General features: G+C 72.7%; 46 protein-coding genes and 1 pseudogene (2 of these 47 cut by a window edge). 18 read left to right on the plus strand and 29 right to left on the minus strand.

Translation table 11 applies throughout. The features are described from left to right. The 4 genes from ACZ4WV_RS18925 to ACZ4WV_RS18940 all read right to left on the minus strand — a co-directional run. Nucleotides 1–172 carry the 5' portion of an ABC transporter ATP-binding protein gene (locus ACZ4WV_RS18925; protein WP_465748039.1) on the minus strand. It extends 827 nt beyond the left edge of the window, so the window shows 172 of its 999 coding nt (coding positions 1–172); it begins with the start codon at nt 170–172; the stop codon falls past the left edge of the window. A 147-nt stretch (nt 173–319) separates the two neighbouring features. Then, the gene (locus ACZ4WV_RS18930; RefSeq protein ID WP_465748041.1) at nt 320–1,606 is read right to left on the minus strand and encodes an NYN domain-containing protein; all 1,287 of its coding nucleotides are present in this window, start codon (nt 1,604–1,606) and stop codon (nt 320–322) included. A 249-nt stretch (nt 1,607–1,855) separates the two neighbouring features. Next, nucleotides 1,856–2,902, minus strand: coding sequence for an aspartate-semialdehyde dehydrogenase (locus ACZ4WV_RS18935; RefSeq protein ID WP_465748043.1), 1,047 nt, complete (start codon nt 2,900–2,902; stop codon nt 1,856–1,858). Nucleotides 2,903–3,049: 147 nt separating this feature from the next. Beyond that, nucleotides 3,050–3,937: a dihydrodipicolinate synthase family protein gene (locus tag ACZ4WV_RS18940; protein ID WP_465748046.1), complete on the minus strand. Its 888-nt coding sequence runs from the start codon at nt 3,935–3,937 to the stop codon at nt 3,050–3,052. Between the two features lie 71 nt (nt 3,938–4,008). Here ACZ4WV_RS18940 and ACZ4WV_RS18945 point away from each other — a divergent pair. After that, nucleotides 4,009–4,641: pseudogene (locus tag ACZ4WV_RS18945) on the plus strand (LysR family transcriptional regulator); the annotation flags it as partial. A gap of 202 nt (nt 4,642–4,843) precedes the next feature. On the opposite strand, the gene dnaE reads toward ACZ4WV_RS18945, so the two are convergent. From dnaE to ACZ4WV_RS18960, 3 genes are all read right to left on the minus strand, one after another. Beyond that, a complete protein-coding gene (gene dnaE / locus ACZ4WV_RS18950; protein WP_465748048.1) occupies nt 4,844–8,377 on the minus strand; it encodes a DNA polymerase III subunit alpha in 3,534 nt (1,177 codons plus the stop codon). A gap of 311 nt (nt 8,378–8,688) precedes the next feature. Then, nucleotides 8,689–9,276 carry a dienelactone hydrolase family protein gene (locus ACZ4WV_RS18955; protein WP_465748050.1) on the minus strand — a complete coding sequence of 196 codons (588 nt, stop codon included), beginning with the start codon at nt 9,274–9,276 and terminating at the stop codon, nt 8,689–8,691. A gap of 157 nt (nt 9,277–9,433) precedes the next feature. Next, nucleotides 9,434–9,820, minus strand: coding sequence for an ArsR/SmtB family transcription factor (locus tag ACZ4WV_RS18960; protein WP_465748052.1), 387 nt, complete (start codon nt 9,818–9,820; stop codon nt 9,434–9,436). 122 nt (nt 9,821–9,942) lie between these two features. Here ACZ4WV_RS18960 and ACZ4WV_RS18965 point away from each other — a divergent pair, with 122 nt between their 5' ends. Further along, on the plus strand, nt 9,943–11,223 hold the full coding sequence (locus ACZ4WV_RS18965; protein ID WP_465748054.1) for an MFS transporter: 1,281 nt from the start codon (nt 9,943–9,945) through the stop codon (nt 11,221–11,223). A 204-nt stretch (nt 11,224–11,427) separates the two neighbouring features. Here the strand turns inward: ACZ4WV_RS18965 and ACZ4WV_RS18970 are convergent, their stop codons facing one another. Further along, nucleotides 11,428–12,075: a ScbR family autoregulator-binding transcription factor gene (locus tag ACZ4WV_RS18970; RefSeq protein WP_465748056.1), complete on the minus strand. Its 648-nt coding sequence runs from the start codon at nt 12,073–12,075 to the stop codon at nt 11,428–11,430. Between the two features lie 291 nt (nt 12,076–12,366). Between ACZ4WV_RS18970 and ACZ4WV_RS18975 the strand changes: the two genes are divergently transcribed. From ACZ4WV_RS18975 to ACZ4WV_RS19040, 14 genes are all read left to right on the plus strand, one after another. Next, a complete protein-coding gene (locus ACZ4WV_RS18975; protein WP_465748058.1) occupies nt 12,367–13,296 on the plus strand; it encodes a ScbA/BarX family gamma-butyrolactone biosynthesis protein in 930 nt (309 codons plus the stop codon). Beyond that, nucleotides 13,290–14,564, plus strand: coding sequence for an acyl-CoA dehydrogenase family protein (locus tag ACZ4WV_RS18980; protein ID WP_465748060.1), 1,275 nt, complete (start codon nt 13,290–13,292; stop codon nt 14,562–14,564). The genes ACZ4WV_RS18975 and ACZ4WV_RS18980 overlap by 7 nt, the downstream gene beginning before the upstream one ends. Beyond that, a complete protein-coding gene (locus ACZ4WV_RS18985; RefSeq protein WP_465748062.1) occupies nt 14,561–15,262 on the plus strand; it encodes an HAD family hydrolase in 702 nt (233 codons plus the stop codon). Before ACZ4WV_RS18980 ends, ACZ4WV_RS18985 begins: the two co-directional genes overlap by 4 nt. A gap of 65 nt (nt 15,263–15,327) precedes the next feature. Then, entirely contained in the window at nt 15,328–15,975 is a 648-nt protein-coding gene (locus tag ACZ4WV_RS18990) for a TetR family transcriptional regulator (protein ID WP_465748064.1), read from the plus strand. A 113-nt stretch (nt 15,976–16,088) separates the two neighbouring features. After that, the gene (locus ACZ4WV_RS18995) at nt 16,089–17,117 is read left to right on the plus strand and encodes a LysR family transcriptional regulator (RefSeq protein ID WP_465748066.1); all 1,029 of its coding nucleotides are present in this window, start codon (nt 16,089–16,091) and stop codon (nt 17,115–17,117) included. 306 nt (nt 17,118–17,423) lie between these two features. Next, nucleotides 17,424–18,527, plus strand: a complete 1,104-nt coding sequence (locus tag ACZ4WV_RS19000) for an NAD(P)H-dependent flavin oxidoreductase (protein WP_465748068.1) — start codon at nt 17,424–17,426, stop codon at nt 18,525–18,527. Between the two features lie 61 nt (nt 18,528–18,588). Continuing rightward, nucleotides 18,589–19,218, plus strand: coding sequence for a YciI family protein (locus tag ACZ4WV_RS19005; protein ID WP_465748070.1), 630 nt, complete (start codon nt 18,589–18,591; stop codon nt 19,216–19,218). 56 nt (nt 19,219–19,274) lie between these two features. Then, nucleotides 19,275–20,708 (plus strand): FAD-binding protein, encoded by a 1,434-nt coding sequence (locus tag ACZ4WV_RS19010; RefSeq protein WP_465748072.1) that lies wholly within the window; start codon nt 19,275–19,277, stop codon nt 20,706–20,708. Nucleotides 20,709–20,741: 33 nt separating this feature from the next. Beyond that, nucleotides 20,742–21,677, plus strand: a complete 936-nt coding sequence (locus ACZ4WV_RS19015; protein WP_465748074.1) for a beta/alpha barrel domain-containing protein — start codon at nt 20,742–20,744, stop codon at nt 21,675–21,677. Next, nucleotides 21,674–22,450, plus strand: a complete 777-nt coding sequence (locus ACZ4WV_RS19020; protein WP_465748076.1) for an alpha/beta fold hydrolase — start codon at nt 21,674–21,676, stop codon at nt 22,448–22,450. The genes ACZ4WV_RS19015 and ACZ4WV_RS19020 overlap by 4 nt, the downstream gene beginning before the upstream one ends. Next, nucleotides 22,447–24,294 carry an isocitrate/isopropylmalate family dehydrogenase gene (locus ACZ4WV_RS19025; protein WP_465748078.1) on the plus strand — a complete coding sequence of 616 codons (1,848 nt, stop codon included), beginning with the start codon at nt 22,447–22,449 and terminating at the stop codon, nt 24,292–24,294. Before ACZ4WV_RS19020 ends, ACZ4WV_RS19025 begins: the two co-directional genes overlap by 4 nt. 19 nt (nt 24,295–24,313) lie before the next feature. Next, on the plus strand, nt 24,314–25,147 hold the full coding sequence (locus tag ACZ4WV_RS19030; protein ID WP_465748080.1) for a DUF6282 family protein: 834 nt from the start codon (nt 24,314–24,316) through the stop codon (nt 25,145–25,147). Nucleotides 25,148–25,181: 34 nt separating this feature from the next. Then, entirely contained in the window at nt 25,182–27,893 is a 2,712-nt protein-coding gene (gene ppc, locus ACZ4WV_RS19035) for a phosphoenolpyruvate carboxylase (RefSeq protein WP_465748082.1), read from the plus strand. 104 nt (nt 27,894–27,997) lie between these two features. After that, nucleotides 27,998–29,047: an MBL fold metallo-hydrolase gene (locus tag ACZ4WV_RS19040; RefSeq protein WP_465748084.1), complete on the plus strand. Its 1,050-nt coding sequence runs from the start codon at nt 27,998–28,000 to the stop codon at nt 29,045–29,047. A 68-nt stretch (nt 29,048–29,115) separates the two neighbouring features. Here ACZ4WV_RS19040 and ACZ4WV_RS19045 read toward each other — a convergent pair whose 3' ends face one another. Both ACZ4WV_RS19045 and ACZ4WV_RS19050 read right to left on the minus strand, forming a co-directional pair. Continuing rightward, nucleotides 29,116–29,970, minus strand: coding sequence for an ABC transporter permease (locus tag ACZ4WV_RS19045; RefSeq protein ID WP_465748086.1), 855 nt, complete (start codon nt 29,968–29,970; stop codon nt 29,116–29,118). Next, on the minus strand, nt 29,967–32,747 hold the full coding sequence (locus ACZ4WV_RS19050; protein ID WP_465748088.1) for an alpha/beta fold hydrolase: 2,781 nt from the start codon (nt 32,745–32,747) through the stop codon (nt 29,967–29,969). The genes ACZ4WV_RS19045 and ACZ4WV_RS19050 overlap by 4 nt, the downstream gene beginning before the upstream one ends. Before the next feature lie 572 nt (nt 32,748–33,319). Here ACZ4WV_RS19050 and ACZ4WV_RS19055 point away from each other — a divergent pair. Beyond that, on the plus strand, nt 33,320–33,892 hold the full coding sequence (locus tag ACZ4WV_RS19055) for a mechanosensitive ion channel family protein (protein ID WP_465748148.1): 573 nt from the start codon (nt 33,320–33,322) through the stop codon (nt 33,890–33,892). 93 nt (nt 33,893–33,985) lie between these two features. Here the strand turns inward: ACZ4WV_RS19055 and ACZ4WV_RS19060 are convergent, their stop codons facing one another. From ACZ4WV_RS19060 to ACZ4WV_RS19075, 4 genes are all read right to left on the minus strand, one after another. Beyond that, nucleotides 33,986–34,447 (minus strand): GNAT family N-acetyltransferase, encoded by a 462-nt coding sequence (locus ACZ4WV_RS19060; protein WP_465748090.1) that lies wholly within the window; start codon nt 34,445–34,447, stop codon nt 33,986–33,988. A 1-nt stretch (nt 34,448) separates the two neighbouring features. Beyond that, a complete protein-coding gene (locus ACZ4WV_RS19065) occupies nt 34,449–35,387 on the minus strand; it encodes an RluA family pseudouridine synthase (RefSeq protein WP_465748092.1) in 939 nt (312 codons plus the stop codon). A 68-nt stretch (nt 35,388–35,455) separates the two neighbouring features. Beyond that, nucleotides 35,456–36,178, minus strand: a complete 723-nt coding sequence (gene lspA, locus ACZ4WV_RS19070) for a signal peptidase II (RefSeq protein ID WP_465748150.1) — start codon at nt 36,176–36,178, stop codon at nt 35,456–35,458. 172 nt (nt 36,179–36,350) lie between these two features. Then, nucleotides 36,351–36,815, minus strand: coding sequence for a TraR/DksA family transcriptional regulator (locus ACZ4WV_RS19075; RefSeq protein WP_465748094.1), 465 nt, complete (start codon nt 36,813–36,815; stop codon nt 36,351–36,353). 625 nt (nt 36,816–37,440) lie between these two features. On the opposite strand from ACZ4WV_RS19075, the gene ileS reads away from it, so the two are divergent. Continuing rightward, nucleotides 37,441–40,572: an isoleucine--tRNA ligase gene (gene ileS, locus ACZ4WV_RS19080; RefSeq protein WP_465748096.1), complete on the plus strand. Its 3,132-nt coding sequence runs from the start codon at nt 37,441–37,443 to the stop codon at nt 40,570–40,572. Between the two features lie 186 nt (nt 40,573–40,758). Here the strand turns inward: ileS and ACZ4WV_RS19085 are convergent, their stop codons facing one another. The 15 genes from ACZ4WV_RS19085 to ftsL form a co-directional block, all read right to left on the minus strand. Further along, nucleotides 40,759–42,096 (minus strand): DivIVA domain-containing protein, encoded by a 1,338-nt coding sequence (locus ACZ4WV_RS19085; protein WP_465748098.1) that lies wholly within the window; start codon nt 42,094–42,096, stop codon nt 40,759–40,761. A 59-nt stretch (nt 42,097–42,155) separates the two neighbouring features. Beyond that, entirely contained in the window at nt 42,156–42,437 is a 282-nt protein-coding gene (locus ACZ4WV_RS19090; protein ID WP_030282903.1) for a YggT family protein, read from the minus strand. Nucleotides 42,438–42,538: 101 nt separating this feature from the next. Then, nucleotides 42,539–43,150, minus strand: a complete 612-nt coding sequence (locus ACZ4WV_RS19095; RefSeq protein ID WP_465748100.1) for a cell division protein SepF — start codon at nt 43,148–43,150, stop codon at nt 42,539–42,541. A gap of 302 nt (nt 43,151–43,452) precedes the next feature. After that, nucleotides 43,453–44,262: a YggS family pyridoxal phosphate-dependent enzyme gene (locus ACZ4WV_RS19100; RefSeq protein ID WP_465748102.1), complete on the minus strand. Its 810-nt coding sequence runs from the start codon at nt 44,260–44,262 to the stop codon at nt 43,453–43,455. Continuing rightward, a complete protein-coding gene (pgeF, locus tag ACZ4WV_RS19105; protein WP_465748104.1) occupies nt 44,262–44,993 on the minus strand; it encodes a peptidoglycan editing factor PgeF in 732 nt (243 codons plus the stop codon). The genes ACZ4WV_RS19100 and pgeF overlap by 1 nt, the downstream gene beginning before the upstream one ends. Next, entirely contained in the window at nt 44,990–46,219 is a 1,230-nt protein-coding gene (ftsZ, locus tag ACZ4WV_RS19110) for a cell division protein FtsZ (RefSeq protein ID WP_465748106.1), read from the minus strand. Before ftsZ ends, pgeF begins: the two co-directional genes overlap by 4 nt. A 364-nt stretch (nt 46,220–46,583) precedes the next feature. Continuing rightward, a complete protein-coding gene (locus ACZ4WV_RS19115; RefSeq protein ID WP_465748108.1) occupies nt 46,584–47,357 on the minus strand; it encodes a cell division protein FtsQ/DivIB in 774 nt (257 codons plus the stop codon). Then, nucleotides 47,350–48,456, minus strand: coding sequence for an undecaprenyldiphospho-muramoylpentapeptide beta-N-acetylglucosaminyltransferase (murG, locus tag ACZ4WV_RS19120; protein WP_465748110.1), 1,107 nt, complete (start codon nt 48,454–48,456; stop codon nt 47,350–47,352). Before murG ends, ACZ4WV_RS19115 begins: the two co-directional genes overlap by 8 nt. 6 nt (nt 48,457–48,462) lie before the next feature. Then, entirely contained in the window at nt 48,463–49,854 is a 1,392-nt protein-coding gene (ftsW, locus tag ACZ4WV_RS19125) for a putative lipid II flippase FtsW (protein ID WP_465748112.1), read from the minus strand. A gap of 52 nt (nt 49,855–49,906) precedes the next feature. Beyond that, nucleotides 49,907–51,346 carry a UDP-N-acetylmuramoyl-L-alanine--D-glutamate ligase gene (gene murD, locus ACZ4WV_RS19130; RefSeq protein WP_465748114.1) on the minus strand — a complete coding sequence of 480 codons (1,440 nt, stop codon included), beginning with the start codon at nt 51,344–51,346 and terminating at the stop codon, nt 49,907–49,909. Beyond that, complete coding sequence (gene mraY, locus ACZ4WV_RS19135; protein ID WP_465748152.1) at nt 51,343–52,404, minus strand: phospho-N-acetylmuramoyl-pentapeptide-transferase; 1,062 nt, start codon at nt 52,402–52,404, stop codon at nt 51,343–51,345. The genes murD and mraY overlap by 4 nt, the downstream gene beginning before the upstream one ends. 2 nt (nt 52,405–52,406) lie before the next feature. Continuing rightward, on the minus strand, nt 52,407–53,807 hold the full coding sequence (locus ACZ4WV_RS19140; protein ID WP_465748116.1) for a UDP-N-acetylmuramoyl-tripeptide--D-alanyl-D-alanine ligase: 1,401 nt from the start codon (nt 53,805–53,807) through the stop codon (nt 52,407–52,409). Then, nucleotides 53,804–55,456 (minus strand): UDP-N-acetylmuramoyl-L-alanyl-D-glutamate--2,6-diaminopimelate ligase, encoded by a 1,653-nt coding sequence (locus ACZ4WV_RS19145; RefSeq protein ID WP_465748118.1) that lies wholly within the window; start codon nt 55,454–55,456, stop codon nt 53,804–53,806. The genes ACZ4WV_RS19140 and ACZ4WV_RS19145 overlap by 4 nt, the downstream gene beginning before the upstream one ends. A gap of 7 nt (nt 55,457–55,463) precedes the next feature. Beyond that, entirely contained in the window at nt 55,464–57,641 is a 2,178-nt protein-coding gene (locus ACZ4WV_RS19150) for a peptidoglycan D,D-transpeptidase FtsI family protein (RefSeq protein WP_465748119.1), read from the minus strand. Further along, a protein-coding gene (gene ftsL / locus ACZ4WV_RS19155; protein WP_465748121.1) for a cell division protein FtsL crosses the window boundary here: on the minus strand, nt 57,638–57,671 show its end. 512 nt of this gene lie beyond the right edge of the window; only the last 34 of its 546 coding nucleotides appear in the window; the start codon falls outside the window, past its right edge; its stop codon occupies nt 57,638–57,640. Before ftsL ends, ACZ4WV_RS19150 begins: the two co-directional genes overlap by 4 nt.

Raw genomic sequence — 57,671 nt, forward strand, 5'->3', positions numbered from 1 at the left:
TCGGCCCGAGGAGTCCGAAGACTTCTCCCGGCCGGACGGTCAGGCTGATCCCGTCGTTGGCCCGGACCTGCGTCGCGGCGCCCCCGCGCCCGGTGCGGTACGTGCGGACGAGGTCCCGCACGACGACGCACGGCGAGGTGTCCTGGGGTGCCCGCCCGGCCGTCTCTTCCACGACCGAAGACTCTACGCGCTCACACGGGCGCACCGGACGAGGGGGCCTGATCACCGGAAACCGCCGGTCCGCCGGGGACGGGCCGACCACGGGCGGGCCGGCCGTGGACGGGCCAGGCGAGCACTCGTCCTCGGCTCAGCCCTCGGCTCAGTCCTCGACCACCATGGAGCCCCCGGGCACCCGGGCCGCCAGCTCCTTCCAGAAACCCGCCCGGATGGCGTAGCGGTCGTGCTCGTCGATCTGGTCGTCCTTGTGCGCGAGCAGGCCGAAGCGGGCGGCGTAGCGCAGCAGCTCGCCGTCGACCCGGTGTGGGATGCGCGGGTAGTCGGGCCACAGCACGGTGAGCCGTTCGACGTCGCCGAGCCGGTCGCTCCAGCGCCGGGCGAAGACCTGGCCGACTTCGTGGGCGTCGCCGCCGATCGAGGTGATGTCCTCCTCGCGGTCGGCCCAGCGCTGTTCGGCGGTGGTCAGCTGGGCCAGGGTCGGCAGGCTGTCACCGGCGGTGACGGCAGGCTCCGGTGCGGGCCGGTCCACCCAGCCGCGGTCGGAGGACCACCGCAGCACCGGACCGGTCGCGGCGGGCCCGGCGGCGGAGCCGTTGGCGTGCCCGTTGGCGTGTCCGTTGGCGTGCCCGTTGGCCGCCGGGGTGACGGGCGCGACGGCGGAGACCCGCCCGGCGAGGTCCTTGGGCGTGGGCACCACCCGCAGGGTCGCGGCCGGCTGCGGCCGTCCGTCAGCGGCGGGCGCGTCGGGAGCGGGGGCGCCGGCGGCCGGCCGGGTCACCGGCGGCACCACGGAGGGCAGCGAGGCGGGCGGGGCGGCGAGGATCTTGGCGATCTCCTGCCGGGCGCCGGCCGTGCCCGGTGCCGGGAACACGCTGGAGCTGTCCCGCAGCGAGAAGGACCCCTCGATCCACTCGCGGTCCAGCACCCGCCGCTCGTCGGCCTCGCCGACCAGGTCCTCGGACTGGTTGAAGTCCCCGTCGGCGGCCTGCAGCGCCCACAGGTGGACGGCCACCCCGTGCTCCTTGGCGGTCATCATCCCGGGCAGCAGGTCCCCGTCCCCGGTGATCAGCACGACGTCCGCGCAGGCCCGGTTGCGGGCCAGCTCGGAGAGCTCGGCGTGCATCGCGGCGTCCACGCCCTTCTGCACCCAGCGCCCCTCAGCGCGGGTCAGGGCGCCCAGCCGTACGGTGACCCGGGGCAGGACGCGCAGCCGCCGGTGTTCGGGCATCGGGCGGCGGTCGGGGGCGGCGTCGAACCAGTAGATCCGCAGCAGCGGCAGGCCGGTCTCGGCTTCGGCGCGTTCGCGCAGGGCGCTGATCAGCGCGGTGTGGTTCACGGTGACCCTGGAGCGGGACGGGTCACCGGCGAGCAGGCTGGCGGCGGCGCCCAGCAGGTATCCGGCGTCCACCAGGACGACACAGCGGTCCATCTGCGCACCTCTTTTCGCTCGCCCTCGAAGGTCGGTCGGGGTGGGCGGACGCCCGGCGCCGGGCGGGTGGGGTGAGGGGCCCCCGGTGGCCGCCCGATCGTTGGGTCACCTTTTCCCCCTGCTTCGCGACCCGAACCTCGGCGGATGTCCCGGTCCCGCAACAGCCGCCCCAATGAGTCGCAAAGAAACACGAAGGCGGGCCCCGTTCAACGACGGGACCCGCCAAACGTCACGGACGGCTGGTCCGGGTCAGCCCCTGAGCTCGGCGGCGACCAGCTCGGCGAGCTGGACGGCGTTCAGCGCGGCGCCCTTGCGGAGGTTGTCGTTCGAGACGAACAGCGACAGGCCGTTCTCCACGGTCTCGTCCGCGCGGATGCGGCCGACGTAGCTCGGGTCCCGGCCGGCCGCCTGCAGCGGGGTGGGGATCTCGGACAGCTCGACGCCCGGGGCGCCGGTGAGCAGCTCGACGGCGCGCTCGGGGCTGATCGGACGCTCGAAGCGGGCGTTGATCTGCAGCGAGTGGCCGGAGAAGACGGGCACGCGCACGCAGGTGCCGGCGACCTTCAGCCCGGGGATGCCGAGGATCTTGCGGCTCTCGTGGCGGAGCTTCTGCTCCTCGTCGGTCTCGTTGGAGCCGTCGTCCACGAGGGAGCCGGCCAGCGGCACCACGTTGAAGGCGATCGGCCGCTGGTACACCTTGGGCTCGGGGAACTCCACGGCGGCGCCGTCGTGGGCGAGCGCCGAGGCGCCGTCCACGACCTTGGCGGCCTGGTCCTGCAGCTCGGCGACGCCGGCCACGCCGCTGCCGGAGACGGCCTGGTAGGTGGAGACGACGAGCGCGGCCAGGCCGGCCTCCTCGTGCAGCGGGCGCAGCACGGGCATGGCGGCCATGGTGGTGCAGTTCGGGTTGGCGATGATGCCCTTGGGCCGGTCGGCGACGGCCTCGGGGTTGACCTCGGAGACCACCAGCGGGACCTCCGGGTCGCGGCGCCAGGCGGAGGAGTTGTCGATGACGACGGCGCCGGCCGCGGCCACCTTGGGCGCCAGGGCCTTGGAGGTGGAGCCGCCGGCCGAGAAGATGACGATGTCCAGGCCGGTGTAGTCGGCCGTGGCCGCGTCCTCGACGGTGATCTCGGTGCCCTGCCAGGGCAGCGTGCGTCCGGCCGAGCGGGCCGAGGCGAACAGCCGCAGCTGCTCCACCGGGCCGACTCCACCGGGGAGTCCAGCGCGCTCGGCCAGGATCTCGCGGACCACGCCGCCGACCTGGCCGGTGGCCCCGACAATGCCGATCTTCATTCCGACTACTCCTCTGGATGGTGCTGTCTACAGCCGCACTCCGCCCATCATGCCTTGTCACGCGGGTGGGGCGACCTGCCGTTTCACGCTGTGAGAGGGGCCTGCGGCGGGCGGGGCGTCCGCGGCGGGCGGGTGACGGCCCGACTGCTAGTGGTCCAGACCACGAGCTAGGGCCAGTGCGGCGGCGACCTCCGCCTCCCCCGCCGGCAGCAGCGGCAGCCGGACGTCGGGGGTGGGGATCCGGCCCTGGGCGTGCAGCACGCCCTTGGTCACCGTCGGGTTCGGCGCGGTGAACGCGGACAGCGCCAGGGCGGTCAGCCGGTGCCCGAGCGCCCGCGCCCGCTCGACGTCCCCGGCCTGCCAGGCTTCGTACAGCTCGACGAAGCGGCCGGTGGCCAGGTGCGCGGAGGCGAGGATGCCGCCGGCCGCGCCGATCGCCAGCATCGGCGCCAGGTAGGCGTCCTCCCCGGTCAGCACCGCGAACCCGGCGGGGGTGTCGGCGAGCAGTTCGGCGGCCGTCTGGTCCAGCCCGCCGGTCGCGTACTTGACGCCCACCACGCCCTCGATCGCGGCCAGCTCGCGCAGCGCGGCGGTGGAGAGCTGCTGCCCGGTGCGGTACGGGATGTGGTAGACGACCAGCGGCAGCGGGCTGCCCGCGGCCAGCGCCCGGAAGTGCGCGACCGTCCCCGCCTCGCCCGCCCGGACGAAGGCCGGCGTGGTGACCAGCGCCGCCGCCTGCGGGGCCCGGTCGGCGAGCGCGGCCAGCGCCTCGCCGACGGCTCGGGTGTCGCCGCCGGAGACGCCGACCATCAGCTGAGCCCCGCGTGCCGCGCAGGCGGCCGCGGTGACGTCCACCACCGCGTCCCGCTCCTCGGCGGTCAGCGCGGCGGGCTCGCCGGTGGTGCCGAGTGCGGCCAGCCCGGCCGCTCCGGCGTCCAGGAGCTCGTCCGCGAGCTTCTCCAGCGCGTCGAGGGCGAGGGAGCCGTCGGCGGCGAAGGGGGTGATCAGGGGGACATGGATGCCCTTGAGTTCCATGCGACGATCCTGCGGCGTGCCGATCACCCAGGTCCAGTTCCCATTTGTGACGCTTCTCGTAAGCTGAGCCGATGCTCGACGTCCGACGCCTGCGTCTCCTGCGCGAACTCGCCCACCTCGGCACCATCGCCGCCGTCGCCGAGGCGCTGTCCTTCAGCGCCTCGGCGGTGTCCCAGCAGCTGTCCGTCCTGGAGAAGGAGGCCGGCGTCCCGCTGCTGGAGCGCACCGGGCGGCGGGTCACCCTCACCCCGGCCGGGCGGGGCCTGGTCCGCCACGCCGAGTCCGTGCTCGCCCTGCTGGAACAGGCGGGTGCCGAACTCGCCCATGCCAGGCGGGGGTTGGCCGGTCCGCTGCGGATCGGCACCTATCCTTCGGCGGCCCGGGCGATCATCCCGGCGGTGCTCGCCGAGCTGGCTTCCTGGCACCCGGGGCTGGAGCCGATGGTCACCGAGGTCGACCCGGCCGCCGTCGGCGCGGCCCTGCGCGCGGGGGAGCTGGACGTCGCGCTGGTCCACGAGTACGACCTCGTCCCGGCCGACCCCGAGCCCGGGCTCGCGGTCACCCGCCCGGTCTTCACCGAGCCGATGTACCTGGCCGCCCGCGCCCCCGCCACCGTCGCCGAGCATCACGGCTCGCCCTGGATCATGTCCCCGCCCGGCACCCTCTGCCACACCATGGCCGTCCGCGCCTGCGAGGCGGCGGGCTTCGCGCCCCGGATCCGGCACCAGATCGACGACTTCACCACGGTGCTGGCGCTGGTGGCGCCGGCTCCCACCCGGCCATCTCGGCCTTCGTCTCGGCCCTGTACACGGCGGTGCCGCCGGGGCTGGGCGGCGGCACCTGACCGCACCGGAGCCCGGAGCCCGGGGCCCGAAGACCGGGCTCCGGGCTCCGGGCCGGGTTTCCTCAGACCGCCAGGCAGCTCGGCCCGAGCAGCTGCTTCAAGTCCCCGAACAGCGCCGGGTCGGACTTCACCCGGTGCCGGTCCAGCCGCAGCACCGTGGTCTTGTCGCGGCTCTCCAGCCGCACCCGGACCTCGGTGGTGCCCCGGTGGCTGCCCAGCACCTCGCCGAGCCGGGCCACCAGCGGCGGCGTCACCTTCCCGACCGGGATGTTGATGGTGATCGGCGCCTCGGCGTGCGCGTTCGACAGGTCGGGGACGGAGAGCTCCATGCCCATCAGCCGCGGCACGTCCTCCCGCTTGTCCAGCTTGCCGCGGACGAACACGACGGCGTCCTCGACCAGTTGGGAGGAGACCAGCTGGTAGCTCGCCGGGAAGAACATGCAGTCGATCGAGCCCGCCAGGTCCTCGACGGTGGCGATCGCCCAGGCGTTGCCCTGCTTGGTCATCTTCCGCTGGAGGCCCGAGATGATGCCGCCGATCGTGACGATCGTGCCGTCCGGGCGCTCCGCGAGGTCGGCGACCGCGCAGTCCGCCTTGTCGGCGAGCACGTGCTCGATGCCGTGCAGCGGGTGCGAGGAGACGTACAGGCCGAGCATCTCCCGCTCCTGGGTGAGCAGGAAGGACTTCTCCCACTCCTCCTCGGAGAAGACGACGTCCAGCCCGAAGCTCGGCTCGTCCGTGGTGGTGTCGCCGCCGAACAGGTCGAACTGACCCTCGGCCTCCTTGCGCTTCACGCCGACCACGTTGTCGATCATCGGCTCGAACTGCGCGCTCAGACCCTTGCGGGTGTGCCCGAGCGAGTCGAAGGCGCCCGCCTTGATCAGCGATTCGACGGTCCGCTTGTTGCAGACCACCGACTCCACCTTGTCCAGGAAGTCGGGGAACGACGAGAACTTCCCCTTGGTCTTGCGCGTCCGGATCATCGACTCGACCACCGGGCCGCCGACGTTGCGGATGGCGGTGAGGCCGAACCGGACGGTGTCGTCACCGTGCGGGGTGAAGTCCGAGTCCGACTCGTTGACGTCCGGCGGAAGGACGTTGATGCCCATCTTGCGGCACTCGTTGAGGTAGACCGCCGACTTGTCCTTGTCGTCCTTGACGGAGGTGAGCAGGCCGGACATGTACTCGGCCGGGTAGTTGGCCTTGAGGTAGGCCGTCCAGTACGAGACCAGCCCGTACCCGGCGGTGTGCGCTTTGTTGAACGCGTAGCCGGAGAAGGGGACGAGGACGTCCCACACGGCCTGGATCGCCTCGTCCGAGTAGCCGCGCTCCCGGCAGCCCTTCCGGAAGGGGACGAACTCCGCCTCCAGGATCTCCTTCTTCTTCTTGCCCATGGCCCGGCGCAGCAGGTCCGCCTGGCCGAGCGAGTAGCCGGCCAGGATCTGCGCGGCCTTCTGCACCTGCTCCTGGTAGACGATCAGGCCGTAGGTGGGCTCCAGGATCTCGCGGAGCGGCTCCTCCAGCTCCGGGTGGATCGGGGTGATCTCCTGCTGGCCGTTCTTGCGCAGGGCGTAGTTGGTGTGGGAGTTGACGCCCATCGGGCCCGGACGGTACAGCGCCAGGACGGCGGAGATGTCCTCGAAGTTGTCGGGCTTCATCAGGCGCAGCAGCGAGCGCATCGGCCCGCCGTCGAGCTGGAAGACGCCGAGCGTGTCACCGCGGGCGAGGAGTTCGTAGGTCGGCTTGTCGTCGAGGGGCAGATCAAGCAGGTTGATCTTGATGCCCTTGTTCTTCTCGATCGCCTTGACGGCGTCGTCCATGATCGTCAGGTTGCGCAGGCCGAGGAAGTCCATCTTGAGGAGGCCGAGGCCCTCACAAGTGGGGTAGTCGAACTGCGTGATGGTGACGCCGTCGGTGTGCCGGGTCCAGACCGGGATGTGGTCGGTCAGCGGCTCGGCGGACATGATGACGCCGGCCGCGTGCACGCCGGGCTGGCGGATCAGGCCCTCGATGCCGCGCGCGGTGTCGATGACCTTCTTGACGTCCGGGTCGGTCTCGTACAGGCTGCGGATCTCACCGGCCTCGCTGTACCGGGGGTGCGTCGGGTCGGTGATGCCGGAGAGCGGGATGCCCTTGCCCATGACGTCCGGCGGCATCGCCTTGGTGATCCGGTCGCCCATCGCGTACGGGTAGCCGAGGACGCGCGAGGAGTCCTTGATGGCGGCCTTCGCCTTGATGGTGCCGTACGTGACGATCATGGCGACCTTGTCGGATCCCCACTTCTCCGTGACGTACCGGATCACGTCACCGCGCCGGCGCTCGTCGAAGTCGATGTCGACGTCGGGCATGGAGATGCGCTCGGGGTTGAGGAAGCGCTCGAAGATCAGGCCGTGCGGGATGGGGTCGAGGTCGGTGATGCCCATCGCGTACGCGACCAGCGAACCGGCCGCCGAACCACGGCCCGGACCCACTGCGATGCCCTGGCTCTTGGCCCACATGATGAAGTCCGCGACCACGAGGAAGTACGCCGGGAACCCCATCTGGATGATGGTGTCCATCTCGTACTCGGCGAGCTTCTTGTGCTCCTCGTCGTACCCGTCCGGGAAGCGCCAGTCCATGCCCTCCCAGACCTTGGCCTTGAAGAAGTCCGCCTCGGACTCGTAGCCCTCCGGGATGGGGAAGCGGGGCATCAGGTTCTTGAACTGGAACATGCCCTCGGTGTCGACCCGGGAGGCGACGAGGAGCTGGCTGTTGCGGCAGCCCTCCTGCCAGGCGTCCGAGGAGTCCAGGGCGTACATCTCGGCGGCCGACTTGATGTAGTAGCCGGTGCCGTCGAAGCGGAAGCGGTCCGGGTCGGAGAGGTTCTTGCCGGTCTGCACGCAGAGCAGCAGGTCGTGGGCGCCGGCGTCGGCCTCGGTGGTGTAGTGCGAGTCGTTGGTGACCACCGGCGGGATGTTCAGCTTCCGGCTGATCTCCAGCAGCCCGTCGCGGACCCGCTTCTCGATGTCGAGGCCGTGGTCCATCAGCTCCAGGAAGTAGTTCTCCTTGCCGAAGATGTCCTGGTAGTCGGCGGCGGACTTCAGCGCCTCGTCGAACTGGCCGAGGCGCAGCCGGGTCTGCACCTCGCCGGAGGGGCAGCCGGTGGTGGCCATCAGGCCGCCGGACAGCTCGGAGATCAGCTCCTTGTCCATCCGCGGCCACTTGACCAGCCACCCCTCGGCGTAGGAGCGCGAGGTCAGCTTGAAGAGGTTGTGCAGGCCCTCCTTGTTCCGGGCCCAGATCGTCTTGTGGGTGTAGGCGCCGGACGCGGAGACGTCGTCCTTCTTCTGGTGCGGCTGGCCCCAGAGGATGCGCTTGGTGTTGGAGCGGGACTCCGGGGCGACGTACGCCTCGATGCCGATCACGGGGGTGATGCCGGCGGCGGTCGCCTGCTTGTGGAACTCCGCGGCGCCGTACATGTTGCCGTGGTCGGTCATTGCGACGTGGGTCTGACCCAGCCGTTCGACCTCCTTGAACATCTGCTTCAGCCGGGCGGCACCGTCCAGCATCGAGTACTCGGTGTGGACGTGCAGATGCGCGAACGGCTGGTCGCTCAAGGCGGGGCCTCCGGAGGCTCTGGTGCTGGTCTGGTGGGCCGGCGAACGTGCTGGTCACAGGGGATGCCCTGGAAATGGATGTGGCCCGGAACACCTCTCGGGGTCCGGACCACCTCACACGTTCACGCATCTACTCTAGCCCTCCCGAAGCCGGGCCAGACGCACCGCGGCAGCCTCCCGGACCGCCGTTTCCTCCGTCGGATCGGCCGGAGGCAGGCCGGACGCGCTCCCACCTCGGGCCGTTCCGGAGCGTGCTCGATCCCGGACAGTCGGGCACCGGGTTCACCCGAATCGGGCCGGGCCCGACCCGGTCAGGCGTCCGGCTCCGCCAGGTCCGCGAGGAAGTCGAGGGCCGCCGCCCAGGCGCGCTCGGCGGCCTCCTCGTCGTAGTCGGGCAGGTCCCGGTCGGTGAACAGGTGCCCGGCGCCCGGGTAGCGGTGCACCTCGACCTCCGCGCCCGCGCGCCGCATCCGCAGGTACCAGGCGTTCAGCCAGTCCTCCGGCTCGTACGGGTCCGGGTCCGCCATGTGCAGCTGGACGGGGATCGAGGTCGCCGCGTCCTCCCGGAGGTCGGAGGTGCCGTGCAGGAGCAGCAGGCCGCGGGCCTTCGAGTCGGCGAGCGCCAGGTTCTGGGCGACGGCACCGCCGAGCGAGAAACCGGCGTACACCAGGCCGCCCTCGGAGAGCGGGGCGACCGCGGTGACGGCCCGCTTCAGCAGTTCGTCGCTGCCGCCGATCTCCTCCTGGTAGGCGCGCGCGCCCTCGGAGTCGTCGAAGGTCCGCCCCTCGAACAGGTCCGGGGTGTGCACGGTGTGCCCGGCGTCGCGCAGCCGGCCGGCGGCGGCGTGCACGGCCGGGCGCAGGCCGTGGGCGGAGTGGAAGAGGACGATCTGGGCCACGGTTCGGGGTCCTTCACCAGACGAAGTCGGGGGTACCCACCCATGATCCCGCATCCCCGCGCAAAGCCCCCGCTTGAGCCGGGGCCCCGAAAGCCGGGCTCCGCGGAAGCCGTGGCCCCCGGCGGCTCTCGCCGCCGGGGGCCGAGCCGAGCCCCGGTCAGGCCTGCGGAGGCTGCGGCGTCCAGGCCGCGACGAGGTCGAGCAGCCCGGGGAAGCGGGCGTTGAGGTCGTCGACCCGCACGTGGCTGCGGCGCTCCAGCCCGTACTGACGCTGGCGCGTCACCCCCGCCTCGCGCAGCGCCTTGAAGTGGTGGGTGAGCGAGGACTTGGGCCGGTCGAGGCCGAACCAGCCGCAGGAGTGGTCGAAGTCCTCGGACTCCAGCAGGAGTTTGCGGACGATGGTCAGCCGCAGCGGGTCGCTGAGCGCGCCCAGCACGTTCTCCAGGCGCAGTTCCTCGATGGCCGGCTCGGCCAGCGGTTCGGGCAGGTCGGACGGCTCAGGGAGCACCTTGAAGGCGGGTGCGTCGGCCGTGGTCGTAGGCATAGGCAGCTCCTCGACTCCTCATAACTCGGTTCCTATGTAGTACGACTTGTATCGTACTGCATGCTAAGTTCGACTCGACTCGTACTGCTGGAGAGCCAACAGTCAGACCGGGAGGAACCGTCATGTCCGAGACCAGGACCGCACCCGTCCAGGCCGTCGAGGAGGTGCAGCGCACCGCGACCGCCGAGGCCACCACCATCGCCCCCGCCGCCACCAAGCCCACCGCCCCGCTGTGGTGGGTCTGGCTGGCCGCCTGGCCGGTCACCGCCGTCTTCGTCCTCTCGAACGCGGCCACGCCGCTGTACGTGCTGTGGCAGCACGACATCGGCTTCTCCAAGGGCACCCTGACCGTGGTGTTCGCCTTCTACATCGTCGGCCTGATCGGCTCGCTGCTGGTCTCCGGCGTGGTCTCCGACCGGATCGGCCGCAAGCCCGTCCTGCTCCCGGCGCTGGCCCTGGGACTCGCCGCCTGCCTGATCTTCGGAACCGCCACCAGCGTGGCCGCGCTGATCGTGGCGCGACTGTTCACGGGCATCGCGGTCGGCGCGGTGGTGTCGGCCGGCATGGCCGCCGTCACCGACGTCGCCGGGCCCGAGCGCAAGCGGATCGCCGCCCTGCTGGCCTCCTGCGCGATGGTCTTCGGCGCCGGCCTCGGCCCGCTGCTCGCCGGGGTGCTCTCCGAGCTGGTCCCCGGGCCGACGGTCACCGTGTTCGTCGTCGAGGCCGTGGTCCTGGCCACCGCCGTGCTGGTCGTGCTGCGGATGCCGGTGCGCCGTCCCGAGAGCCGCGGCAAGGGTGCCTGGATCCGGGTGCCCGGAGTCCCGAGCGGCAACGGCCGTCAACTCGCCCTCGGCATCGCGGTGTTCGCCCCCGGCATCACCGCCACCTCGTTCGTGCTCTCGCTCGGCCCCTCGCTGCTCTCCGGCCTGCTCGGCACCACCAACCGGATCGTCGCCGGGGCCATGGCCTTCGTGATGTTCCTGACCGCCACCGGCGTGCAGTTCGCCGTCCAGAAGCTGCGCCGCCGCGCCATCCTGACGGCCGGCGCGGTGAGCACCACCCTGAGCATGGTCGCGCTGATCATCGCCGTGCACTCGGAGGCGGTCGCGGTCCTGATCGTCGCCGCGCTGCTGGCCGGCGCCGGCCAGGGCATGGGGCAGCTCGGCGGCCTGTCGCTGCTCAACTCCACCATCGCGCCGCAGCGGCTCGCCGAGGCCAACGCCGCCCTGAACGTGGGCGGTTACATCCCGGCCGGCATCCTGCCCGTCTCGGCCGGCTACCTCAGCGACGCGGTGGGCCTGACCAACGGCGCCACGATCTTCGGCGCCGTGCTGACCGCCCTCGCGGTGATCGGCGGCCTGGTGGTCCTGGCGACCAAGCGCCAGGTGACGGACCCGGCCTGACCGGCCGTACGAGACGGCACGCCCTCCCGGGCGGCGGTGCACCGGCTGACCAGCGGTGCACCGCCCCCGGGCGTCCGCCGTTTCCGGGCGGGCAACACCCGCCGCCGGGGACGGGCGGCGGGCGTCCGCCGTTCAGGCGCACGGGCGGCGCGGACGGGCAGTGAGGACGGGCGGCGCGGACGGGCAGTGCGGACGGGGAAAGGCTCACTCCGTCCGCATCGCCCGGAACAGCAGACCGCTCAGATCGCGCCAGCGCGCCACCACGTCGGCCCGTCCGCTGAGCACGTCGGAGACGTGCTGCGACCCGAAGAACGCGGACACCAGCGAGCGCGCCGCCTGCGCCGGCACGACGTCGGCGCGCAGTTCGCCCGCCTCCCGCGCGGAGGTCAGCAGGGACTCCAGCAGGGCGATCCAGTCGACGTACGGAGTGGGCAGCTCGGCGTCGATCTGCGGTCGTTCGATCTGCAGCCGGGCACCCGCCTGGACGATCACGTCGTCCTGGAACGCGACGGCGGCCCGGTCCAGCATCCGCACCGCGGTCTCCAGCGGCCCGAGCTCCTCCCGGGCGATCTCATCGAGCAGTTTCGGCCAACGTGCGTAGTGCTCCTCCACGATCGCCACGGCCAGCGCCTCCTTGGTCGGGTAGTGGAAGTACACCGCGCCCTTGGTCATCTCGACCCGGTCGGCGACGTCCTTGACCGACGTCTGACGGAAACCCCGCTCGGTGAACAGCTCGGCGGCTCCGATCAGGACCCGCTGCCGGGTCCTGGCGGAACGCTCCTGCTTGGGATCGGAACCCCTGCGAACTGGGGTTTTGGGTGCGGCGAAGGCGATGGTCTGCGGCTCCATCATGAGGAACTCTCCGTGGTCAGTCGGCGTGGCGCCGTGGTGGGGACGGCCTGCCTGCCGCGGTCGGTCGTGCTCTGTCGTGTGCGGTTCTGCTCGGCCGTGGCCGATGACAAAAATCTACCCCTCAATATTCCTTCCTGAAGGTATATTTCTCGGCGTCGCCACGTGCCGCGTCGGGACGATACCGGCGCATGGGCTGGCACGGCGAGCCAGGAGGGGGAACTGCTCATGCACGTCATGCCTGGACTTGAACTGACGACCGGCCGTCCGGGGTCGGAGCACCACTGGAGAACCATGGACTTCGGACAGCGCGTCCCACGCGCGTCCGTCCACAAGGCGGCCGACGCGGAGGTGCTGCTGACGGACGCGCGGCAGCTCGGCGACGACCGTTTCGCGCTCGCGGCCCGCTGGGACCGGGACCACTACCTCACCCACCAGGACGGCCCCGCGGCCGACCCGGTGATCCTGGCGGAGACCACCCGGCAGACCGCCATCCACCTGTCCCACCGCTTCCTCGACGTCCCGTACGGCCTGCCGTTCGTCCTGAGCGAGGCCTCCGTCGACCTGTCCGAGGAGCTGCCGCCGGTCGGCCCGCAGGGCCTCGCGGTCGGACTCGACGTCGTCTGCCGGCGCCCCGCCGAGGGCTCGCGCCGCCTGCGCCTGGAGCTGGACGCCGACGTGCTGGTCCGGCACCGGACGGTCGGGAGGACCCGGCTGTGCTGGGAGCCGATGGAGCCCGGCCGCTACGCCATGCTGCGCAGGCGCGGCGGCGGCGACCCCACCGCCGCGCCGCTGCCCGAGCCACCCGGGATCCCGCTGTCGCCGGCGGCCGTCGGCCAGCTCGCCGAACGGGACGTGCTGATCGCCACCGACCCGACACGGTGGAACGCCTGGTGGCTGCGGCTCGACCGCGACCACCCGGTGCTCTTCGACCACGAGTCCGACCACGTCCCGGGCATGGCGCTGGTGGAGGCGTTCCGGCAGGCCGGCCGGGTCGTCGCCGCGGAGCGCCGGGCGGGCGCGAGCAGCGTGACGGCGCTCGCGGTCGGGTTCACGGCCTTCGGCGAACTGGACGCTCCGGTGTCGATCACCGCCGAGCCGGCCGGACTCGGCCGCGGCGCGTTCACCCTCCGCGCCCACCAGGGCGAGCGGGAACTCGCCCACGCCACCGTCCGCTGCGGCGCGGCGGAGCCGGCCCGGGCCCTGCTGGGGACGGCGTGCTGAGCCCCTCCCCCGAAACCGCCGGTCCCCGGGCCACTCCCGGGACCACCGCCCCGGCCGACCCCCGCACCACCCTCCGGACGACCCTCCGGGCCACCGACCTGACCACCGACCTGACCGCCCCGCTGACCACCGACCTTCCGGCCACCGGCCGACCGCAGCACGGCCGGCACGCCACCGCGCCCCAGGAGGCGTTGAAACTGCTCACCGAACTCGCCCGCCGCGACTCCCCCACCACCGAGGAGCAGCGCAGGCTCACCCCCCGGGTGGCCGCCGCCCTGGCCGACGCGGGCTTCCCGCGCCACTTCGTCCCCACCCGCTGGGGCGGCGCAGCCGGGACCTTCGCCGGGCTGCTCGCCGAGGCCTCCGCCGTCGCCGAGGCCTGCGCCGCCACGGGCTGGTGCGCCGCCCTGTTCGCGGCGCACGGCCGGCTCGCCGCCTACCTGCCCGAACAGGGGCAGCGAGAGCTGTGGGCGGACGGCCCGGACGCCCGGATCGCCGCCTCGGTCGTCCCGCCGCAGGGCCGTGCCACCGAGGTGGCTGACGGCTGGCGGCTGGAGGGCGAGTGGCGCACCGCCAGCGGGGTCGACCACGCCGAGTGGGTGCTGCTGGCCTCGTGGACGCCGGGGCCGGGCGGCGTCCGGGAGCACCGGATGTTCGCCGTGCCGCGCGCCGAGCTGACCGTCCGCGACACCTGGGACGCGGTCGGCCTGCGGGGCAGCGGCAGCAACAGCGTGACGGCCGACGGGATCATCGTGCCCGCGCACCGCTCGTTCACCCTGAGCGCCCTGCTGAGCCCGCTGCCGGACGCGGCCCGCTGCCACCGGGTCCCGTACCCGATGGTCGCCGGGCTGATCTTCGCGATGCCGGTGCTGGGGGCGGCCCGGGCGGCGCTCACGGCCTGGACGGACGACTGCGGGCCGGCCGCGTCGGGCCGGCTCGGCCGGAGCCTGCTGCTGGCCGGCACGTCCGCGCGGATCCACGCGGCGGGCCTGCTGCTGGAGTGCGCCGCCGACCGCGCGGACCGGGGCCCGCTCACCCCGCTCTCGGTGGCGGAGAACCGCCGGGACGCGGCCACCGCCGCCGCCCTGTGCCGGGACGCGGTGGACGAGCTCTTCCACGCCTCGGGCCTGCGCGGCCAGTCCTCGGACAGCCGGCTGCAGCGCGCCTGGCGGGACGTCACCACCGCGGCCGGGCACGGTGCCCTGGACGTGGAGACGGCCGCCGGTGCGTACCTGGAGGCGGCCCTGGCCGACCGGGGGGCCCGATGACGGCGGCGGCCCCGTCGGTGCGCCCCGCGCTGGCCTTCTTCGACGTGGACGAGACCGTGATCGCCGAGAAGAGCCCGCTCGCCTTCTGGCAGTACTGGCAGGACCGGCACCCCGGCCGGGTCGCCGCCGACCTCCCGGACCTGTCGTCCGAGGTCGCGGCGACCGGGGACCGCGAGGCGCTGAACCGCCGGTACTACCGGCGCTACGCGGGCGTGCCGCTCGGCGAGCTGGAGGCGGCCGGGCGCAGCTGGTACCAGGAGTACCGCCGCGGCGCCGCGGCCTTCGTGCTGCCCGCCCTGGCCGCCGTCGCCGAGCACCGGGCCGCGGGCCGCGCGGTCGTGCTGGTCTCGGGCTCGATGCGCCCCCTCCTCGCCGCGCTGGCCGAGGAGTTGGGCGCCTCGGCGCTGGTCTGCACCGAGCTGCTGGTGGACGCCGCGGGGGCGCTGACCGGCGAGGTGCGCCGTCCGATGATCGGGCCGGCCAAGGCCGAGGCCGCCGTCCGGCTGATGCGCGAGCACGGCGCGGACCCGGCCGACTGCTTCGCGTACGGGGACCACGAGAGCGACCTCGCCCTGCTGCGCGCGGTGGGGCGGCCGGTGGTGGTGGGGGACTCCCCGCTGCTGAACGAGCACGCGGAACGTCTCGGCTGGCCGGTGACCCCGGCCCGCCGGGGCCCGCTGGGGGCGGAGCACGCATGATCGGTCCGGCGGGCCGGGAGGCTGCGACATCATTCCGTCCCGATGGTATGTATGTGCTCTCGCTGATGACGGAGGGTACGAACATGGCCAAGCAGGAACGGGCGCTGCGCACACGGGAGAAGGTGCTGACGGCCGCGGCGGAGGTGTTCGCCTCGCAGGGCTACAGCAGCGCCACGCTCAACGCGGTGGCGGACCGCATCGGCATGACGAAGGGCGCGCTCTACGGGCACTTCCCGTCGAAGAAGTCGCTCGCCGGTGCGCTGATCGCCGAGTCCCGGCAGACCTGGACGAGCCTGCGGGCCGAGTACGACGCGCCGGGCGCCGACGCCCGGTGCGTGCTGGAGGGCGTCGTCACGGGCTTCGCCGACCGGCTGCGGTCGGACGTACGGCTGCGGGCCGCGCTGCGGCTCGCCGCGGACTGCCCGCACCTGGCGCGGGCGCTCTCCGGCGTCCTGGCCGACATGCGCAGCACCCTGACGGAGCTGGTCCGCCGGGCCCAGCGCGACAGCGGCTTCCCCGGCCACTCGCCGCGGCTGGTCGCCGAGTTGCTGATGATCGTGATGTACGGGTTGTTGAGCGCGCCCGCCGGGTTCGCCGAGAGTGTCGGCGCGCCCGGCGGGGAGCCGCTGTGGCGGCTGCTGTTCTCGGCCCTTTCGGCCGGCGGACGGCCGGATTCCGCCGCCGGAGGCAACGGCGCCGTTTCGGGCCGGTAAAACATACCTTCTGGAACGAATTCTTGTGTCATGCTGGCTCCGGGCCTCGACGGGGCGCGGGTCGGCAGGGCGCATCCCTGCTCGGCAGGGCAACGACGCTTGGGAGGAAGCCGATGAGCGTGCTGGACGAGTGGACGGGCCGACGCACCTCGACACGCACGGGCCTCGCCGCCCCCGGACCGGATCCGGACGACGACGCCCTGCTCCGCGCGATGACCGACGCACGGGACGTCGACGATTTCGACATGCGACACCTCCGGTATTTCCTGACCGTGGTCCGCGCCGGCACCGTTTCGGCCGCCGCCCAGGAACTCCGGATCTCCCAGCCGAGCCTCAGCCAGCAAATTCGGCGGCTGGAACAGAGAATCGGCGCCGCCCTGTTCATCCGGAGTTCCCGCGGCGTTGAACTGACGGCCGGCGGCCGGGCATTCCTCCGGGAGATCCAGGGAATTCCCGGCCAACTCCGCTCGGCCATCGCCGCCGTCGCCCCCGCGCCCCAGGTCTGGCAGGTCGGGGTGTGCGGCGGAGTCCCCGCGGACGTCCTCATCGAAGTGCAGCACGGGCTCTCCGGCCGCCGCACGAGCGGCGGCCACCAGCACGGCGCGAAACTGCGGATGCGCTCGGTGGACGTGGCGGACCAGGGCGAACTGCTGCGACACGGCGAGATCGCCTTCGGCATCGTGCGCCTGCCGGTCGCGATGCCGCACGTGGTGTGCGCGGTGGTGCGGGACGAACCGCTCGGCGTCGTGCTGGCGCGCGAGCACCCGCTCGCCGCGAGAACGGAGCTGACCTTGCGGGACCTCACCCGGCAGCGCCTGCTCTGGTACGACGAGGGCTGCGCGCCCGGGTTCGCCCAGTCCGTACCGGCACACCTGGCCCGGCTCGGCTGGAACTCCGTGCTGCACCCGGTCGACCAGGACCAGCACGCCCTCTTCCTGCACGCGCTGCGGACCACCCCGGACCTGGTGGCCCTGCGCCCGCGGCGCGCCGTGGAGGGGGAGCCGCACCTGGTCTGGCGGCCACTGCCGGCCGCCCGTCCGCCACGCGAGCGCCTCGCCGTCACCGCGCTGCGCGACGGCCACACCGCCCGCGTCCTCCAGGAGGTGGCCACCGAGCGCGGCTGGCTCTTCCTCACCGACTGATCCCCCCCCCCCGCTGATCCCGCGCCCCCGCGCGCGGGACCGCCTGACCGGCGTGCGATCCGGGTCTCCCCCGAACCCGGATCGCACGCCTTTTCGTTTCCCCGCACACTCGATGTGCAGCCGGTATAGCACCCCCTTATGGCAGTCACACGGTTTACGTCTTGGACGCCGTTCGAATACCGCGGCTAATGTCTTCACCAGAGCGCAGCACGAACAACACACCGCGCCGGGACGCCTCGACGCAACGCGGCGCCGCACAGCTCACGCACCACGCGGGCTCCTTCCGAAACGGCTCCGATCCGTGGAATGCCCCGCCGCCACCGCGCGGAATTCACCGTCGAATTCAGCCGCGCCACCCCGCCCTCCTCGGCCCGCCGGGCCGGGCCGCGCCATGCCATCGAACCGGACCAAGGGAGCATCGTGATCTCGACCAAGCTGACGGAACTGCTCGGCATCGACCACCCGGTCGTCTGCGCCCCGATGGGCGGGGTGACCGGAGGCCGGCTGGCCGGCGCCGTGACGGCCGCGGGCGGCCTCGGCCTCGTCGGCGTCAGCTACGGCGACCCGGCGTTCATCGACGAGCACCTGCCGCAGGCCGCCGCGACCGGCGGCGTCTGGGGCGTCGGATGCGTCATGTTCACCTTCGACGAGCGGCCCGGCCTGTGGGAGAAGGTCCTCGGCTACGCCCCGCCGGTGGTCGAGCTCTCCTTCGGCAGCGCGACCCAGGTGCAGAAGTACGTGGCCTCCGCGACCGAGGCCGGCTCCAAGGTCGTCGTCCAGGTGCACGACCCCGACCAGGCCGCCATCGCCCTGCGGGCCGGGGCCCATGTGATCGTCGCCCAGGGCGCCGAGGCCGGCGGCCACCACGCCTCCCGCGCCACCCTGCCCCTGATCCCCGCCGTCCTGGACGTCACCCGGGGCCGGGTGCCGGTGGTCGCCGCCGGTGGCTTCGCGGACGGCCGCGGCCTCGCGGCGGCCCTCGCCCTCGGCGCCGACGGCGTGATGATGGGCACCCGGTTCGCCGCCACCGAGGAGTCGCTGGCCTCCGCCGGCTTCAGGTCCCACCTGCTCTCGGCCCGCACCGCGGACACCGTCAACACCCGCTCCTTCGACGTCGTGCGCGGCATCCCGTGGGACGAGGTCTACACCGCCCGCGCCGTCGTCAACGACTTCACCCGCACCTGGACCGGCCGGGACGCCGAACTGGCCGCCCGCCGGGGCGAGATCGAGCCCGCGTGGAACGCCGCCGTCGCCCGCGACGACACCACCCAGCGCGCCATGCTCGTCGGCGAGAACGTCGACCAGATCCAGGACATCCAGCCCGCCGCCCAGGTCGTCCACGGCGTGGTGGCCGACGCGGAGCGGATCCTCTCCGAGCTGTCCCGGCGCCTCGGCGCCCCCACCGCCTGAGCCCGCCCCCAGCCCCATCCCCAGCGGCCCGGCCCGACATGCGAGGCCCAAGGCCCGTTCCGTGCACGCCCGTTCCGTCCACACCCACCCGGAGGTCCCGTTGATCCACGTCCTGACCCTCACGTACCTGACCCCGCGTGAGACCGTCCTCGCCCACATGGCCGAGCACAAGGCCTGGCTGCGCGAGCACGCCGACCAGGGCCGCATCCTGCTCAGCGGCCCCCGGCCCGACGGCGGCGCCGTCGTCATCACCGCCGACCTCGACGACATCGAGGTGCGCGAGCTCATCGAGAGCGACCCGTGGCACAAGCTGGGCATCGCCTCGTACGCCCAGCTCTCCTTCGAGGGCCGCAACGCGAGCCCCGGCGTGATCACCTCCCCCGTCCAGGACGACGGCGTGCTGCTGATCAACGTGGCCACCACCGACGACGCTCCCGCCAGCGTGGAAGCGCTCGCCTCGGCCGTCGACCACGTCGCCGCCACCGCCGACGGCTTCCGCGGCTCGCGCCTGCTGACCAGCGTCGACGGCGACGCCATGGTCAACTTCGCGGCCTGGTCCAGCCAGGCCGAGTTCGACGCGATCTTCCAGGACCCGGAGTTCATGCGCCGCTACCAGGCCTTCGCCGAGACCACCACCGGCGCCAAGTTCCGGCTCTACCGGACCAGCAGGGTCATCACGCCCAACCGCTGAGCCCGTCGAATCCCCCACACCCACACCACCCTTCAGCCCCACCCGAGGAGAAGCACATGTCCGACGCGACCACCCAGCCCCAGTACGACCTCATCGTCGTCGGCTTCGGCGCCGCCGGCCTGTCCGCCGCGCTGACCTACGCCGAGGCCACCGAGGGTCGCCCGACCCCGGCGAAGATCGCGATCCTGGAGCGCTCCAGCCAGGAGGACCGCGGCGGCGCCACCCGCTGGACCGGCGCCTTCCTGCGGATCGACGAGGACCGGCAGCTGGACACCGACTGGGCCGAGCACGTCAGCCGGGTCTCCGGCGGCCTCGCCGACATCGAGTACTGCCGCACCGTCGAGCGCGAGACCAAGCAGACCCTGGAGTTCGTCGAGAAGCACGGCGTCGAGATCGCCTTCGAGCACTTCCCGCTGCCGCACACCTTCGCCGCCGGCCGGCCGTCGATGGCCAAGCCCGCCAGCCCCCGCGGCGGCGGCGCCTCGATCGTCGAGCACCTCGGCTCCGCCCTGGAGCAGGACCCGCGCGTCGACATCCGCTACCGGACCGAGGCCCTGCGCCTGACCACCACCGAGGACGGCACCGTCGACGGCGTGCTGGTCCGCGGCGCCGACGGCCGTACCCAGCGCCTGACCGGCCGCGCCGTCGTGCTGGCCTGCGGCGGCTTCCAGGGCAACCCGGAGATGCTCGCCCGCTACGTCGGCGAGAAGGCCTGCGACCTGCCGCTGATCGCCCCCGGCATCACCAACAACCGCGGCGACGCGCTGCGGATGGCCCTGGAGCTGGGCGCCGACACCGCCGGCCAGTTCGACGGCATCCACGCCGAGCCCGTCGACACCCGCACGACCAAGGCCGACTCGGTGCTGTACGGCTTCGCCACCGGCATCTTCGTCAACCGCAGGATGGAGCGCTTCTTCGACGAGGGCCGCGACACCTGGGACAACACCTTCGAGCACGTCGGCTACGAGATCTGGAAGAACCAGGACCAGGAGGCGTACTGGATCGCCGACGCCAAGACCCTCGCCATCCCCGGCATCATGACCTCGCTGCTCAGCGACGTACCGCCGGAGCAGGCCGACACCCTGGAGGAGCTGGCCGGCAAGCTCGGCATCGACGCCGAGGCGCTGGAGAAGACCGTCGCCGAGTTCAACGCGGCCGTCGGCCCCGGCGAGTTCGACCCGACCCGGCTGGACGGCAAGGCCACCGTCGGCATCGAGCCGAAGAAGTCCAACTGGGCCACCCCGCTGGACACCGCGCCGTTCATCGGCGTCCCGGTGACCTCCGCGATCTGCTTCACCTACGGCGGCGTCCGCACCGACCTCCACGGCCGGGTGGTCACCCCGTCCGGCGCCGCCATCCCCGGCCTGTACGCGGCGGGCGAGGCCACCGGCCTCTTCTACCACGCATACCCGCCGGCCACCTCGGTCCTGCGCTCGCTGATCTTCGGCCGCCTCGCCGCGCACCACGCGGCCGCCCAGCACCAGGCCTGAGCCACCCCAACCCAAACAGCACCTGGAGGAACCGTGAGCATCGTCAACATCGACGTCACCCTCCGTGACGGCGGCTACCGGAACGGCTTCAACTTCCCCCTGGACTACGCGCTGAAGCACGCCAAGCTCAGCGTCGAGGCGGGCTTCGACTGGATCGAGATCGCCTACCGCAAGGGCTCGCTCGTGCCGGTCCCGAACCTCGGACTCACCGGGCGCGGCGACGACGAGTTCATCGCCGCCGTCGCCCGGGAGATCGGCCCCGAGCGGGTCGCGATGATCCTGCACCCGAAGAACATCACCGAGCACGACCTGCCCGCGATGTACGCCGCCGGCGCCCGGCTGGTCCGCATCATCCTGCCGTCCAAGGGCTACCAGCTCGGCCTGGAGTACATCCGCCAGGCCAAGGAGATCGGATACACCGTCGGGGTCAACTTCGCCCGAATAAGCCAGTGGTCGGGCCGTGGCATCGTCGAAGTGGCCACCGCCGCCACCGACGCGGGCGCGGAGTTCGTCTACCTGGCCGACTCCAACGGGAGCCTGTCCCCGGTGGACACCACCGACCTCACCACCCTGACCAAGTCGGTCACCGGCGGCCCGGTCGGCCTGCACGCCCACAACAACCTGGGCCTCGCCCTGTCCAACGCGATCAGCGCGGTCGCCGCCGGCGCCACCTGGATGGACTCCTCGATCCAGGGCATGGGCAAGGGCCCGGGCAACCTGATCGCCGAACAGTGGCTGGCGCACCTCGACCGCACCGACGCCGAGGCCTCCGCCCGCCTCCACCTGGGCCACGCCCTGGAGTTGGCCGAGCTGCTGCTCGCCACCGTCCCGGAGGGCACCCCCTCCCTCCCGCTGCCGGACCTCGTCCTGGGCCGCTACGACCTGCCGGTCGAGCACCGCAAGGACGTGACGGGCGGCAGCCACCACGAGGGCATCGCCACCGCGCGCACCCTCGCCACCGTCCGGTGACGACCACCGGACGGACTGTGCCGGCGGCGGTCTACGGACCGGAGACCGCCGCCGGCGCGGCACACGCCCTCGTCCTCGCCCCCGTCACCCCGCGCTGGGACGGCGGAGCCTTCTTCACCCCCGTCACCCGGGCCCTCACCGGGGCCGGCCTGCGGGTGACGGTGGTGGACACCCTCTCCGCCCGGGACGAGGACACCCACTCGCTGGCCGCCCTCGCCGCCCGCTGGCGCGAACTCCTCGGCGAGTACGGGCCGGTGGACCTGCTCTGCGGCAACGCCCTGGGCGGAGCGGTCGCCCAGGCGCTGCTGCCCGACCTCGCCCCGCACACCGCGGCGCTGCTGGTCTCGGGCCCCGCCCGCAGCGACGCCGTCCTCGAAGCCAGGCTCGGCGAGATCGCCGACCTGGCCGCCACCGGCCGCTCCGGCGAGGCCCTGGCCCTGCTCGACCGGCGCGTCCAGCCGCACGACCGCCGCCCCGCGCCGGGGGCCGACGCCCCCGAACCGCACGACCCGGAGGCCGGGCGCCGCCTCGCCGCCGGGATGCGGATGCTGTGCGGCATCGACCTGACCGACGCGGTGCGCGCCCACCCCGGCCCGCTGCTGCAGATCGTCGGCGGTCACTCCCAGCTGGTCGGCCACCGCCACACCGCGGCGGCCGGCCACCACCGGGTGCACGTCATTCCGGGGGCCGGCATGCGCCCCCACTTCGAACGCACCGCAGAGGTGTCCGACCTGGTCGGCGCCTTCCTGCGGGAGAAGGGACTCACCACATGAAGAGCGTCGCAGTCCTCCCCGGCGACGGCATCGGACCGGAGGTCACCTCCGCGGCCCTCGACGTCGTGGACCGGCTCGGCCTCCCGCTCGACCTGCGCTTCGGCGAGATCGGCTGGGAGTGCTGGCGCCAGGAGGGCGACCCGGTCCCCCAGCGGACCTGGAAACTGCTGGAGGAGACGGACACCTGCCTGCTCGGCGCTATCACCAGCAAGCCGCTGCGCGAGGCCGAGGCCGAACTGCCCGACGGGCTGCGCGGCACCGGGCGCACCTTCGTCTCCCCGGTCATCCAGCTGCGCCAGCGGCTGAGCCTGTACGCCAACATCCGCCCGGTCACCGACCTGGTCGACGGCCGCTTCGACTTCACGGTGATCCGCGAGAACACCGAGGGCCTGTACGCCGGTTACGACTTCCACGGCCTGGACGACACGCTCTGGAACGTGGTCCGCGACCACCCCAACGCCCAGGCCTCGGGCCCCGGTTCGACCAGCGTCACGCTGCGGCTGCAGACCCGGTCCGGCATGGACCGGCTGCTGCGCCACGGCTTCGAGTACGCCCGCTCGCACGGCTACGACCGGCTCACCCTGGTCGACAAGCCCAACGTGCTGCGCCACAGCGGCAACCACCTGCGCGAGCGCCTGGAACTCATCGCGGGCGACTACCCGGAGATCGGCACCGAGATCCTCAACGTCGACGCCGTCGCCCTGTGGCTGGTCCGCCGGCCCGAGCGCTTCGGGGTGCTGGTCGCCGAGAACATGTTCGGCGACATCCTCTCCGACCTCGGCGCGGGCGTCATGGGCGGCCTCGGCCTCGCCCCCAGCGGCAACATCGGCGACCACGGCAGCTACTTCGAGCCGGTGCACGGCAGCGCCCCCGGCATGGCCGGCCAGGACCGCGCCAACCCGATGGCGATGGTGCTCACCGTCGCCCAGATGCTCGACCACCTGGGCCTGCCCGTCCCCGGTGGCGAACTCCGGGCGGCCGTGCGGGCCGTCGCCCGGCAGCGCACCACCGTCACCTACGACATGGGCGGCAGCAGCGGCACCCGCGAGGTCGCCCGGGCCGTCGCCGAACAGCTCACCGCGGACCGCTCACCCGAAGAGCACTCCGCCGAAGGGCACTCTGCCGAGGAGCGGTCCCCCAAGAACCGCGCCCCCGAGAACCACTCCCCCGAGGACGTGGTGGACCGCCTCGCCCGCCTCGACACCGCCTCCGTCTCCGACGCGCTGGACAGCCTCGGCATCGGCGGCGTGCTGGCCGGCATCGCCCCCCGGGTGCCCGGCGCCCGCGCCGCCGGCCGCGCCTTCACCGTCACCTACCAGCCCGTCGACAGCGCCGCCGACGGCTTCCGCAACGCCGCCGACTACCTGGACGACGTGCCCGAGGGCTCCTTCGTGGTGGTCGACAACGCGGGCAGCACCAGCTGCACCAACTGGGGCTCGCTGCTGACCAAACTGGCCCAGCGCCGCGGCGTGCGCGGCACCGCCCTGCACGGCTCGGCCCGCGACATCGCCGAGATCCGCGCCGCCGGGTACCCGCTGTTCAGCACCGGCGCCACCATGGTCAGCGGCAAGAACCGGGTGCAGCTCGCCGCCACCGGCCGGGACGTCGTCATCGGCGAGGTCACCGTACGGCCCGGCGACATCGTCGTCGCCGACGACAACGGAGCCCTGGTGGTCCCCGCCGAACACGCCGCCGAGGTCGCCGACCGGGCCGAACGCGTCGAGCGGACGGAGAGCGCCATCGCCGGGGCCGTCGACGCCGGCTCGCGGCTCGACGAGGCCCGCCGCCGGTACGGCTACGCCAAGCCCTGGGACGACGGCGGCGCCCAGCGGTCCCGTGCCTGACCCGGCGGGGAGCGTGGTGGTGGACCTCCACTACCACGCCGGCCCCGACCTCTACCGCCGCCGCCTCACCTCCCACGGCGCGGGGCGGGCCTACCGGGACGTCGGCGGCTGGGTGGTGCTCAAGAGCCACCTCAGCTCCACCGCCGCCCGGGCCTGGGAGGCCCGCCAGGAGGGGCTGCCGGTCTCCGGCACCCTGGTCCTCAACGAGCTGGCCGGCGGCGTCCGGCCCCGGGCCGTGGAGCAGGCGGTCTACGCCCACGGCCCGGACAGCCCGGCCCGCCTGGTGGTCCACCTGCCGACCCTGGTCGGCCACACCCACGGCTCGCCGCTGCGCCGCACCCCGTTCCACCCCCTGCTCGACCCCGAACGCTGGCGGACCCGCCCGGCCCTCGACGATGACGGCCGGCTGCGCCGGGACGTGCGCGAGGTGCTCCGGGCGGCCCGCGACCTGCCGGTCGCGGTGGCCACCGGCCACAGCGACCGGGAGGCGGTGCTGCGCATCGTGGACGAGGCGGTCCGGCTCGGCCTGCCGCGCCTGCTCCTCACCCACGCCACCCACCCCATGTCGGGCTTCACCCCCGACGACCTGGCCGACCTGTCCCACGTGCGCGGCCTGTACGTCGAGATCACCGCGCTGACCCTGCTGCTGGGTCACCGCGACGCCGGGCACCTCCGCGAGCTGGTGCACGCCCACCCCCGGGTGCTGTTCAGCTCCGACCTCGGACAGCCCGACCAGCCGGACGTGAAGGAATGGCTGGACCTGAGCGCGCAGTGGTTCCGGGCCGCCGGCCTGACCAGCCGGGAGGTCAGGGCCATCACCTGGGCCAACCCGGTGGACCTGCTGACGCCGTGAACGGACCTTCACCACTCCCCGATCAGGAGCAGTCATGAACGCCCGTACCGACCACGCCGCCCTGCACGCGGACCTGCGCCATCTCGCGGACCTGCTGGACGAGACCCTGGTCCGCCAGGAGGGCCCCGAACTGCTCGGCCTGGTCGAGCAGGTCCGCCTGCTCAGCCGCACCGACGGCGAGGCCACCGCCGAACTGCTGCGCGGCATCGGGCCGGCGACCGCGGCGAAGCTGGTCCGCGCCCTCGCCACCTACTTCCACCTGGCCAACGTCACCGAGCAGGTGCACCGCGGCCGCGAACTGCGCGCCACCAGGGAACGGGCCGGCGCCGCCCTCGCCCGCGTCGTACAGCAGGCGGCGAGGGAGGCGCCGGAGGCCCTGGCCCGCGCGGTCGAGCACCTGAACGTCCGCCCGGTCTTCACCGCCCACCCCACCGAGGCCGCCCGCCGCTCCGTCCTCACCAAGCTGCGCCGGATCGCCGAACTGCTGGAGACCCCGGTCCCCGAGGCGGACCGCCGCCGGCACGACGCGCGGCTCGCCGAGACCATCGACCTGATGTGGCAGACCGACGAGCTGCGGGTGGTCCGCCCCGAGCCCGCCGACGAGGCCCGCAACGCGATCTACTACCTGGACGAGCTGCACGCCGGCGCGGTCGGCGACGTCCTGGAGGACCTGACCGCGGAACTGGGCCAGGTCGGCGTCCGACTCCCGGACGGCGCCAGGCCGTTGACCTTCGGCACCTGGATCGGCGGCGACCGCGACGGCAATCCCGGTGTCACCCCCGACGTCACCTGGGACGTCCTGATCCTCCAGCACGAGCACGGCATCAACGACGCCCTCGCGATGGTCGACGAACTGCGCGGCCTGCTCTCCAACTCCATCCGCTACACCGGCGCCACCGCCGACCTGCTCGGCTCACTGGACCACGACCTCGCCCGGCTGCCCGAGATCAGCCCCCGCTACAAGCGGCTCAACTCCGAGGAACCGTACCGCCTCAAGGTCACCGCGATCCGCCAGAAGCTGGTGAACACCAAGCGCAGGCTCGCCGAGGGCGGCCCGCACGAGGAGGGCCGGGACTACCTCGGCACCGCCGAACTGCTGCGCGACCTCACCCTGGTGCAGACCTCGCTGCGCGAACACCGCGGCGGCCTGTTCGCCGAGGGCCGGCTCGGCCGGACGATCCGCACCCTCGCCGCCTTCGGCCTGCAACTGGCCACCATGGACGTGCGCGAGCACGCCGACGCCCACCACCACGTCCTCGGCCAGTTCGTCGACCGGCTCGACGAGGAGTCCTGGCGCTACGCCGAGATGCCCCGCGACTACCGCCAGCGCCTGCTGGCCAAGGAGCTCACCTCCCGCCGGCTGCTCGGCCCCGCGCAGCTGGACGGGGCCGGCGAGAAGACCCTCGGGGTCTTCCACACCGTCCGCCGGGCCCTGGACACCTTCGGCCCCGAGGTCATCGAGTCGTACGTCATCTCGATGTGCCAGGGCGCCGACGACGTGTTCGCCGCCGCCGTGCTGGCCCGCGAGGCCGGGCTGATCGACCTCCACGCCGGCGTCGCCAGGATCGGCATCGTGCCGCTGCTGGAGACCACCGACGAGCTGAAGGCCGCCGACACGATCCTCGAGGACATGCTCGCCGACCCGTCCTACCGGGCCCTGGTCGCCCTGCGCGGGGACGTCCAGGAGGTCATGCTCGGCTACTCCGACTCCTCCAAGTTCGGCGGCATCACCACCTCCCAGTGGGAGATCCACCGCGCCCAGCGCCGGCTGCGCGACGTCGCCCACCGCCACGGAGTACGGCTGCGGCTCTTCCACGGCCGCGGCGGCACCGTCGGCCGCGGCGGCGGCCCCTCGCACGACGCGATCCTCGCCCAGCCCTGGGGCACCCTGGAGGGCGAGATCAAGGTCACCGAGCAGGGCGAGGTCATCTCCGACAAGTACCTGCTGCCGTCCCTGGCCCGGGAGAACCTCGAACTGACGGTCGCGGCCGCCCTCCAGGCCTCCGCGCTGCACACCGCGCCCCGCCAGTCGGACGAGGCCCGGGCCCGCTGGGACGCCGCGATGGACGTCGTCTCCGACGCCGCGCACACGGCCTACCGGGCCCTGGTGGAGGACCCGGACCTGCCCGCCTACTTCCTGGCCGCCACTCCGGTCGACCAGCTCGCCGACCTCCACCTGGGCTCCCGGCCCTCGCGCCGCCCCGACTCCGGCGGCGGACTGGACGGCCTGCGGGCGATCCCCTGGGTGTTCGGCTGGACCCAGTCCCGCCAGATCGTGCCGGGCTGGTACGGCGTCGGATCCGGGCTGAAGGCCCTGCGCGAGGCCGGCCTCGGCGAGGTGCTGGACGAGATGCACGGCCAGTGGCACTTCTTCCGCAACTTCGTCTCCAACGTGGAGATGACCCTGGCCAAGACGGACCTGGGGATCGCCCGGCACTACGTCGAGACCCTGGTGCCGCAGCCGCTGCAGCACGTCTTCACGGCCATCGAGGCCGAGCACGCCCTGACCGTCAGCGAGCTGCTGCGGATCACCGGCGAACGCGGACTCCTGGACGCCCAGCCGGTGTTGAAGCAGACGTTCGCGGTCCGCGACGCCTACCTCGACCCGATCTCCTACCTCCAGGTCGCCCTGCTGAAGCGCCAGCGGGAGGCCGCCACCGCGGGCGAGCAGCCCGACCGCACGCTCTGCCGGGCCCTGCTGCTGACCGTCAACGGCATCGCCGCCGGCCTGCGCAACACCGGCTGACCGCCGAGCGGCCGACCTCCCGGCCTCCCCACAAGTGCCCCCAGCCCCCAGCAGGGCCTCAAGCCTCCAGCCCGCAGCCCCCACAGACACGAGAAGGCCCCACCATGACCGAGCCACCCGAGCAGCAGAGCGCCCCCTCCCGGCGCGGCGTGCTGCGCACCGCCGTCGTCGCCGGCGCGGCCCTGGCGGTCCCGCTGGCCGGCGGGCTCCCCGACGCCCACGCCGAGACCCGCGGGAACACCCCGCCCGGCCACCCCTCGATCGGCTCACTCGGCGACCAGTCCGCCGTCCGCACCTTCACCCTGGGCGACGTCCGGCTCACCTACGTCGTCGACGCCGCCATGGAGCTGGACCGCACCGGCTTCCTGCCCGCCGTCCCCTCCTCCTACTGGGCGCAGCACCCCGAGGAGGTGGCGCCCTCCGGCCGGATCGCCGCCTCGGCGGGCGGTGTCCTGGTCGAGCGGGGCCACCGCCGGCTGCTGATCGACGTGGGCCTCGGCGCCAACCTGCTCCCGCCCTCGCTCGGCGTCTCCCGGGGCGGAGCGCTGCTTCGCACCCTCCGGGCCCTGCAGGTGCGGCCGGAGACCGTCGACACCGTGGCCTTCACCCACCTGCACACCGACCACACCGGCATGGGCTTCACCACCGCCCCGGGCCGGGCACCGCGCAAGGCGTTCCCGCGCGCCGGCTACCTGGTGGCCGGGGCTGAGTGGGAGCCGTTCTGGGAGCACCGGATCAAGGTCGGGGCGCCGTCCTGGGACGACTTCATGCTGCCGATGTCGAAGGTGCTGCGCCGCTTCGACGACGGCGCGCAGGTGTGGCCCGGCGTCACCGCGTTGATCACCCCCGGCCACAGCCCGGGCCACACCACCTTCGTCGTCTCGGCCGGCGGCGGGCGGCGGATCCTGGTGTTCGGCGACGCCTTCCACACCCCGGCACAGGTGGCCCACCCCGAGTGGCCGTCCGGGCCGGACACCGACATCGACAAGGTGCTCAGGGCCCGCCGGACCCTGCTCACCGAACTACGTAAGCCGCACACCTACGGCTTCGCGTTCCACTTCGGCGACCAGGCCTTCGGCCGGGTCGGGGACGACGGCCGCTGGCACCCCGTGCCCACCCGCGCCCTGCTGCCCGCCCCGGTCCAACTGCCGTAGTCCGCGCCAGGACAGCCCGCCTCAAAAACAGCCCACGTCAAGGACAGCCCGCGTCAGGACACCCCTCCTCAGGACACCACGTCCTTGCGCCCGAACCCGCGGAACGCCAGCGCCAACAGCACCACCGCGTACGAGAGCGACAGCGAGACGCCCTGCAGCATGCCGCCCCACTCCAGCTGCGGCTGCAGGGCGTCCGCCCACGCGTACTGCCAGTGCGCCGGCAGCCACTCCCGCAGGTCGCCCAGCGCGGTGACGGCGTCCAGCACCCCGGTGATGATCGACACGAACACCGCCCCGCCGACCGCCCCCAGCGGCGCGTCCGTCGCCGTCGACAGCCAGAAGGCCAGCGCGGCGATCACCAGCTCGCTGAGGAACACGAACACCACGGCCAGCGCGATCCGGGGCAGCGCCTCGCCGGCCGGCAGCGTGACCCCGGTGGGCAGCTTGAGGTCCCCCCAGCCGTACGCGGCGGTGCCGACCACCAGCCCGATCGCGGGCAGCATCACCACGGCCACCGCGGAGAACGCCAGTCCGACCACGAACTTGCGGGCCAGCAGCCGGGCCCGCGGCACCGGCGCGGCCAGCAGGTAGCGCAGCGAGGACCAGCTGGCCTCCGAGGCCACCGTGTCCCCGCAGAACAGCGCGACGGGGATCACCAGCATGAAGCCGGTGCCCACGAACAGCATGGTGACGGCGAAGTTGGCCCCCGAGTAGGTGGCCAGGTCGATGAAGGTGGTCCGGTCCGGGCGTCCCGGGGTCCCCCCGATCTGGAACGCGGCCAGGATGACGAAGGGCATCGCGGCCAGCACCGCACCGATCACCAGGGTGCGGCGCCGGCGCAGCTGGCGGATCGCCTCCACCCGCAGCGGCAGGGTCCGGCTCGCCCGGTACCCCTGGGCATGGTCCGTCGCGACGATGCTCACGCCGCACCTCCGATCAACGACAGGAACGCGTCCTCCAACCGCCGCTGCGGCCCGGCGCTCTCCACCGGCACCTTCAGCCGCACCAGCTCCGCCAACAGCTCGCTCGCCGCGAGCCCGTCCAGCCGGACCAGCAGTCCGCCCGCGACGGCCTCCGCCGAGCCGACCCCGGCGAGCGCCCCGACCTCGGCGACCACCGACTCCGGGTCGCAGGAGCCGGAGACGCCGATCATCAGCAGCTCGCCGCCGCCGACGATCCCGGCGACCGGCCCGGCCGTCACCAGCTGCCCGCGGTCCATCACCACCAGGTCCGTACAGCTCTGCTCGACCTCGGACAGCAGGTGGCTGGAGACGATGACGGTCCGCCCGCCGGCCGCGTACCGGATCATGACCTCGCGCATCTCGCGGATCTGCGGCGGGTCCAGCCCGTTGGTCGGCTCGTCCAGGATCAGCAGGTCCGGCATGCCGAGCATGGCCTGGGCGATGGCCAGGCGCTGCCGCATGCCCTGCGAGTAGGTGCGCACCGCGCGGTCCAGCGCCTCTCCGAGCCCGGCGATCGCCAGTGCCTCGTCGAAGCGGGCGTCCTCCTCGGGCCGCCCGGTGGCCTGCCAGTACAGCCGCAGGTTGGCCCGACCGGTCAGGTGCGGCAGGAAGCCCGCACCCTCCACGAAGGCCCCGACCCGGGACAGCACCGGCGCCCCGGGGCGCACCAGGTGTCCGAAGATCCGGATCTCCCCGGCGTCCGGCCGGATCAGGCCCATCAGCATCCGCAGCGTGGTGGTCTTGCCGGCGCCGTTCGGCCCGAGCAGGCCGAGCACCTGGCCCTGCTCCACCCGGAAGCCCACGTCCCGTACGGCGTAGCGGTCGTGGGCGCCCTTGTAGCGCTTGCTGAGGCCGCTGATCTGCAGCGGCACCGCGGCCAGCTCCGGATCGAACCCCGGCCCGGCGGCCGTCGGACGCCGCCGCCGCACCAGCGGCAGCAGCACCAGGGCGGCCACCAGTACGGCGGCGAGCGGCAGCAGCCAGGTCCGCGCGGGCAGCGGCGCCGACTCGGTGACCAGCTGCGCGTCGGTCGGCGCGGTGAGCGGCCCGGCCGGTGCGACCCGGTAGGTGGCCGGCTCGGTGGGCGAGGCGTAGGCCAGGTCTGTGGAGGCCAGCACCAGCCGGAGCCGGTGTCCGGCCGGGAAGGTGTGGTCAACGGCCGGCAGCTTGACGGTCACGGTCGCGCCCGCGTCCGCGCCGGTCACCCGCAGCGGGGCCGCGAGCTGCTGGGGCAGCACCGCCTTGCCGTCCGGCCCGACGTCGTACAGCTTGGCGAACAGCACCGCGTCCGGCCGGTCTGCCCTCACCTTCACCGGCACGGTCGGCTGCCCGGTCAGGTCGAGCGGAGCGTCCAGCGGCGCCGAGTCGAAGGCTGCGTTCTGCCCCGGGAAGTCCAGCGACAGGCCGGCCCCGAGCGAGGCGGCCTGGCTCAGGGCGCCGATGCCCGGCAGCGTCGAGATGTTCGGCGGCGCCCCGCCGGGCGGGTTGGCGAGCGGCTTCTCGCCGCCGGTCAGCTCGACGGTGCGGCTGCCGGTTCCGGCCAGGCCGGGGTAGCGGTCGGCGGAGGCCCCGCGCAGGACGGCCTGGAAGCCGGTGGAGTCCACGCCGCCGGTCCGGGTCACCCGGAAGGCCGGGCCGGTGTCGGTGCCGCGCCCGCGCAGGTAGTGATCGAACCAGGCGGTGACCCGGTCGTCGACCCGGGCGCTGGTGTCCGTCCCGCCGTCGTGTCCGCCGGCGAACCAGTCCACCGCGACCGGTGCGCCGTTGGCCGCCACCGCCCGCGCGATCTCGTCCCCCTGGTCCAGGGGGAACAGCGAGTCCTGCTGCCCCTGCACCACCAGGGTGGGCACCTTGAGCTGCGACGCCACCGAGGACGGGCTCGACTTCTCCAGCAGCGCGACGGCCTCCGGGTCGGCGTGCCCGGCGGTGGCGACCCGGTCGTACATCTGGCAGAGCGACTCCAGGAACCGCCCGCAGCCCGCCGGACCGTCCGCCGCCGCGTCCGGGCCCGGGCCGGTGCCGCCGCGCGGCGCCCCGCCGGAGGGCCCGAGGTCCCCCGCCGAGCCGGTGGTGAAGAAGATCCCGGCCCACAGCTTCTTGAACACGCCGTCCGCCGCGCCCGAGCCCTGCACGCCCTGCGGGAACAGCGCGTCGGCCAGGTTCCACCAGGTGATCTGGGTGGCCACCGCGTCGATCCGGTGGTCGTACGCGGAGGCCAGCAGCGAGACGGCCCCGCCGTACGAGGCGCCGGTGATGCCGATCCGGGGGTCGCCGGGCCCGTCGAGCTGTACCTCGGGCCGCTGGGCCAGCCAGTCCACCAGGTGCCTGACGTCCTCGACCTCGCGGTCGGGCGCGTTCAGGCCGATCCTCCCGCCCGAGTGCCCGAAGCCGCGCGCCGACCAGGTCAGTACCGCGTACCCCTGCCGGGCCAGCTGCTGGGCGCGTTCCCGCTCGCCCTCCTTGGAGCCGCCGAAGCCGTGCGCGAGCAGGACCGCCGGGCGCGGGGTGGTGCCGGTGGTGAAGAAGGAGGTGTCCAGCTGGACCTGCTGGGCGCTGCCCGGCGTCTCCGGCATGCCGATGAAACGATCCTCCTGATGGACCGCCTGCTCGCCGCCCGAGGCCACCGCCGCCGTGCCGACCCCGGCGACCGCCACCAGGGCCACCGCCCCGGCCAGCACCCTGCGTCGCACCGATCTGCCGCGGCCTCGCCAGCGACGCCATGCCCCACCGAACTCCATGGGGGCTGATCGTATCCGCCGCCCGGGTAGGCGTCCGATAAAGCCGGCATCCCTTCTACCCGTTTCATCCGGCTATGCGCCGGTATCGTACGGCTCACCCGGCTCCCTCACCCCGAGAAGGTCCCGTGATCTGGCCGCTGATCACCCTGCTCGCCGTCGTCACCGCCACCCTGGCGATCGGCTGGATCGTCGACCAGGCCCTCCAGCGGATCAGCGCCAACCACCCCGAGGCCCCGGTCTGGGCGCTGCTCCGCCGCTGCCGGCTCCCCCTCCAACTCACCGTCGTCACGGCCCTGCTGCTCGCCGCCGACCCGCCCAGGCGGATCCTCCACCTGAAGGACGACGCCGGCGCCCACCACCTGGTCCTGCTGCTCCTGCTCGGCTCACTCGGCTGGCTCACCGTCCGGGTGGCGGCCGCCCTCCTGGACGCCGTGCTCCGCCGCTACGAGACGGTCACCGAGGACCCGGCCCGGGTGCCGCGGGTACGCACCCAGATCAGCATGCTGCGCCGGGTGGTCAGCACGGTGATCGTCGTGGTCACCGTCGCGGTGATGCTGCTGACCTTCTCCGCCATGCGCAGCGTCGGCGCCAGCCTGCTCGCCTCCGCCGGCATCATCGGCATCGTGGCCGGCATCGCCGCCCAGAGCACCCTGGGCAACTTCTTCGCCGGCCTGCAGATCGCCTTCGGCGACACCGTCCGGATCGACGACACCGTCGTGGTGGACGGCCAGCAGGGCACGGTCGAGGAGATCACCCTCTCCTACCTGGTGGTCCGGCTCTGGGACCACCGCCGGCTGGTCGTCCCGGTCTCCTACTTCGTCAACAGGCCCTTCGAGAACTGGACCCGCCGCGACCCCGGCCTGCTCGCCGCCGTCCTGTTCCACCTCGACCACACCGCCCCGGTCGACGAGCTGCGCACCGCGCTGCACGCCCGGCTGGAGCAGCACCCCCTCTGGGACGGCATGGAGTGGGCCCTGCACGTCACCGACACCACCCCCAGCACCATCGTCGTCCGCGCCACCATGACCGCCCGCACCCCCGACGACGCCGCCCAGCTCCGCTTCGACGTGCGCGAACACCTCATCGCCTATCTGCGCGACGAGCACCCCCACGCCCTTCCCCGCCTGCGCACCACCGATCCCTGATCCCAGCCGCCCGGCCCCCCGACCAACAAGGAGTCCCCGCGCCCCGGAAGGGACGCGGGGACTCCGCGCACAGTGGAAGGCCTGACCTCCCGGCTACAACACCCGCGTCATCGTCCGGTGCGGAATCCCCGCATCGTCGTACACCGGCCCCTCCGCCACGTATCCCAGCCGTTCGTAGAAGCCGAGCGCCCGCACCTGCGCGTGCAGTTCGACCTCGGTGCCCCCGCGGGCGAGCCCCGCCGCCTCGATCGCCCGGACCAGCTCGGCCCCGAGCCCCGTCCCCCGCGCGGCGGCGACGACCGCGAGCCGCCCGAGCAGCACCCGCCCCTCGACGCCCCCGGTCAGCTTCAGCGCCTGCTCACCGAAGATCAGCCGCCCGGTCCCGAGCGCCGCCCCGTCGGCGCCGACGGCCAGCAGGTGCACGGAGGTGCGGTCGTACTCGTCGTACTCCAGCTCCTCCGGCACGTTCTGCTCGACGACGAACACCCGGCGCCGGACCTCGCGGGCCAGTGCCAGGTCCGCCTCCCCCTCGGCGACCCGTATCGACACCCGCACGTCAGCTCTCCGCCGCGATGATGTCCAGCGCCTGCTGCAGGTCCGCCGGGTACTCGCTGCTGAATTCGACCCACTGTCCGTCGGCCGGGTGCTCGAAGCCGAGCGAGACCGCGTGCAGCCACTGCCGGGTCAGCCCGAGCCGCTTGGCCAGCGTCGGGTCGGCGCCGTAGGTGAGGTCGCCGACGCACGGGTGCCGCAGCGCGGACATGTGGACGCGGATCTGGTGGGTCCGGCCGGTCTCCAGCTTGATGGCCATCAGCGAGGCCGCCCGGTACGCCTCGATCAGGTCGTAGTGGGTGATCGACGCCTTGCCGTCCCGCGTCACCGCCCACTTCCAGTCCGAGCTGGGGTGGCGCCCGATCGGCGCGTCCACCGTGCCGCTCAGCGGGTCCGGGTGCCCCTGGACCAGCGTGTGGTACCGCTTCTCGGTGATCCGGTCGTGGAACTGCCGCTTGAGGTCGGTGTACGCCCGCTCGGACTTGGCGACCACCATCAGCCCGGAGGTGCCGACGTCGAGCCGGTGCACGATGCCCTGCCGCTCGGCCGCCCCCGAGGTGGAGATCCGGTACCCGGCCGCGGCGAGCCCGCCGATGACGGTGGGGCCGGTCCAGCCGGGGCTCGGGTGCGCGGCGACGCCGACCGGCTTGTCGACCAGCACGATGTCGTCGTCGTCGTGGACGATCCGCATGCCCTCGACCGGCTCCGCGACGATCTGCACGGGGGCGGCGGGGGCGGGGATCTCGACCTCCAGCCAGGAGCCGGCGGTCACCCGGTCCGATTTGCCGGCCACGGCGCCGTCGAGCGTCACCTTGCCGTCGGCGGCCAACTCGGCGGCCTTCGTCCGGGAGAAGCCGAACATCCGGGCGAGGGCGGCGTCGAGGCGCTCACCCTCCAGGCCGTCGGGTACGGGGAGGCTTCGGATCTGCGCTGCGGTACTCACCCGTACGAGTATGCCGGAAAGGCGGCCCCGCCCTTCCCGCCGGCGGTCCGGAGGCGGCCGACGCCTTCCTACTTCCCGCTCTTGTCCGCCTTGTCGGCCCTGTCCGCCTGCTGGTGCACGGTCCCGTCCGGGTTGCTGCCCTTGAAGGAGAGCAGCACCACGAGGATCCCGCCGCAGACGATGGCCGAGTCCGCGAGGTTGAACACCGCGAAGTGCTGGACGGAGATGAAGTCCACGACGTGGCCGCGGAAGACGCCCGGCGCGCGGAACAGCCGGTCGGTGAGGTTGCCGAGCGCGCCGCCGAGCAGCAGTCCGAGGGCGAGCGCCCAGGGCAGGCTGTACAGCCGGCGGGCGATCCGCCAGATCACCACGATGACGGCGGAGGCGATCATCGTGAAGACGACGGTCAGCGCCTGCCCCATGCCGAAGGCCGCGCCGGAGTTGCGGATCACCTGGAGGGTGACGACGTCGCCGATCACCTTGATGGCCGCGTGGTTCTCCAGCCTGGCGACGACCAGCAGCTTGCTGCCCAGGTCGATCAGGAAGGCGAGCACCGCGACGACCAGCAGCACGCCGATCCGCCGCGGCCCCTTGGGCTTCTCCACAGCCGTCGCACCGGCCGTCGCACCGGCCGTCGCTTCACCGCCCGCCGCCTCGCCGTCGGCCGTCCCACCGTCGGACGGAGCCGCCTGCGCGGGCTCGGTGGGATCGGCCACGGCCACCTCCACGGCTTCGGCGGGGTGCGGGACGGCGCCGTCCCGGGTCTGAGGGGAACCTTGCGTACTGATGATCCGCTCCGCTGCCGATGGAGCTCCCCCGGCAGGAGGTGGGGGAGGGTGGTGGGCCGGTTGCCGCCCTGGAATCCGTGGCATCCGTCGAGGAACCGCTCCGGACGTGTCAGGCGACGTTACGGGGTCGAGCGTACGGCAAGCCCGACCCCCCGCGTCGCCCCGGTGGCCCGGTTCAGCGGCGTTCCTGCTTGGCCTTGCACTGCACGCAGAGCGTGGCCCGGGGGAAGGCCTGCATCCGGGCCTTGCCGATGGCCTGTCCGCAGGACTCGCAGATGCCGAAGCCGACGCCCTCGAGCCGCTCCAGGGCGCGCTCCGTCTGGGCGAGGCTGTCGCGCGCGTTGTTGGCGAGCGCCAGCTCGCTCTCCCGCGAGATGTTCTTCGTACCGGCGTCCACCTGGTCGTCGCCGGCTCCGTCGTTGGAGTCACGCATCAGGCCCGCGATGGCGGCGTCGGCCGCGTCGATCTCGCCGCGCAGCCGCTCGAGGTCGTTGATCAGCTCGTCGTGCAGCTCGTGGACCTCGTCGGCGGTCCACGGGTCCTCGCCCGGCCGGACCGGCAGGGTGGCCGGGTCGACGGCTTCGGCTCCGCGCGACGCGGTGACGGTGTCGGTGCTGCTCTGAGGTGCGGTAGTGGTCACGGTCCCCTCCCCTGGATCGGCCGCCACGGCCTTGCGTGCCCGCTTGGTGGCGGTACCCGCGCCGGTTGCTTTCTCAGCCATGGCTTCGACCCCATCTACGAACGAATCGAGCCGCCGGTTCCCGGCGGCTTCCAGTGCCGGAACGATAATCCCGATCAAAACCGGTCACAACATGACATACCGACGCCTCACGATGATCCCACCCAGGCAGCCGCCCCAGCCGCCACGCCCCGCGCGCTGCCAGACTTGTGCCCAACTCACCCCCGCCTAACCACCTCGGCCCGCGCCCCCGGACCCCTGCCGGAAACGCTTTGGACAAACCGACTCGCCCGGCCGATACACTGGGCCCTGCAAGGCGCAGATGGGACGAGTACCGACGTACGCAGCCACCAGCGACCCGGGGACGGTGCGAGCCCGGGGGTGTGCACGGCGGGAAGATCACCCCGGAGCCGCCGGAAGAACGGCCACCGCACACCGCGGCGGCCCACTAGACCCGGCAGCAAGCCCAAACAAGAGGGCCGCAACGCTTCACCGCGGCCAAGGAGGGTGGTACCGCGGGGCGGCTGGTCCGTCTCGTCCCTCCGGAGGATCCAGTCCCAGCATCCGCCGGAGGTAGACGCCCGCGATGAGCAGCTCCTACAACCCCGTCCCGGCGCAGGTGGACCTGCCTGCCCTGGAGCACCAGATCCTGTCGTTCTGGCAGGACCACAAGATCTTCCAGCGCAGCCTGGAGCAGTCCGAGGGCCGCCCCGAGTGGGTCTTCTACGAGGGCCCGCCGACCGCCAACGGCATGCCCGGCGCCCACCACATCGAGGCCCGCGTCTTCAAGGACGTCTTCCCTCGCTACCGGACGATGAAGGGCTACCACGTCGCCCGCAAGGCCGGCTGGGACTGCCACGGCCTGCCCGTCGAGCTGGCGGTCGAGAAGGAGCTGGGCTTCTCCGGCAAGAAGGACATCGAGGCGTACGGCATCGCCGAGTTCAACGCCAAGTGCCGCGAGTCGGTGACCCGCCACACCGACGCCTTCTCCGAGCTGACCACCCGCATGGGGTACTGGGTCGACCTGGACGAGGCCTACCGGACGATGGACCCGTCGTACGTCCAGTCCGTCTGGTGGTCGCTCAAGCAGATCTTCGACAAGGGCCTGCTGGTCCAGGACCACCGCGTCGCCCCCTGGTGTCCGCGCTGCGGCACCGGCCTGTCGGACCACGAGCTGGCCCAGGGCTACGAGACGGTCGTCGACCCCTCGGTCTACGTCCGCTTCCCGCTCACCGGCGGCCCGCTGGCCGGCCGGGCGGCCCTGCTCGCCTGGACCACGACCCCGTGGACCCTGGTCTCCAACACCGCCCTCGCGGTCAACCCGGCGGTCACCTACGTGGTGGCCACCGACGGCAACGAGCGGCTCGTCGTCGCCGAGCCGCTGCTCGCCAAGGCCCTCGGCGAGGGCTGGGAGACCACCGGCGAGTCCTTCACCGGCGCCGAGATGGAGCACTGGAACTACCAGCGCCCGTTCGAGCTGGTGGAGATCGAGAACGCCCACTTCGTCCTCAACGCCGACTACGTCACCACCGAGGACGGCACCGGCATCGTCCACCAGTCCCCCGCCTTCGGCGCGGACGACCTCGCGACCTGCCGCAAGTACGGCCTGCCGGTGGTCAACCCGGTGCTCGCCGACGGCACCTTCGCCCCCGAGGTGCCGCTGATCGGCGGCCAGTTCTTCAAGAAGGCCGACGAGGCCCTGGTCGCGGACCTCAAGGAGCGCGGCCTGCTCTTCCGCCACGTGCCGTACGAGCACAGCTACCCGCACTGCTGGCGTTGCCACACCGCGCTGCTGTACTACGCGCAGCCCTCCTGGTACATCCGGACCACCGCCGTCAAGGACGCGCTGATCCGCGAGAACGAGGCCACCAACTGGTTCCCCGAGACGGTCAAGCACGGCCGCTTCGGCGACTGGCTCAACAACAACATCGACTGGGCGCTCAGCCGCAACCGCTACTGGGGCACCCCGCTGCCGATCTGGCGCTGCGAGGAGGGCCACCTGACCTGCGTCGGCTCGCTGGCCGAGCTGACCGAGCTCACCGGCACCGACCAGAGCGGCCTCGACCCGCACCGTCCGTTCATCGACGAGGTGACCTTCGCCTGCCGCGACTGCGGCGGCACCGCCACCCGGGTGCCCGAGGTGATCGACGCCTGGTACGACTCGGGCTCGATGCCCTTCGCCCAGTACGGCTACCCGTACCAGAACAAGGAGCTGTTCGAGAAGCGCTACCCGGCGCAGTTCATCTCCGAGGCGATCGACCAGACCCGCGGCTGGTTCTACACGCTGATGGCGGTCGGCACCCTGGTGTTCGACAAGAACAGCTACGAGAACGTCGTGTGCCTGGGCCACATCCTGGCCGAGGACGGCCGCAAGATGTCCAAGCACCTGGGCAACATCCTGCAGCCGATCCCGCTGATGGACCAGCACGGCGCCGACGCCGTGCGCTGGTTCATGGCGGCCGGTGGCTCGCCCTGGTCGGCCCGCCGGGTCGGCCACGGCACCATCCAGGAGGTGGTCCGCAAGACCCTCCTCACCTACTGGAACACCGTCGCCTTCCAGGCCCTGTACGCCCGCACCGCGAACTGGGCCCCCTCCGCGGGCGACCCGGCCCCGGCCGACCGCCCGCAGCTGGACCGCTGGGTGCTCTCCGAGCTGAACACCCTGGTCCGCGAGGTCGACGCGGCCTTCGAGGCGTACGACACCCAGCGCGCCGGCAAGCTGCTCTCCGGCTTCGTCGACGACCTCTCCAACTGGTACGTCCGCCGTGGCCGCCGCCGCTTCTGGCAGGGCGACGCGGCCGCGCTCGCCACCCTGCACGAGGCGCTGGAGACGGTCACCCGCCTGATGGCCCCGCTCACCCCGTTCATCACCGAGCGGGTCTGGCAGGACCTGGTCGTCCCGGTCGCCCCGGACGCCCCGGCCTCGGTGCACCTGGCCTCCTGGCCGGTCGTCGACGAGACCCTCATCGACGCCGAGCTGTCCCGGCACATGGCGCTGGTGCGCCGCCTGGTCGAGCTGGGCCGGGCCACCCGCGCCGAGTCCGGCGTGAAGACCCGCCAACCGCTCTCCCGCGCGTTGGTCGCCGCCCAGGGCTGGGAGGAGCTGCCCGCCGACCTGCGCGCGCAGATCGCCGAGGAGCTCAACGTCTCCGCCCTGGAGTCCCTCGCCGGGGTCGGCGGCTCGCTCGTCGACACCACGGCCAAGGCCAACTTCCGCGCCCTGGGCAAGCGTTTCGGCAAGGGCGTGCAGGACGTCGCCAAGGCGGTCGCCGCCACCGACGCCGCCCGCCTGGCCGCCGAGCTGCGCGCCGACGGCGAGACCTCGGTCGAGCTCGACGGTGAGACGATCACCCTCTCTCCCGATGAGGTGATCATCACCGAGACGCCGCGCGAGGGCTGGGCCGTCGCCAACGAGTCCGGCGCCACCGTCGCCCTCGACCTGGCCATCACCCCGGAGCTCAAGCGGCTCGGCATCGCCCGCGACGCCATCCGCCAGATCCAGGAGGCCCGCAAGAACTCCGGCCTGGACGTCGCCGACCGCATCGTCCTGCGCTGGCGCGCCACCTCCGAGGAGACCGCCGAAGCCATCGCCGAACACGGCCCCCTCGTCGCCGAGGAGGTCCTCGCCACCGACTTCGCCGCCGGCGCGGCCGACTGGGACTCCGAGACCTTCGCCGACGAATCCCTCGGCCTCGCCTTCCAGCTCCGCAAGGCCTGACCGACCGACCGAACCGCCGCCCGGCTCGCAGGAGCCGGGCGGCGGTTCCGTTTTCCCCCCTCGGTCCCCCGCCCCCTCGGCCCGCCGCCCGCACGGTCGCCCCGGCCCGGCGGACACACGAAAAGGCGCCCCCTCCCCGACCCGTGAGTCGGAAAGGGGGCGCCCTCAAAGAGCCCTGCTACAACCTCAGTTGTCGCCGTCCTCGTCGATCAGGAAGCCCCGCATCGGCGCCGGAGCCTGCTGCATCGGCTGCGGCGGCTGCGGCCGGACGGCCGCCATCGGCTGGGTCATCCCGGCCGGCTGCATCTGCGGAGCACCGCTGTTGCCGCCGCCCTGCCCGCCGAAGCTCGGAGCCGACGAGTTCCCGCCGAAGGAGCTCTGCCCGCCGAAGGACGGCGAACTGCCACCGAACGACGGCTGATTCCCACCGAACGACGGCGCACCGGAGGACATCGCGCCGGCACCGGCCGGGGCCATCGACGAGGCCGCCGGCGGCAGCGACGCGGTGGCGGGGATCCGCGGCGGGGCGAGCGAGTCGTCGGCCTGCGACTCCAGCTGACGCAGCTGGGTCTCCAGGTACGACTTCAGGCGCGTGCGGTACTCACGCTCGAACGCCCGCAGGTCCTCGACCTTGCGCTCCAGCGTGGCCCGCGCGGACTCCAGCGAGCCCATCGCGACGCGGTGCTTCTCCTGGGCGTCCCGCTCCAGGGCGTCGGCCTTGGCACGGGCGTCGCGCTCCAGGCCCTCGGCCCGGCTGCGCGCCTCGCCGACGATCTTGTTGGCCTCGGAGCGGGCCTCGGAGATCGCCTGGTCGGCGGTCTGCTGGGCGAGCGCCAGCACGCGCGCGGCGCTGTCGCCGCCGGGGCCCTGCTGCTGCATCGGGCCGCCCATCGGGCCGCCCATCTGCTGCGGGCCGCCCATCGGGCCACCCATCGGCTGCATCTGCTGCTGGCCCATGCCCTGGCCCATCGGGTTGCCCATCTGCTGCGGGCCACCGGGACCGCCCATGGGCTGGAGCATCTGGCCACCCATCGGCTGGACCAGCTGCTGCTGGCCGCCCATGGTCTGGTTCATCTGCTGCTGCTGGCCGCCCATCTGCTGGGGACCGCCCGGGCCGGGCGGGAGCTGCGGGGCGCCGGAGGGCAGGCCGAGCGGCTGATTGCCCATCTGCTGCTGCTGGGGGCCGCCCGGACCCATCTGCTGCGGGCCGCCGGGGCCCATCTGCTGCGGGCCGCCCGGGCCCTGCTGGCCGGGGACCGGCGGGCCGGATATGGCGGCCGGGACGGGCGCGGACTGACGCGAACCCTCCTGCGGGGGCTCCTTGCGCATGTTGGCCTGGTTCTGCGCGGCGGCGCGAGTCGCGGCGGCCAGCTTGGCCCGCAGGTCCTCGTTCTCCCGGAGGAGGCGGGTCAGCTCCGCCTCGACCTCGTCGAGGAAGGCATCGACCTCGTCCTCGTCATAGCCTTCACGCAGGCGGACGGTCGTGAACTGCTTGTTCCGAACGTCCTCGGGGGTCAATGGCATCTCTTCACCTCAACGTGATCGTCGGCACACCGGCATCCTGTCGCATCGCTCACCTACGACTAGGGGTGCACAAGCGAGATCAGGACATACACAATGATCATCAGTACGAAGAAGGACAGGTCGAGCGCCACGCCCCCGAAACGCAACGGCGGAATGAACCGCCGCAGAAGCTTGAGCGGCGGATCCGTGACAGTGTACGTGGCCTCCAGGACCAGGACCATGGCCTTGCCGGGCCGCCACGAACGCGCGAACTGGAAGACCCAGTCCATGACCAGTCGCACGAGCAGGAACACCAGGAAGACGGTCAGGGCGTAGTAGAGCACCGCCCACACGATGTCCATCGCGTTTCCCTCTCCCCGGTCCCCGGCCCTAGGGCCTTCCGCTCGCCATCACCTGTCGCCAACCACTGTCGATCAGATCCACACGTAAAGTCGTGGCCGGGTCAGCTCTGGTTGAAGAACCCACCCTCGGCGATCCGAGCCTTGTCCTCCGCCGTGACATCGACGTTAGCAGGCGACAGCAGGAACACCTTCTGTGTCACGCGCTCGATACTGCCGTGCAGACCGAAGACGAGTCCAGCGGCGAAGTCTACGAGCCGCTTGGCGTCGGTGTCGTCCATCTCGGTGAGATTCATGATCACGGGGGTTCCGCCGCGGAACTGTTCCCCGATGGTACGGGCCTCGTTGTAGGTTCGCGGGTGCAGCGTGGTGATGCGGTAGGGCTCTCGTTCGTTCACTACCTTGGGCATGATCACCGGGGAGCTCTTCTCCAGGTTGTGGCGACGTTCGGGTGTGATGGATGACACGGGCGCCATCCTCGGGGACTCCTGCCGGATCGGCACCGCCGCCGGGACCGGCTGCGGCGTGATCGAGGAGACCGGAGCGGGTGCTGCTGCTGCGGCGGCCGGCCGGGGGATGTCCTCGGTCCGCTGCCCGGTACGGATCGGCTCGGGGTCCGCGTCGTAGTCGTCGTCGGGGTCGTACCCCTGGCCGTCGTACGTCTCGTCCTCCACGAGGCCGAGGTAGACCGCCATCTTGCGCATCGCGCCGGCCATGCTCCTGTCTCCTCCGCTCATGGCCACCTCGCTGACGCTCGGTGGCTGATTCGCGAAGCGCACACCTTCTTGACGGTCGCTCGCTTCGCTCGCTCAGTGCGGACCGGTACCGTCCCGGCGGCCGGGCCCATGGCCCCGCCTGCGGATTCCGCGGTCCGCCCACGACGGCCCGTCAAGGCGACGCGCCGTCAGAGTTCGTGGGTGGGGGCCGCGGAGCTGCGATCCACGGTCGCTAGCGCTCCGAAGAGCTGCTAGATTCTGTCCTATTTTGTCCTGCAGTCTGATCTACTTACCCGGTGACGTTACCCGAGGGGTGACCTCACTCCGAGTACCGCCGTTCCGACGCGCACGTGTGTCGCCCCGGCGGCAATCGCCTGCTCAAGGTCACCGCTCATCCCTGCGGAGACCATGGTGGCAGCAGGATGGGCCGCTCGTACGCCGGTTGCGATTTCCGCCAGCCGGTCGAAGGCACGGCCCGGGTCCCCGGCCAGCGGGCCGGCCAGCGGAGCGACGGTCATCACACCGTCCAGGCGCAGCCCGGGCGCGTCCGCGATCGCGTCGGCGAGCGCCGCGACCTCCTCGGGGGCGACCCCGGCCCGGTGCTCGCCCTCGCCGTGCTCCTTGTCCAGTGCCACCTGTACCAGGCAGCCCAGTTCCGGGCGCCCGGACTTCAGCACCGCCGCGGAGAGCGACTCGACCAGCCGCGGCCGGTCCACCGAGTGCACGTGGTTCGCGTACCGGACGACCGAGCGGGCCTTGTTGGTCTGCAGCTGTCCGACGAAGTGCCAGTTGAGCGGAAGGTTTCTGCACTGCTCCGCCTTGGGCGCGGCGTCCTGGTCGCGGTTCTCCGCGACGTCCGTCACCCCCAGCCCGGCCAGCAGTGCGGTGTCCTCAACGGGGTAGGTCTTGGTGACGACGATCAGGGTGACGTCCCCGCGCGGGCGCCCGGCGGCCGCACAGGCGTCGGCGATCCGGCGCTCGACCACCTCGAGGTTGGTGCCCAGTTCCTCGTACCGGGCGCGCTGGCCGTCCGTCAGCGACTCCAGCCAGCTCCGGTCGGGCGAGAATGGTCCGGGGCCTGTCGGGAACGGTCCGTAGATGTCGTTCGTCATCAGTGATCAGAGCCCAACCAGACGTAGCTCGCGAGCCGGCCCGTGCGCTGCTCGCGGCGATAGGAGAAGTGATCGACGGATTCGAGGGTGCAGACCGGTGACCGCACCAGCTCGGTGACCCCCGCCGCGGCCAGCTGGGCCGCGACTCCCTCCGGCACGTCCAGGGCCGGGGTCCCCCACGAGGTCTCGGCGAACGCCGCCGGGACCACGTCGGCGACCTCGGCGCGCAGTCCGGCCGGCACCTCGTAGCAGCGGCCGCACACCGCGGGGCCGGTGGCGGCGGTGATCCGCGCCGGCTCGGCCCCCAGCTCGGCCATCGCCTTGACGACCGCGGGCACCACCCCGGCCGCCAGTCCGGGCCGGCCCGCGTGGGCCGCGCCCACGACGCCCGCCACCGGGTCGGCCAGCAGCACCGGGGTGCAGTCCGCGGTCAGCACCGCGAGCGCGAGCGGCCGGTCGGTGACCACCGCGTCCACGGTCGGGGCCTGCCCCGCCGGCTGGCGCTCCGTCACCACGGCGACCTCGGCGCCGTGCACCTGGTTCATCCACACCACGTCGGCCGGGTCCAGCGCCAGCTCCCGGGCGGCGATCGCCCGGTTCTCCCGGACGGCCTCCGGATCGTCGCCCACCGCGCCGCCGAGGTTGAGCTCCCCGTACGGCGAAGTGCTCACCCCGCCCCACCGGTCGGTGAAGGCGAAGTGAGCACCCGCGCGTACGGCGTGATCGATCACTTAAGGAAGTCCGGGACGTCGAGCTCCTCGGCCGGGCTCTCCACGAAGGGCTGCCGGGTCGTCGGCTGCACCTGCGGCGGCACCGGGGCGGCGGCCGTGGCGGCCGAGGTCTCGGCCGACCGCGACGTGGCCGCGCTCTCGCCGTCGGAACGGGAGGTCACCGAACCGATGCTCCCGTACGACGGGCGGCCGGCCGGGCGCTCCGGGGCGGCCGGCGGGGTGGCCGGAGTGGCGGGGGCGGTGGACTTCACCACCGGGTCGCGCACGATGGCCGGCGGCTGGCCGCCGTCGAAGCCGGCCGCGATGACGGTGACCCGCACCTCGTCGCCGAGCGCGTCGTCGATGACCGCACCGAAGATGATGTTGGCCTCGGGGTGCGCGGCCTCGCTGACCAGCTGGGCCGACTCGTTGATCTCGAACAGACCGAGGTCGGAGCCACCCGAGATGGACAGCAGCACACCGCGGGCGCCGTCGATCGAGGCCTCCAGCAGGGGCGAGGAGATCGCCATCACGGCGGCCGCCTTGGCGCGGTCCTCGCCGCGGGCCGAACCGATGCCCATGAGCGCCGAACCGGCGTCCGACATGACGGACTTGACGTCGGCGAAGTCAAGGTTGATCAGACCCGGGGTGGTGATCAGGTCGGTGATGCCCTGGACACCCGAGAGCAGGACCTGGTCCGCGGAGCGGAACGCGTCGAGCACGCTGACCTGGCGGTCCGAGATGGACAGCAGCCGGTCGTTGGGGATCACGATGAGGGTGTCGACCTCTTCGCGCAGGGCGGCGATGCCGTCCTCGGCCTGGTTGGCCCGGCGACGGCCCTCGAAAGTGAAGGGGCGGGTGACCACGCCGATGGTCAGGGCGCCCAGCGAGCGGGCGATGTTGGCGACGACGGGCGCGCCGCCCGTGCCCGTGCCACCTCCCTCGCCGGCGGTCACGAAGACCATGTCGGCCCCCTTGAGGACCTCCTCGATCTCCTCGCGGTGGTCCTCGGCCGCCTTGCGGCCGACGTCGGGATTGGCGCCGGCGCCGAGGCCCCGGGTGAGTTCACGGCCCACATCGAGCTTGACGTCGGCGTCGCTCATGAGGAGGGCCTGCGCATCGGTGTTGATCGCGATGAACTCGACGCCCTTGAGACCGACCTCGATCATCCGGTTGATGGCGTTGACACCACCGCCGCCGATACCGACGACCTTGATGACTGCGAGGTAGTTCTGCGGTGCTGCCACGTCGAAGGCCTCTCGCCTCGAATTTCCGGGTCGGCCCGGCCCGGACGAGGGGCCGTTCCGACGGATGTCGATGGGTAGGGAGCCTGGTTTCTGACTGAATGTCCGAAATGCCGACCGCCGACCCCAACCCTAAACTTGACCTTTAGGGTTAGTCCTGTGCCACCGTCACATCACCAAGCGACACAGTCTGGTGACACAGGACACTAGGTGGCTCCGGGCACGCGTTTCAACGAACACGCCGAGCTTCCCTTTTTCTTTTGAGCCTATGTGATCATCGGCCGGCAATGGAAACCGGGGTGACCCCCAAGGGTCGGGCCGACACTTCGAGGCGTCAACCCCTCCCCCGGGCAATGAATCTAGCGGATCACCCGGACACCGCCGGCGCCTCCGGCGCACTCACGTCGAAGTTCACGCCCTTCTGAGCCATCAGCGCCTGGAGGACCCGCCCCTTGCGGTCGTTCTGCTCGGGGCTCCCCCAGCGCACCGTCACACCCCCGCTGAGCTGCAGTTCGATGTCGTCGTAGGAGTGCACCAGGACCGACCCGGTCCGCTTGGCGATCTCCGGCGGGAGCGCGGCGGCCACCGCCACCGCACCCTCCACCAGCTGCGTCCGGGAGATCGCCCCGGCCACGTCCTTCGCCTGCTGACTGAGCCGCAGCTCCACCACCGGCACGCCCTCCGGCGCGGCCGCCTCGGTGGCGAAGCTCACGCCGGCGGCATCCACCTGGGTGAACTGACCGTCCTCCCCCTTGACGACGGCCACCGCCGTCCGCTGCACCACCTTGACCTGCAGGGTGTGCGGCCAGCCCCGCCAGACCTCGGCCTTGGCCACCCGGGGGATCGCCTCCACCCGGCGGGTGACCTGGTCCAGGTCCACCCGCGCCAGCGGGCCGCCGGCCAGCCCGCCCACCGCGTCGCGGACCTGCTCCGACGTCAGCTTCCCGTCCCCCGCGCCCTGGACGGCGACATCGCGCACGTCCAGCACCGAGGAGTAGAACACCAGCCAGGCCAGCCCGCCCAGCACCGCGGCGACGAGCGCGCCCAGCACCACGATGCCCCGCCGGGAGAGCCGCAGGCGAGGAGCGGACTCCTCCTCCAGCTCCTCCTCCAGAGGGTCGGCGAGCCGGCCGTCAGCCACGGCGGCGGCCGCCCCGGTGGGCCTGGATCGCCTCGTACACCATCCCGACCAGCAGGTCGTCGGCGTCCCGGCGACCGAACTCGGCCGCGGCCCGGCTCATGTCCCAGAGCCGCTGCGGGTCGGTCAGCACCGGCAGCACGTTCTGCAGCACCCAGTCCGGGGTCAGCTCGGCGTCGTCCACCAGCAGACCGCCGCCGGCCTTGACCATCGGCTGGGCGTTCAGCCGCTGCTCGCCGTTGCCGATCGGCAGCGGCACGAAGGCGCCGGGCAGGCCGACCGCGGCCAGCTCGGCCACCGTCATGGCGCCGGCCCGGCAGAGCATCAGGTCGGCGGCCGCGTAGGCGAGGTCCATCCGGTCGATGTACGGCACCGGGCGGTACGGCGGCATCCCGGGGACGTCCGCGACCTGCGGCAGCTCGTTCTTCGGGCCGACGGCGTGCAGGATCTGCACGCCGTACTGCTGCAGCCGCGGGGCGATCGCGGTGACCGTCTCGTTCAGCCGGCGCGCGCCCTGGGAGCCGCCGGAGACCAGCAGGGTGGGCAGCCGCTGGTCGAGGCCGAAGTAATGGCGGGCCTCCGGCCGGGTGGCGTTGCGGTCCAGGGTGGCGATGGTCCGGCGCAGCGGGATGCCGATGTACCGGGAGTCGCGCAGCTTGCTGTCCGGGGTGGAGACGGCGACGAAGTCGCTGTAGCGGGCGCCGATCTTGTTGGCCAGGCCCGGCCGGGCGTTGGCCTCGTGCACCACGATCGGCACGCCGGCCCGCTTGGCGGCCAGGTAGGCGGGCATCGCGACGTAGCCGCCGAAGCCGACCACGGCGTCCGCGTTGACCCGCTCGATGATCTCCTGGGCGGCCCGGACGGTGCCGCGCAGCCGGCCGGGGACGGTGATCAGCTCGGGGGTGGGCTTGCGGGGCAGCGGGACGGCCGGGATCAGTTCCAGCTGGTAGCCGCGCTCGGGTACCAGCCTGGTCTCCAGGCCGCGTTCGGTGCCCAGGGCGGTGATCCCGATGGACGGGTCGTGCCTGCGGAGGGCGTCCGCGAGGGCCATGGCCGGCTCGATGTGACCGGCGGTCCCCCCGCCGGCGAGTACGACATGCACCGAAATTCACCGCTCCCTGCGTGCCGGCCCGGGGACCGGGCGCGCTGTGGTTCGTCGTCGTGGCAGCACCCGGGCCAGTCGCTTCCTGATCCGGGAGTTCTTGCTCCGGGCGGCCAGGGCCGCCTTCACGCCCGAGGAACTGCGTGCCAGGCACAGCAGCACCCCGATCGCGGACATGGCCGACAGCATGGCGGAACCCCCGTAGGAGAACAGCGGGAGCGGGACGCCCGCGATGGGCAGCAGTCCCAGCGCCGACCCCAGGTTGATCACGGCCTGCGCCATGATCCAGGTGGTGGCGGCTCCCGCGGCGTACCTGACGAAGGGGTCCTTCGTGCCGATGGCCACACGGATACCCGCGTAGCCTAGTGCCGCGAAGAGACCGATCACCGACAGCGTCCCCACCAGGCCCAGTTCCTCGCCGGTCGCGGCGAAGATGAAGTCGGTGTGCGCCTCGGGCAGCTGGCCCCACTTCTCCACGCCCGCGCCCAGGCCGGTGCCGAAGCCGCCGCCGAGCGCGAACGAGTACACGCCGTGCAGAGCCTGGAAGCAGGCGCCCTCCGGGTCGAGCTTGGTGACACCGATGCAGCCCAGGCGCTCGGCCCGGTGCGGGACGGTGATCACCAGGGCGGTGCAGACCACGACCGCCACCCCGAGGGTGGCCACGAACAGCCGCAGCGGCGCCCCGACCATCCAGAGCAGCGCGAACACCATCGCCACCAGGATCATCGAGGTGCCCATGTCGCCGCCGATCATGATCAGCGCGAGCAGCAGCAGGGCGCCCGGCACCAGCGGCACCAGCAGGTGCTTCCAGGAGTTGAGGGTGCCGGTCCGCTGCTTGCGGGCGAGCAGGTCGGCGCCCCAGAGCACCAGCGCGAGCTTGGCGAACTCGGAGGGCTGGAACTGGAAGAACCCGAAGTCCAGCCAGTTCTGGTTGCCGTTGATCCGCACCCCGACGCCGGGCACGGCGACCAGCGCGAGCGCGCCGATCACCCCGAGCATCACCGGGTAGACGATCACCCGCAGCACCGCCACCGGCACGGAGGCGAAGCCGATCAGCAGGACCAGGCCGAGGATGGCCGCGATCAACTGCTTGAGGAAGTAGTACTGCGCCGTGTGGTGCTGGTTCAGGGCCAGGATCTGCGAGGCCGAGAAGACCATCATCAGCCCCAGCACCACCAGCAGCAGGGTGGTGCCGACGACCAGCAGGTACGGCGTGAGCGGCCGGTCCAGCCAGTACCGCACGCGGGCCCGGAAGGCCCGCAGGCGGCCCAGCGGACCGGCCGACTTGTACTTGGTCGTGGTGGCGGAGATCACTCGCCACGGCTCGGCGGCATCCTGCTTCGAAACGCCGGAATCCGCCCTGCCCTGCCCCGCCACCGCTCCCCGCTCCCAATTCATGCGGCTCGTTCACCTCCGGGCCGCTCCGACCCGACGCCGACGGGGCCCGGGCTCACTCGCCGGAGTTCGCCAGCTCCCGGACGGCCGCCGCGAACAGGTCGCCGCGCTCGCCGTAGTCGGTGAACATGTCCATCGAGGCGCAGGCCGGGGCCAGCAGTACCGTGTCACCCGATCGGGCGAGCGACGCGGCCGTGCGAACCACCTCGGTCATCGCCTCCGCGCCAGTCTGGCCCTCGGCCGCCTCGATCACCGGCACATCGGGAGCGTGTCGCTCCAGCGCCTCGCGGATCAGCGCCCGGTCCTGGCCGATCAGCACGACGGCGCGCAGCCGCTCGGCCGCGCCCTGGACCAGGTCGTCGAAGGTCGCGCCCTTGGCCAGGCCGCCGGCGATCCAGACGATCGGCCGGTAGGCCGCCAGCGAGGCCGCGGCGGCGTGGGTGTTGGTGGCCTTGGAGTCGTCGATGTAGGTGACCTCGCGGACCACGCCGACCTCGGCGATCCGGTGGGCGTCCGGGCGGAAGGCCCGCAGGCCCTCCCGGACGGCCTTCGGCTCGACCCCGTAGGCCCGGGCCAGCGCCGCCGCGGCGAGCGCGTTGGCGATGTTGTGCGGGGCCGGCGGGTTCACGTCCTCGACGGCGCCCAGCTCGGCCGCGTTCTTCGCCCGGTCCTCGACGAAGGCGCGGTCCACCAGCAGGCCGTCCACCACGCCGAAGTTCGACGGGCTCGGCGCGCCGAGCCCGAAGCCGATCGCCCGGCAGCCCTCCTCGACGTCGGCCTCGCGGACCAGCGCCTCGGTGGCCGGGTCGGCCAGGTTGTACACGCAGGCGACGACGTTGCCCTCGTAGATCCGGCCCTTGTCGGCGGCGTACGCCTCCATCGAGCCGTGCCAGTCGAGGTGGTCGGGCGCCAGGTTGAGCACCGCCGCGGAGTACGGGCGCAGCGAGGGCGCCCAGTGCAGCTGGTAGCTGCTCAGCTCGACGGCGAGCACGTCGTACGGCTCCTCGGCGAGCACCGCGTCCAGCACCGAGACCCCGACGTTGCCGACGGCGGCGGTGCGCTTGCCGGCCGCGGTGAGGATCGAGGCGAGCATCTGGACGGTGGTGGTCTTGCCGTTGGTGCCGGTGACGGCCAGCCAGGGCGCGGGTTCGCCGGTGCCCGGCAGGGGCTTGCGCAGCCGCCAGGCCAGCTCGACGTCGCCCCAGACCGGCACGCCGGCCGCCTCGGCGGCGGCGAACAGCGGGCTGTCGGGGGCCCAGCCGGGCGAGGTCACGATCAGCTCGGTGCCCTCGGGCAGGCTCGCGCCGTCGCCCAGGCGCACCGTGACGCCCAGTGCCTCCAGCTCGGCGGCGCGGGCCTTGAGGCCCTCGCCGCTGCCGCCGTCGACCACGGTGACGCGCGCGCCGAGCCCCTTCAGGACGCGCGCGGCGCTGATGCCCGAGACGCCGAGTCCGGCGACCGCCACGGGCAGGTTGGTGAAGTCGGTGTTCGTCATCCGGTCCGGTATCCCGCGTAGAAGAGGCCGAGGCCGACGGCCACGCACAGGCCCTGGATGATCCAGAAGCGGACCACGACCAGGACCTCGCTCCAGCCCTTGAGTTCGAAGTGGTGCTGCAGTGGTGCCATCTTGAAGACGCGCTTGCCGGTCATCCGGAAGGAGCCGACCTGGATGATCACCGACAGGGTGATGATCATGAAGAGGCCGCCGAGCAGGATCAGCAGCAGCTCGGTGCGGGAGCAGATCGCCAGACCGGCCAGGGCGCCGCCGAGGGCGAGCGAGCCGGTGTCCCCCATGAAGATCTTGGCGGGCGAGGTGTTCCACCACAGGAAGCCGAAGCAGGAGCCCATCAGGGCGGCGGCCACCACCGCGAGGTCCAGCGGGTCGCGGACGTCGTAGCAGGCGTTGGTGGCGGAGAAGAAGTAGGCGCAGCTCTGCCCGTACTCCCAGACGCCGATGAAGGTGTAGGCGCCGAAGGCCATCACCGAGGCGCCGGTGGCGAGGCCGTCCAGACCGTCCGTCAGGTTCACGCCGTTGGAGGTCGCGGCGATCATGAAGTAGGCGAAGATGACGAACAGCACCGGGCCGATCGACCACTTGAAGTCGCGCACGAAGGACAGCGACTGGGAGGCCGGGCTGAGCCCGCGGTCGTCGTGGAACTGCAGCGCGAGGATGGCGAACACCAGGCCGACGATGGACTGGCCGGCCAGCTTCGCCTTGGCCCGCAGGCCCAGCGAGCGGCGCTTGACCACCTTGATGTAGTCGTCCAGGAAGCCGACCAGGCCGAGGCCCGTGGTCAGGAAGAGCACCAGCAGCCCGGAGGCCGTCGGGCTCTCGCCCGTTATCGCCTTCGTGCCGAAGTAGGCGATCAGGGTCGCCAGGATGAAGGCGATGCCGCCCATGGTGGGCGTGCCCTTCTTGCTGTGGTGCGCCTTGGGGCCGTCGTCGCGGATGTACTGGCCGTAGCCCTGCCGGGCGAGCAGCTTGATCAGGGCGGGCGTGCCGACCAGCGAGAGGATCAGACCGATCATCCCGGAGAAGAGGATCTGCTTCATCATCAGGCGGCACCGTCCGCCAGGAGGGCCTCGGCCACCTTCTCCAGCCCCACCGAACGGGACGCCTTCACCAGCACCACATCCCCCGGCCGCAGCTGACTGCGCAGCAGCTCGACCGCCGCGTCCGCGTCGGACACCAGCACCGACTCCTCACCCCACGAACCTTCGTTCCTCGCGCCGAGTTCCATGCAGGCCGCCTCGCGTCCGCCGACCGCCACCAGCTTGGTGACGTCCAGCCGGACGACGAGCCGTCCGATGGCGTCGTGCTCGGCCAGGCTGTCCTCGCCGAGCTCCCGCATCTCGCCGAGCACCGCCCAGGTACGGCGACGCTCCGGACCGCGGCCGCCGATCGAGACCAGCGCCCGCAGCGCGGCCCGCATCGAGTCGGGGTTCGCGTTGTAGGCGTCGTTGACGACGGTGACACCATCGGCCCGGTCGACGACCTCCATGCGCCAGCGGGACAGCGCACCCGCCTCGCCCAGGGCTGCCGCGGTGTCGTCGACGGACATCCCGAGCTCCGTCGCCACCGCGGCGGCGGCGAGGGCGTTCGAGACGTGGTGCTCACCGTACAGGCGCAGTTGCACGGGCGCGGAACCGGCCGGGGTGGTGAGCGTGAACGATGGCCGTCCGGTGGCGTCCAGGCGAACGTCCGTCGCCCGGACATGGGCGTCCGGGGACTCCCCGAAGTACACGACCTTCGCCTTGGTCCGGGAGGCCATCGCCCGCACCAGCCGGTCGTCCGCGTTGAGGATCGCGGTGCCCTCCGCGGGCAGCGCCTCGACCAGCTCGCCCTTGGCCTCGGCGATCGCCTCCTTGGAGCCGAACTCGCCGACGTGGGCGGTGCCGACGTTGAGCACCAGGCCGATCCGGGGCGGGGTGATCGAGGTGAGGTACTCGATGTCCCCCTTGTGCCGGGCGCCCATCTCCATGACCAGGTGCCGGGTGCCGGCCTCGATCCGCAGGGCGGTCATCGGGTGGCCGATCTCGTTGTTGAGCGAGCCGGGCGGGAAGACCGTCTCGCCGTGGCGCTGGAGCAGCTGGGCGATCAGGTCCTTGGTGCTGGTCTTGCCGGCCGAGCCGGTCAGCGCGACCACGGCGGTGCCCTCGGCGCGGGCGACCACGGTGCGGGCCAGCCTGCCGAGGGCCTCCACCACACTGTCGACCAGGACGGCGGGCACGCCGACCGGGCGGGAGGCCAGCACCGCGACGGCGCCGGCCTCGATCGCCGTGGCGGCGTAGTCGTGGCCGTCCACGCGCTCGCCGACGAAGGCGGCGAACAGGCCGCCGGGGCTCACCTTCCGCGAGTCGACCTCGACCGGGCCGGTGACCAGGGCGTCCGGGTCCGCGCCGTCCAGCGTGCCGCCGACCGCGGCGGCCACCTCGGCGAGGGTCAGTGCGATCACTGCTGCTCTACTCCTCGGTCGCCCCGGGCGGCCGTGGCCTGCGTGATGGATTCGCGCAGCACCTCCCGGTCGTCGAAGGGGCGGATCTCGTCTCGTACGTACTGGCCTGGTTCGTGACCCTTGCCGGCCACCAGCACGGTGTCCCCCGCCCGGGCGCGGGCGACCGCGAGCTGGATCGCCTCGGCCCGGTCGGGGACGACCAGCACGGCACCGCGCTCGGCCTCGGGCACCGCGGCGGCGCCGGTCAGCATGCTGGCGAGGATCGCCAGCGGGTCCTCGCTGCGCGGGTTGTCGCTGGTCAGCAGGGCGGTGTCGGCGAGCCGGGCGGCGATGTCGCCCATCGGGCCGCGCTTGTGCGGGTCACGGTCGCCACCGCAACCGACGACCACGTGCAGCCGGCCCTTGGTGACCTCGCGCAGCGAGGCGAGGACGGCCCGCAGGGCGTCCGGCTTGTGCGCGTAGTCCACCACGGCGACGAACGGCTGTCCGGCGTCCACCCGCTCCAGCCGGCCCGGCACGCCGGGGACGGCGGCGACGCCGGCCACCGCCCGCTCCAGCGGCAGCCCGGCGGCGACCAGCAGGGTGATCGCGGCCAGCGCGTTGGCGACGTTGAACGGGCCGGGCAGCGGGACGGAGGCGTCGGCCTCGGCGCCGTCCGGGCCGAGCACCCGGAAGGTCGAGCCGACCGGGCCGAGCTGGACGTCCACGGCCCGCCAGTCGGCCTCGACGGCGCCGGCGGCGGAGAAGGTGGTCACCGGGATCTTGGCCTCGGCGGCGAGCCTGCGGCCGTACTCGTCGTCCAGGTTGACCACGCCGCGGCGGGACTTTCCGGGCGCGAAGAGCCGGGCCTTCGCCTGGAAGTAGTCCTCCATGTCCGGGTGGAAGTCGAGGTGCTCGGGGGTGAGGTTGTTGAACAGCGCGACGTCGTACACCACCCCGTCGGTGCGGCCGAAGACCAGGGCGTGGCTGGAGACCTCCATGGCCACGGCGTCCGCGCCGCGCTCGGCCATCACGCCGAGGATCGCGTGCAGGTCGGTGGCCTCGGGGGTGGTGCGCTCGCTCTTGATCCGCTCCTCGCCGACCCGCATCTCCACGGTGCCGATCACACCGGGGCTGCGCCCGGCCCCGCGCAGACCGCCCTCGACCAGGTAGGAGGTGGTGGTCTTGCCGTTGGTGCCGGTCAGCCCGATCATCAGCAGCCGCTCGGACGGGTGGCCGTAGACGATCGCGGCCAGCTCGCCCATCCGGGCCCGGGGCCGGTCGACGACCAGCAGCGGCAGACCGGTGGGGGCGGCCAGCTCGGCGCCCGCGGCGTCGGTGAGCACGGCCACCGCACCGGCGTCCGCGGCCTTGGCCGCGAAGGCCGCGCCGTGGTGGTTGGCGCCCGGGAAGGCCACGTACACGTCACCCGGGCGCACCGCGCGGGAGTCGTGGGTGACACCGGTGACGGCGCCGCCCTCGACGGGCGGCAGGCCCAGCCGGGCGGCCAGCTCGGCGAGCGGCAGGGCGGCGGTCCCGGTCGGGCGGGGCGGACTCACGGTGGTTTGATCGGGTTTCGGCACGGCGGGAAGGCTATCCGTCGAAGGGTGCCCAGGGCCAAACCGGGCCTTCGCGGCGTCGTCGGCCACACCGGCCCGCTGGTTGGTCATGCTCGGCTCACGGCTTCCACTCGACGGGCAGGTTGGGCGCCTGGCTACCGCTCGGCGGGACCTGCATGGTCTTCAGGGTGAACTCCATCACCTGCTTGAACACCGGCCCGCACAGCTGGCCGCCGAAGTGGCCGTTGACCGGGCCCTGGAGGGTGCAGGAGACGGTGTACCGGGGGGCGTCGGCCGGGGCGAAGCCGATGAAGGAGGCGGTGTAGCCGTCGTAGCCGACCCCGTTGGCGGCCCCCCGGTTGGCGGTACCGGTCTTGCCGGCGACCCGGTAGCCGGGGATGGCGGCCTTGCCGCCGGTGCCCTGCTCGTCGTCGACGACCGACTCCAGCATCGAGGTGAGCGTCTTGGCGGTCTGCTCGCTGACCACCCGGGTCTGCTCGCCCGGCGGGGTCGGGCTGTACTTGCCGTCCGGCCCGGTGATGCCCTGGACGATGCTCGGCGCGACCCGCACCCCGCCGTTGGCGATGGTCGAGTACACCGAGGTGGCCTGCAGCGCGTTCATCTGCAGCGGGCCCTGGCCGAAGACGATGTTGTACTTCTCCGAGGCGACCAGGTCCTCCGGCTTCTTGAGCATCCCGGAGGTCTCCCCGGGGAAGTTCAGACCGGTCGGCTGGCCCACGCCGAACTTGCGCAGGTAGCCGTCCAGGACCTGGTTGGCCTTCAGCTGGTCGCCGTCGCCGAGGGTCTCGACCGCCTCGATGGTGCCGATGTTGGAGGACTTGGCGAGCACCCCGGCCAGGGTCAGGTACCAGTCGCCGTGTTCGACGTCGTCCTTGAACTGCTGGCCGGCCCGGACCAGCCGGTTCGGCACCGTGACCTTGGTGTCCCAGTTCGCCTTGCCGGAGTCCAGGACGGCGGCCAGGCTCATCAGCTTGGCGGTGCTGCCCGGCTCGTACGCGTCCTGGAGGGCGGCGTTGCCGAGCTGGGGATGCTTGGACAGGCTCAGGTCGTTGGGGTTGAAGCCGGGGGCGGTGGCCATCGCGAGGACCTGACCGGTCTTCACGTCCTGGACGACGACATAGCCCTTCTCCGCGCCCGAGTTGGCCACCTGGTCGGTGATCGCCTTCTGGGCGGCCCACTGGATGTCCCGGTTGATGGTGAGCTTGACGTCGCTGCCGGACACGGCGTCGTCCGTCGAGCTCCCGGCGGTGGGCACCAGTCGGCCGCCCGCCTGGGCGTAGCTGCTGTGGCCGTCCTTGCCGGCCAGCAGCTTCTGGTACTGCAGCTCCAGTCCCCCGGCGCCCGCGCCCTCCCCGTTGACGAAGCCGACCAGGTTGGCGGCCAGCCCGTCGGCCGGGTAGATCCGCTTCTGGGTCTCCTGGTTGAACACCCCGGCCAGCGGGTTGGCGCACTCGTTGTCCACCCGGGTGCGGCCGCCCTGGTCGGCGGGCTTGCCGAGCAGCTTCCGCTGGGCCTGGCAGGCCCGCGAGCCGGCCTGCTTCTCCAGGGTCGCCTTCAGGTCGCTGATCTGGTTCCTGGCGGCCGGTGTCTGCTGGGCCGCGAGCCGCTTGTAGCGGCTCTTGGGGGTGTGGAGGTCGGCGGCGATCTTCTCCTTGGGCACGCCGAGGATCGGCGACAGCAGGGCGGCCGCCTGCTCCGGCGCGTCCGGGATGCCGGTCGCCGCCGGGGTGAACATCGCCGGGTCGGCGGTGATGTCGTACGCGTCGACGGTGGCCGCCAGGGCGACCCCGTCGGACGACGTTATCGAGCCGCGCTCGGCGGTGATCGGGATGCTCAGGTAGCGGTTGGTGTTGGCGTCGGCGGCCAACGCGTCGGCGTCCACCAGTTGGAGCTGCACCAGACGCCCGGCGAAGACGGAGAACACCAGGGACAGCACCACGGTGATCACCCGCAGCCGGCGCTTCGGCTCCGCCAGCTTCAGCGGCCTGGGGCGCTGCGGCGGGCGGGGCTTCGGCCGCACCGCCGCCTGGCCGCGGGCCGGCGGCCGGCCCTCGGGGCGGCGCTGCTGCGGCGCGCGGGGGGTGCGGGCGGCGGCCTTGGCGGGCTGGGGTTTGCCGGACTGGGATCTGGCGGACTGGCCGCGGGAGCTCTGCCCACTGGTGCCCTGGCCCTTGGCACCCTGGCCCTTCGCGGTCGCGGCGGGCCGGGGCGCGGCGGTGCGCGGCGGCTGACGGCGGCCCGAGCCCGAGCCGGACGGCTGACGGGGTGTGGTCATCGCTTGGCACCTCCCGGCGGCGGCGAGACC

The sequence above is a fragment of the Kitasatospora sp. NPDC029312 genome, assembly GCF_055569215.1.

What these genes read in the sequence shown, in the direction of transcription:
- ACZ4WV_RS18930 (WP_465748041.1), bottom strand. Translation starts at nt 1,606, where the DNA reads ATGGACCGCTGTGTCGTCCTGGTGGACGCCGGATACCTGCTGGGCGCC.
- ACZ4WV_RS18935 (WP_465748043.1), bottom strand. Translation starts at nt 2,902, where the DNA reads ATGAAGATCGGCATTGTCGGGGCCACCGGCCAGGTCGGCGGCGTGGTC.
- ACZ4WV_RS18940 (WP_465748046.1), bottom strand. Translation starts at nt 3,937, where the DNA reads ATGGAACTCAAGGGCATCCATGTCCCCCTGATCACCCCCTTCGCCGCC.
- ACZ4WV_RS18960 (WP_465748052.1), bottom strand. Translation starts at nt 9,820, where the DNA reads ATGCCTACGACCACGGCCGACGCACCCGCCTTCAAGGTGCTCCCTGAG.
- ACZ4WV_RS18965 (WP_465748054.1), top strand. Translation starts at nt 9,943, where the DNA reads ATGTCCGAGACCAGGACCGCACCCGTCCAGGCCGTCGAGGAGGTGCAG.
- ACZ4WV_RS18970 (WP_465748056.1), bottom strand. Translation starts at nt 12,075, where the DNA reads ATGATGGAGCCGCAGACCATCGCCTTCGCCGCACCCAAAACCCCAGTT.
- ACZ4WV_RS18975 (WP_465748058.1), top strand. Translation starts at nt 12,367, where the DNA reads ATGGACTTCGGACAGCGCGTCCCACGCGCGTCCGTCCACAAGGCGGCC.
- ACZ4WV_RS18985 (WP_465748062.1), top strand. Translation starts at nt 14,561, where the DNA reads ATGACGGCGGCGGCCCCGTCGGTGCGCCCCGCGCTGGCCTTCTTCGAC.
- ACZ4WV_RS18990 (WP_465748064.1), top strand. Translation starts at nt 15,328, where the DNA reads ATGACGGAGGGTACGAACATGGCCAAGCAGGAACGGGCGCTGCGCACA.
- ACZ4WV_RS18995 (WP_465748066.1), top strand. Translation starts at nt 16,089, where the DNA reads ATGAGCGTGCTGGACGAGTGGACGGGCCGACGCACCTCGACACGCACG.
- ACZ4WV_RS19000 (WP_465748068.1), top strand. Translation starts at nt 17,424, where the DNA reads ATGCCCCGCCGCCACCGCGCGGAATTCACCGTCGAATTCAGCCGCGCC.
- ACZ4WV_RS19010 (WP_465748072.1), top strand. Translation starts at nt 19,275, where the DNA reads ATGTCCGACGCGACCACCCAGCCCCAGTACGACCTCATCGTCGTCGGC.
- ACZ4WV_RS19025 (WP_465748078.1), top strand. Translation starts at nt 22,447, where the DNA reads ATGAAGAGCGTCGCAGTCCTCCCCGGCGACGGCATCGGACCGGAGGTC.
- ppc (WP_465748082.1), top strand. Translation starts at nt 25,182, where the DNA reads ATGAACGCCCGTACCGACCACGCCGCCCTGCACGCGGACCTGCGCCAT.
- ACZ4WV_RS19040 (WP_465748084.1), top strand. Translation starts at nt 27,998, where the DNA reads ATGACCGAGCCACCCGAGCAGCAGAGCGCCCCCTCCCGGCGCGGCGTG.
- ACZ4WV_RS19050 (WP_465748088.1), bottom strand. Translation starts at nt 32,747, where the DNA reads ATGGAGTTCGGTGGGGCATGGCGTCGCTGGCGAGGCCGCGGCAGATCG.
- ACZ4WV_RS19055 (WP_465748148.1), top strand. Translation starts at nt 33,320, where the DNA reads ATGCGCAGCGTCGGCGCCAGCCTGCTCGCCTCCGCCGGCATCATCGGC.
- ileS (WP_465748096.1), top strand. Translation starts at nt 37,441, where the DNA reads ATGAGCAGCTCCTACAACCCCGTCCCGGCGCAGGTGGACCTGCCTGCC.
- ACZ4WV_RS19085 (WP_465748098.1), bottom strand. Translation starts at nt 42,096, where the DNA reads ATGCCATTGACCCCCGAGGACGTTCGGAACAAGCAGTTCACGACCGTC.
- ACZ4WV_RS19090 (WP_030282903.1), bottom strand. Translation starts at nt 42,437, where the DNA reads ATGGACATCGTGTGGGCGGTGCTCTACTACGCCCTGACCGTCTTCCTG.
- ACZ4WV_RS19095 (WP_465748100.1), bottom strand. Translation starts at nt 43,150, where the DNA reads ATGGCCGGCGCGATGCGCAAGATGGCGGTCTACCTCGGCCTCGTGGAG.
- ACZ4WV_RS19100 (WP_465748102.1), bottom strand. Translation starts at nt 44,262, where the DNA reads ATGACGAACGACATCTACGGACCGTTCCCGACAGGCCCCGGACCATTC.
- ftsW (WP_465748112.1), bottom strand. Translation starts at nt 49,854, where the DNA reads ATGAATTGGGAGCGGGGAGCGGTGGCGGGGCAGGGCAGGGCGGATTCC.
- murD (WP_465748114.1), bottom strand. Translation starts at nt 51,346, where the DNA reads ATGACGAACACCGACTTCACCAACCTGCCCGTGGCGGTCGCCGGACTC.
- mraY (WP_465748152.1), bottom strand. Translation starts at nt 52,404, where the DNA reads ATGAAGCAGATCCTCTTCTCCGGGATGATCGGTCTGATCCTCTCGCTG.
- ACZ4WV_RS19145 (WP_465748118.1), bottom strand. Translation starts at nt 55,456, where the DNA reads ATGACCAACCAGCGGGCCGGTGTGGCCGACGACGCCGCGAAGGCCCGG.
- ACZ4WV_RS19150 (WP_465748119.1), bottom strand. Translation starts at nt 57,641, where the DNA reads ATGACCACACCCCGTCAGCCGTCCGGCTCGGGCTCGGGCCGCCGTCAG.